The sequence below is a fragment of the Pontibacillus marinus BH030004 = DSM 16465 genome, assembly GCF_000425225.1.
GTDB classification, from domain to species: Bacteria; Bacillota; Bacilli; order Bacillales; family BH030062; genus Pontibacillus; species Pontibacillus marinus.
This window is the reverse complement of sequence record NZ_KE384337.1, coordinates 33,366-88,935: the sequence shown is the minus strand read 5'-3', so window position 1 is coordinate 88,935 and position 55,570 is coordinate 33,366. Positions and strand designations below refer to the sequence as shown.

49 protein-coding genes, 2 tRNA genes, 1 riboswitch and 1 other annotated feature are annotated in these 55,570 nt (G+C 38.8%); of the genes, 42 read left to right on the top strand and 9 right to left on the bottom strand.

Annotated elements, in window-relative coordinates:
* The first annotated feature begins 178 nt into the window (after positions 1-178).
* From H514_RS0121800 to H514_RS0121775, 6 genes are all read left to right on the top strand, one after another.
* Positions 179-1,273 (top strand): GerMN domain-containing protein, encoded by a 1,095-nt coding sequence (locus H514_RS0121800; RefSeq protein ID WP_027448876.1) that lies wholly within the window; start codon positions 179-181, stop codon positions 1,271-1,273.
* Between the two features lie 163 nt (positions 1,274-1,436).
* A complete protein-coding gene (rph, locus tag H514_RS0121795; RefSeq protein WP_027448875.1) occupies positions 1,437-2,192 on the top strand; it encodes a ribonuclease PH in 756 nt (251 codons plus the stop codon).
* A 14-nt stretch (positions 2,193-2,206) separates the two neighbouring features.
* Positions 2,207-2,797 (top strand): XTP/dITP diphosphatase, encoded by a 591-nt coding sequence (locus H514_RS0121790; protein ID WP_027448874.1) that lies wholly within the window; start codon positions 2,207-2,209, stop codon positions 2,795-2,797.
* A 12-nt stretch (positions 2,798-2,809) separates the two neighbouring features.
* Positions 2,810-3,337 (top strand): metallophosphoesterase, encoded by a 528-nt coding sequence (locus tag H514_RS0121785; RefSeq protein ID WP_027448873.1) that lies wholly within the window; start codon positions 2,810-2,812, stop codon positions 3,335-3,337.
* A 132-nt stretch (positions 3,338-3,469) separates the two neighbouring features.
* A tRNA-Gly gene (locus H514_RS0121780) sits at positions 3,470-3,543 on the top strand.
* A gap of 29 nt (positions 3,544-3,572) precedes the next feature.
* A tRNA-Arg gene (locus H514_RS0121775) sits at positions 3,573-3,646 on the top strand.
* Positions 3,647-3,711: 65 nt separating this feature from the next.
* Here the strand turns inward: H514_RS0121775 and H514_RS0121770 are convergent.
* From H514_RS0121770 to H514_RS0121760, 3 genes are read right to left on the bottom strand one after another with little or no spacing between them, the layout of a single operon-like run.
* Positions 3,712-4,812, bottom strand: coding sequence for a Ger(x)C family spore germination protein (locus tag H514_RS0121770; protein WP_027448872.1), 1,101 nt, complete (start codon positions 4,810-4,812; stop codon positions 3,712-3,714).
* Positions 4,809-5,900, bottom strand: coding sequence for a GerAB/ArcD/ProY family transporter (locus tag H514_RS0121765; RefSeq protein WP_027448871.1), 1,092 nt, complete (start codon positions 5,898-5,900; stop codon positions 4,809-4,811). The genes H514_RS0121770 and H514_RS0121765 overlap by 4 nt, the downstream gene beginning before the upstream one ends.
* Complete coding sequence (locus tag H514_RS0121760; RefSeq protein WP_051255282.1) at positions 5,897-7,267, bottom strand: spore germination protein; 1,371 nt, start codon at positions 7,265-7,267, stop codon at positions 5,897-5,899. Before H514_RS0121760 ends, H514_RS0121765 begins: the two co-directional genes overlap by 4 nt.
* Positions 7,268-7,498: 231 nt before the next feature.
* Between H514_RS0121760 and H514_RS0121755 the strand changes: the two genes are divergently transcribed.
* The 6 genes from H514_RS0121755 to yihA all read left to right on the top strand — a co-directional run bounded on the left by H514_RS0121755 (position 7,499) and on the right by yihA (position 16,813).
* The gene (locus H514_RS0121755) at positions 7,499-8,497 is read left to right on the top strand and encodes a tetratricopeptide repeat protein (RefSeq protein WP_027448869.1); all 999 of its coding nucleotides are present in this window, start codon (positions 7,499-7,501) and stop codon (positions 8,495-8,497) included.
* Between the two features lie 155 nt (positions 8,498-8,652).
* Entirely contained in the window at positions 8,653-9,939 is a 1,287-nt protein-coding gene (gene tig / locus H514_RS0121750) for a trigger factor (RefSeq protein ID WP_027448868.1), read from the top strand.
* Between the two features lie 458 nt (positions 9,940-10,397).
* Positions 10,398-11,675: an ATP-dependent protease ATP-binding subunit ClpX gene (gene clpX, locus H514_RS0121745; protein ID WP_027448867.1), complete on the top strand. Its 1,278-nt coding sequence runs from the start codon at positions 10,398-10,400 to the stop codon at positions 11,673-11,675.
* A 283-nt stretch (positions 11,676-11,958) separates the two neighbouring features.
* Positions 11,959-13,623, top strand: a complete 1,665-nt coding sequence (gene lonB / locus H514_RS0121740) for an ATP-dependent protease LonB (protein WP_027448866.1) — start codon at positions 11,959-11,961, stop codon at positions 13,621-13,623.
* A gap of 281 nt (positions 13,624-13,904) precedes the next feature.
* Positions 13,905-16,229 (top strand): endopeptidase La, encoded by a 2,325-nt coding sequence (lon, locus tag H514_RS0121735; protein WP_027448865.1) that lies wholly within the window; start codon positions 13,905-13,907, stop codon positions 16,227-16,229.
* Positions 16,226-16,813 (top strand): ribosome biogenesis GTP-binding protein YihA/YsxC, encoded by a 588-nt coding sequence (yihA, locus tag H514_RS0121730; RefSeq protein ID WP_027448864.1) that lies wholly within the window; start codon positions 16,226-16,228, stop codon positions 16,811-16,813. The genes lon and yihA overlap by 4 nt, the downstream gene beginning before the upstream one ends.
* Before the next feature lie 105 nt (positions 16,814-16,918).
* Here yihA and H514_RS0121725 read toward each other — a convergent pair whose 3' ends face one another.
* Positions 16,919-17,404 (bottom strand): LiaI-LiaF-like domain-containing protein, encoded by a 486-nt coding sequence (locus H514_RS0121725; protein ID WP_027448863.1) that lies wholly within the window; start codon positions 17,402-17,404, stop codon positions 16,919-16,921.
* Between the two features lie 237 nt (positions 17,405-17,641).
* On the opposite strand from H514_RS0121725, the gene hemA reads away from it, so the two are divergent.
* From hemA to H514_RS0121685, 8 genes are all read left to right on the top strand, one after another.
* On the top strand, positions 17,642-19,009 hold the full coding sequence (gene hemA, locus H514_RS0121720; protein ID WP_027448862.1) for a glutamyl-tRNA reductase: 1,368 nt from the start codon (positions 17,642-17,644) through the stop codon (positions 19,007-19,009).
* 16 nt (positions 19,010-19,025) lie between these two features.
* On the top strand, positions 19,026-19,847 hold the full coding sequence (locus H514_RS0121715; protein ID WP_027448861.1) for a cytochrome C assembly family protein: 822 nt from the start codon (positions 19,026-19,028) through the stop codon (positions 19,845-19,847).
* An 18-nt stretch (positions 19,848-19,865) separates the two neighbouring features.
* Positions 19,866-20,795 (top strand): hydroxymethylbilane synthase, encoded by a 930-nt coding sequence (hemC, locus tag H514_RS0121710; RefSeq protein ID WP_027448860.1) that lies wholly within the window; start codon positions 19,866-19,868, stop codon positions 20,793-20,795.
* Positions 20,795-21,577, top strand: a complete 783-nt coding sequence (locus tag H514_RS0121705) for a uroporphyrinogen-III synthase (RefSeq protein ID WP_027448859.1) — start codon at positions 20,795-20,797, stop codon at positions 21,575-21,577. The genes hemC and H514_RS0121705 overlap by 1 nt, the downstream gene beginning before the upstream one ends.
* 28 nt (positions 21,578-21,605) lie before the next feature.
* On the top strand, positions 21,606-22,586 hold the full coding sequence (hemB, locus tag H514_RS0121700) for a porphobilinogen synthase (RefSeq protein WP_027448858.1): 981 nt from the start codon (positions 21,606-21,608) through the stop codon (positions 22,584-22,586).
* A gap of 12 nt (positions 22,587-22,598) precedes the next feature.
* Positions 22,599-23,888 carry a glutamate-1-semialdehyde 2,1-aminomutase gene (hemL, locus tag H514_RS0121695; RefSeq protein ID WP_027448857.1) on the top strand — a complete coding sequence of 430 codons (1,290 nt, stop codon included), beginning with the start codon at positions 22,599-22,601 and terminating at the stop codon, positions 23,886-23,888.
* Positions 23,889-24,621: 733 nt separating this feature from the next.
* Positions 24,622-25,632: a stage VI sporulation protein D gene (gene spoVID / locus H514_RS0121690; protein WP_027448856.1), complete on the top strand. Its 1,011-nt coding sequence runs from the start codon at positions 24,622-24,624 to the stop codon at positions 25,630-25,632.
* 59 nt (positions 25,633-25,691) lie between these two features.
* The gene (locus tag H514_RS0121685; protein WP_027448855.1) at positions 25,692-26,711 is read left to right on the top strand and encodes a phosphotransferase; all 1,020 of its coding nucleotides are present in this window, start codon (positions 25,692-25,694) and stop codon (positions 26,709-26,711) included.
* Here the strand turns inward: H514_RS0121685 and H514_RS0121680 are convergent.
* A complete protein-coding gene (locus tag H514_RS0121680; protein WP_027448854.1) occupies positions 26,708-26,896 on the bottom strand; it encodes a hypothetical protein in 189 nt (62 codons plus the stop codon). The genes H514_RS0121685 and H514_RS0121680 overlap by 4 nt on opposite strands.
* 132 nt (positions 26,897-27,028) lie before the next feature.
* Positions 27,029-27,250 (top strand) — a binding site (T-box leader).
* Between the two features lie 77 nt (positions 27,251-27,327).
* Here H514_RS0121680 and H514_RS0121675 point away from each other — a divergent pair.
* Positions 27,328-29,970, top strand: coding sequence for a valine--tRNA ligase (locus H514_RS0121675; RefSeq protein ID WP_027448853.1), 2,643 nt, complete (start codon positions 27,328-27,330; stop codon positions 29,968-29,970).
* Positions 29,971-30,003: 33 nt separating this feature from the next.
* Here H514_RS0121675 and H514_RS0121670 read toward each other — a convergent pair whose 3' ends face one another.
* Together H514_RS0121670 and H514_RS0121665 are read right to left on the bottom strand one after the other, a co-directional pair.
* The gene (locus H514_RS0121670; RefSeq protein ID WP_027448852.1) at positions 30,004-30,861 is read right to left on the bottom strand and encodes an ATP-grasp domain-containing protein; all 858 of its coding nucleotides are present in this window, start codon (positions 30,859-30,861) and stop codon (positions 30,004-30,006) included.
* 1 nt (position 30,862) lies between these two features.
* Positions 30,863-31,762: an ATP-grasp domain-containing protein gene (locus H514_RS0121665; protein WP_027448851.1), complete on the bottom strand. Its 900-nt coding sequence runs from the start codon at positions 31,760-31,762 to the stop codon at positions 30,863-30,865.
* 108 nt (positions 31,763-31,870) lie between these two features.
* On the opposite strand from H514_RS0121665, the gene H514_RS0121660 reads away from it, so the two are divergent.
* The 3 genes from H514_RS0121660 (at position 31,871) to H514_RS0121650 (ending at position 36,658) form a co-directional block, all read left to right on the top strand.
* Positions 31,871-33,121 carry a bifunctional folylpolyglutamate synthase/dihydrofolate synthase gene (locus H514_RS0121660; RefSeq protein ID WP_027448850.1) on the top strand — a complete coding sequence of 417 codons (1,251 nt, stop codon included), beginning with the start codon at positions 31,871-31,873 and terminating at the stop codon, positions 33,119-33,121.
* Between the two features lie 243 nt (positions 33,122-33,364).
* Positions 33,365-35,125 (top strand): sensor domain-containing diguanylate cyclase, encoded by a 1,761-nt coding sequence (locus H514_RS0121655; protein WP_051255281.1) that lies wholly within the window; start codon positions 33,365-33,367, stop codon positions 35,123-35,125.
* A 66-nt stretch (positions 35,126-35,191) separates the two neighbouring features.
* A complete protein-coding gene (locus H514_RS0121650) occupies positions 35,192-36,658 on the top strand; it encodes a hypothetical protein (protein ID WP_027448848.1) in 1,467 nt (488 codons plus the stop codon).
* Positions 36,659-36,665: 7 nt separating this feature from the next.
* On the opposite strand, the gene H514_RS0121645 is transcribed toward H514_RS0121650, so the two are convergent.
* The gene (locus H514_RS0121645; protein WP_027448847.1) at positions 36,666-37,223 is read right to left on the bottom strand and encodes a PilW family protein; all 558 of its coding nucleotides are present in this window, start codon (positions 37,221-37,223) and stop codon (positions 36,666-36,668) included.
* On the bottom strand, positions 37,220-37,621 hold the full coding sequence (locus tag H514_RS0121640; protein ID WP_027448846.1) for a type IV pilus modification PilV family protein: 402 nt from the start codon (positions 37,619-37,621) through the stop codon (positions 37,220-37,222). Before H514_RS0121640 ends, H514_RS0121645 begins: the two co-directional genes overlap by 4 nt.
* Positions 37,622-37,770: 149 nt before the next feature.
* On the opposite strand from H514_RS0121640, the gene H514_RS0121635 reads away from it, so the two are divergent.
* The 18 genes from H514_RS0121635 to minD all read left to right on the top strand — a co-directional run bounded on the left by H514_RS0121635 (position 37,771) and on the right by minD (position 55,375).
* Positions 37,771-38,709, top strand: coding sequence for a phage holin family protein (locus tag H514_RS0121635; RefSeq protein ID WP_027448845.1), 939 nt, complete (start codon positions 37,771-37,773; stop codon positions 38,707-38,709).
* A gap of 87 nt (positions 38,710-38,796) precedes the next feature.
* A complete protein-coding gene (locus H514_RS0121625; protein ID WP_027448844.1) occupies positions 38,797-40,212 on the top strand; it encodes a VanW family protein in 1,416 nt (471 codons plus the stop codon).
* Between the two features lie 35 nt (positions 40,213-40,247).
* Positions 40,248-41,873: a GspE/PulE family protein gene (locus tag H514_RS0121620; RefSeq protein WP_027448843.1), complete on the top strand. Its 1,626-nt coding sequence runs from the start codon at positions 40,248-40,250 to the stop codon at positions 41,871-41,873.
* A 14-nt stretch (positions 41,874-41,887) separates the two neighbouring features.
* Positions 41,888-42,928 carry a type IV pilus twitching motility protein PilT gene (locus tag H514_RS0121615; protein WP_027448842.1) on the top strand — a complete coding sequence of 347 codons (1,041 nt, stop codon included), beginning with the start codon at positions 41,888-41,890 and terminating at the stop codon, positions 42,926-42,928.
* Positions 42,929-44,137 carry a type II secretion system F family protein gene (locus H514_RS0121610; protein ID WP_027448841.1) on the top strand — a complete coding sequence of 403 codons (1,209 nt, stop codon included), beginning with the start codon at positions 42,929-42,931 and terminating at the stop codon, positions 44,135-44,137. It abuts the gene before it with no gap.
* 82 nt (positions 44,138-44,219) lie between these two features.
* Positions 44,220-44,303: riboswitch (cyclic di-GMP riboswitch) on the top strand.
* 73 nt (positions 44,304-44,376) lie between these two features.
* Positions 44,377-44,805: a type II secretion system protein gene (locus tag H514_RS23740; RefSeq protein WP_051255280.1), complete on the top strand. Its 429-nt coding sequence runs from the start codon at positions 44,377-44,379 to the stop codon at positions 44,803-44,805.
* A 6-nt stretch (positions 44,806-44,811) separates the two neighbouring features.
* Positions 44,812-45,573 carry a prepilin peptidase gene (locus H514_RS23735; protein ID WP_051255279.1) on the top strand — a complete coding sequence of 254 codons (762 nt, stop codon included), beginning with the start codon at positions 44,812-44,814 and terminating at the stop codon, positions 45,571-45,573.
* Between the two features lie 14 nt (positions 45,574-45,587).
* Entirely contained in the window at positions 45,588-46,565 is a 978-nt protein-coding gene (gene pilM / locus H514_RS0121595) for a type IV pilus biogenesis protein PilM (RefSeq protein WP_027448839.1), read from the top strand.
* Positions 46,566-46,585: 20 nt separating this feature from the next.
* A complete protein-coding gene (locus H514_RS0121590; RefSeq protein WP_027448838.1) occupies positions 46,586-47,176 on the top strand; it encodes a PilN domain-containing protein in 591 nt (196 codons plus the stop codon).
* Entirely contained in the window at positions 47,166-48,362 is a 1,197-nt protein-coding gene (locus H514_RS0121585) for a LysM peptidoglycan-binding domain-containing protein (RefSeq protein WP_027448837.1), read from the top strand. The genes H514_RS0121590 and H514_RS0121585 overlap by 11 nt, the downstream gene beginning before the upstream one ends.
* 186 nt (positions 48,363-48,548) lie before the next feature.
* Entirely contained in the window at positions 48,549-49,613 is a 1,065-nt protein-coding gene (locus tag H514_RS0121580) for an SPOR domain-containing protein (RefSeq protein ID WP_027448836.1), read from the top strand.
* 183 nt (positions 49,614-49,796) lie between these two features.
* Positions 49,797-50,384, top strand: coding sequence for a Maf family protein (locus H514_RS0121575; RefSeq protein ID WP_027448835.1), 588 nt, complete (start codon positions 49,797-49,799; stop codon positions 50,382-50,384).
* Positions 50,385-50,434: 50 nt separating this feature from the next.
* Entirely contained in the window at positions 50,435-51,109 is a 675-nt protein-coding gene (radC, locus tag H514_RS0121570; RefSeq protein ID WP_036842131.1) for a RadC family protein, read from the top strand.
* Positions 51,110-51,359: 250 nt separating this feature from the next.
* Positions 51,360-52,400 (top strand): rod shape-determining protein, encoded by a 1,041-nt coding sequence (locus H514_RS0121565; protein ID WP_027448833.1) that lies wholly within the window; start codon positions 51,360-51,362, stop codon positions 52,398-52,400.
* Between the two features lie 15 nt (positions 52,401-52,415).
* Positions 52,416-53,312, top strand: a complete 897-nt coding sequence (gene mreC / locus H514_RS0121560; RefSeq protein ID WP_027448832.1) for a rod shape-determining protein MreC — start codon at positions 52,416-52,418, stop codon at positions 53,310-53,312.
* Positions 53,309-53,848 (top strand): rod shape-determining protein MreD, encoded by a 540-nt coding sequence (gene mreD, locus H514_RS0121555; RefSeq protein WP_027448831.1) that lies wholly within the window; start codon positions 53,309-53,311, stop codon positions 53,846-53,848. The genes mreC and mreD overlap by 4 nt, the downstream gene beginning before the upstream one ends.
* Positions 53,849-53,898: 50 nt before the next feature.
* On the top strand, positions 53,899-54,585 hold the full coding sequence (gene minC, locus H514_RS0121550; RefSeq protein ID WP_027448830.1) for a septum site-determining protein MinC: 687 nt from the start codon (positions 53,899-53,901) through the stop codon (positions 54,583-54,585).
* On the top strand, positions 54,578-55,375 hold the full coding sequence (gene minD / locus H514_RS0121545) for a septum site-determining protein MinD (protein ID WP_027448829.1): 798 nt from the start codon (positions 54,578-54,580) through the stop codon (positions 55,373-55,375). Before minC ends, minD begins: the two co-directional genes overlap by 8 nt.
* The last annotated feature ends 195 nt before the right edge of the window (positions 55,376-55,570 follow it).

The window sequence follows — 55,570 nt, the reverse complement described above, 5'->3', positions numbered from 1 at the left end:
CATTATTATCTCGAAACCAAGTCTTCAACAATAGGGGGCTATAATAGAACAAGTCCCCATAACCAGCGGTCAACCTAATATATCTTCACTGATATAAAATAAAAATTTTTCTAGCTTGGTCTATTTTGCCTGAAAGCTCGTATATATAGTAGTACAAACCATCATAGGAGGGGAAAACATGCGGAAGCGTGCTGCTTTAATTTACGGAAGTGTGATTACAGGACTTACTCTTCTTTCAGGGTGTGTCTTTCAAGGGGAGCAATCGTTACAAGAAATGGATCCACCACAGGAACAAGCGAGTACAGGTCAAAATAACGTAGAAAATAGCGAAACAACATCAAACAATGGACAAGAAACCAATCAAGAACAAAACCAGGTAGTCGTTGAGACAAATGAGCGTCAGCTATACCTATTAGATGCAAATGGAATGGTGGTACCACAAACCGTATTACTACCAGAAACGGAAACAAAGGAATATGCAAAACAAGCTCTCGAATACCTAGTCAAAGGTGGACCAATCACCAATGTATTACCTAGTGGATTCGAAGCGGTATTACCTGCTGGAACAGAAATTAATAGTCTAAATCTTATGAAAGATGAAGGTACACTAGTCGTAGATGTATCAAAAGAATTTTCTGAATATCGACCAGAAGATGAATTGAAAATCCTGCAAGCTATGACATACACACTTACTCAATTCGAGAGTGTAGAACGAGTTAAGCTACAAATTAATGGTTATGATACAGACGTTATGCCTGTAAATGGGACACCAATTTCTGATGGATACTCACGTGCCAATGGAATCAATCTTCATGTGGGTGATGTAGTAAACTTAAGTGACAGCAAGTCCGTAACGGTTTATTATCCAACTCAACATGATGACAAAGTTTATTATGTCCCTGTAACAAAACGAGTAAAGGCTAATGATGAGAATGTATATGAAACGATTGTACAAACTCTAGTAAATGGTCCTGGCTTTGATCTCAACCTACAGCAAGTGTTTAACGAAGGGGCCAAATTAGTGGAAAAACCGAAATACACAGATGGCGTTTTGAAACTAACGTTTAATGAAAATGTTTTAAACAACTTTGATGACCAAGCTGTACTATCCACAGAAGTAATGGATTCCCTTGTGCTCTCACTAACTGAGCAGCCTGGTGTTGAAGCGGTATCTGTAGAAGTTGAAAACATTGACCAAGTATTCAGTGAGCAGGGAGAAGTATTAGCAGAACCTGTTTCTCGACCACAAATGGTAAATACACGCCGATTTTAATCTGGATGATTGGTTATAATAAGAGAGGGAAAGAGGCTACTAAGAATAGCCTCTTTTTTCTTGATCTATAATAAAGAAAATCGGGTTTTCCTTACCGATATAAGTGAAATGAAGCAGAGATTTATGTTAAGATGAGCAAGGATTAATAAAGGAGGAGCAAATCATGAGAACGGATAATAGAAACAATGATGAATTAAGACCCATACATATGGAGCGCGACTATGTTAAACACCCAGAAGGTTCTGTCTTAATAACTGTTGGGGAAACGAAAGTGATTTGTAATGCTAGCATAGAAGATCGTGTCCCTCCTTTCATGAGAAACCAAGGGAAAGGTTGGGTAACAGCGGAATATGCAATGCTTCCTCGTGCTACTCAACAACGAAATATTCGTGAATCATCCAAAGGGAAAGTATCAGGTCGTACAATGGAAATCCAACGTCTTATTGGACGTGCTTTACGCTCAGTAGTTGACCTTGAGAAATTTGGAGAGAGAACGGTATGGGTAGACTGTGATGTTATTCAGGCAGATGGTGGTACACGTACAGCTGCAATTACTGGAGCATTTGTTGCCATGACATTGGCTTTCGGAGAATTACTTAAACAAAATACAATCAAAGAACTTCCAATAAAAGACTACCTCGCTGCTACATCTGTAGGTGTGTTAAAAGATGAGACAATTTTGGACTTGTGTTACGAAGAAGATTCTCAGGCACAAGTAGATATGAATATCGTCATGACAGGGAATGGAGAGTTTGTTGAATTGCAGGGAACTGGGGAAGAAGCAACATTCTCCTATACGCAACTTCAAGAAATGGTTGGCCTTGCACAAAAGGGGATTAAGGAATTATTTGATCAACAAAAAGAAATCCTTGGAGATCTAAATAAGCATATCGATCGCAATCGCCAACAAAATTCGTAAAAGGGGTAAGAGGCATGGACCGAATTGTAATTGCATCGGGAAATCAAGGGAAAATCAGGGAATTTCGTCAACTTTTCTCGAAATACGGAATTGAGACGATCGCTATGAATGATTTGGATGAAACACTACCTGATGTAGAAGAGACTGGGGAAACATTTGAAGAAAATGCTCGGTTAAAAGCCGAAACGATTTCAGACATCATACAAGTTCCTGTTCTTGCTGATGATTCTGGTTTAGAAGTAGATGCTTTAAACAAACGGCCGGGAGTATATTCTGCTCGCTTTGCTGGGGAGCAGAAAGATGATCAGGCAAACCTTCAAAAAGTGTTAAATGAACTTAAAGGGAAAGAAGATCGTGAAGCACGCTTTGTTTGTGTTTTAGCATTAGCTAGACCAGGGAAAGAAACGGTGTATAAACGAGGAACATGTGAAGGCCAGATTGGCTTAGAGCCTCAAGGAGAAAATGGATTTGGTTATGACCCTGTTTTTTATCCTAAAGGTTTTAACCGAACCATGGCACAACTTTCCTCAGATGAAAAAAACAGCATCAGTCACAGAAGTAACGCGCTTAAACAATTAGAAGGTTGGTTAAGTCAATCTGAGTAAGGAGTGATAAGCGTGCCAAAAGTTTTAATCGTAAGTGATAGTCATGGGCTAACAGAGGAAGTGCAAACCGTTAAGGAAAGACATAAGGATGAAGTCGACGCAATGATTCACTGTGGTGATTCTGAACTGGATTTTGATGCGGAAGAAATGAAAGATTATCAGAAGGTTAGAGGTAATTGTGATTTTGATGATCGTTATCCAGAAGATATTGACCTTGAAGTTGCCGGAATGAAATTCTTAGCAACTCATGGTCATCTATACCGTATTAAGACGACGTTGATGCCTTTATCTTATAGAGCAGAAGAAGTTGGAGCGGATATTGTTTGCTTTGGTCATTCTCATATGGCGGCAGCTGAAAAAGTGGATAATCGATTATTCATTAATCCAGGATCCATTCGATTGCCAAGAGGTATAACAGAAAAGACTTATGCAATTGCGTCATGGAATGGAAAGTCCGATGTCAAAGTTGAATTCTTTAATGTTGAAGGAGAATTAATCCCTTCAATGACGGTAGAAACTTCACTTCAGGCAGAAGAATAAAAAAACTTCTGCCTGAACCCATTGACATTTGAAGCATATGTTCGTATAATAATTCTTGTTCGCTTGAAACGCAAAGAACAAAAAATTAATAAAACAAGAAACATTTTTCATAATAAGCATAGGATTTATTATGCGGGTGTAGTTTAGTGGTAAAACCTCAGCCTTCCAAGCTGATGTCGTGGGTTCGATTCCCATCACCCGCTCCATACATAACCAAATAAATAATCCTGAACATGTCCCAGTAGCTCAGCAGGATAGAGCAACGGCCTTCTAAGCCGTAGGTCGGGAGTTCGAATCTCTCCTGGGACATTCATAACAAGTTGGAGCTACAAAGTATAAGTCTTTGTAGCTCCAACTTTTTTTAATAAATTTACTTACTCAATAATCCCTGTCCCTGTAATCTCAGCCTTAACATTCACCCGAAATTCAATGTCAGGATAGATCGCGTTCCATTTCTCCATTTTCTCTTCTTTGCTTCCCCTGTGTGTAGCTCTATAGCGTAAGCCAAATCCAAATGGGTCTACTCCTGCTTCTTGAAGCTTTTCAAAAAGATTTTGGACACGCTTTTCCATGTTTTTTGAAGTGACTTTTTCATATTTTGGTAAGCTTTCACTCTTTAATTCGGTTTCGGATTCTTCAATAAACCCCTTCATTATAATATCGTATTTGATATAGGGCTTTTCAGTATTAGTGACAAGTTTGTAACTTGTTTTCATTTTGTCTAAAGCGACGATGAAGTATAACTTTCCTTCAATCACAATTGTACCCATTTTGTATTCATTAAAAATAGAATTGAAAAGCTTTGTTTCTTCAGGGGTCAGATCTAACATGTTTTCTTTTTCACCATTTATGATTTTTAATTTGTTTACTCTAAATTTCTCTTGGACAATTTCAATAATTGGTAAAATGGGATCTGTCCCTTTTTCCACTAAAGCTCTTCTTAGCTGATATAATTGCACAGTTGTAACGTAAGATGATTTAGTGCCTGTTGTACTGAATGTCAGCAGGATATTGTTTGAAGGAATTTTTTCTCCTTTAGGACTTAATTGTAAAATGTTAATGGTATCTGTTTTAGATAAGGCTACATATGAAATTTGCTGAATGTCCCTTCGTCTTATAAACCAATCCAACACGCTTTGTAAGTCTCGTTCTAAGAGCTCTTCACTCAAGATGATCGTTTTTAATTGACCAAAATCAATTTCTTTATCTACCCGAGATTTTATTATTCGAACTGCTTCTGCTATTGTTTTAGCTTCTTCTGTTATAACAGTAAAATCTCTTACCTCTTTTGTTTTTTCAGCATTAGGAATTGCTAATTTTAAATTCACCTTTACGTATTCTTCTTTTTCTCCAGGGTCAATACCAACAGCAAGTACAAAATTGCGTTTGTCTATATCTTTAAACCCACATCCAGTAAGGGTAAGGGAAAGAAGGATTAGCATAAGAATAGATGTAAAAAGTGTATTAATTTTCATGCTCTTTTCCTCCTAGCGATCCAATACATTAATGCTACTGACAATATGCTTGCAGGTATTAAAGAAATATAATATACCTTTGCAATTTGTAGCTGTTGATGGATGTTTAGTGTAATAGAGGTTGTGGTAACACCAACAAAAAACACAAATGATACTAGGTAGGATGTCACATTTTTCTGTCTGAACTTTATTTTAGGGAGTATAGCTTTAAAGATATCAAGGCTCACATGCCATGACACCGTAGCTCCAATTAGAGATATACATATATGAAAAAATAGAAAGATAAATAAAACTCTTTCAATAATCCCATATTCCATTTGTAGAGAGTCCGTTGTGCTAATCCAAGGGTAAACATATGAGTTAATTCCATCGATCCCAGCCACTCCAACCGGTATGACAATAGATGTTAGGACTATGCTTAATCCAAGTAAGCCAATTAGTATCATTCTATACCAATTTAAATAACTTCCTTTACCAGAAAAGAACTTATTAAATGTAGCTAAATAAAAGAAACCTAGTAACGTATAACAAGATGCCCCTATACTTTCCCAGGAAATTTGAAATCTTGCTTGAGGTATTAAAGTCCGAATCGAATCCCAGGATAAAAAAGGGTTGATATACGCTAGGACTAGGACCAACAGGAGCAAAGGTAGGTTAAAGAATAAAATGATTTCAAGAAAATATAGGAGCCGATCACTTTTAACAGCTGCTCCAGCTATTACAAAAGAGGTAAATAGAATAGCAGCTACCAAGTTAGGCATATCTGGATTGATAAATCTTTTCGATACCTCTATAAATGCGTTCAAAATTAAATAGCCTGTACCAAAGAAAAGAATAGCAACTAAGAATAAGTAAGGGCTACTAATCCATTTAGGTAAATGGGAGGAAACAATATCAGCTTGCGTCCTCCCAGGGAATTTTTCCATAGATGATGTGAACAAATACATTAAAAACAGGCCTAAAAGTGTACCAATTAAAATGGAGAACAATACTCCATTATATCGATGAGAAATAAGGATTTTAGGGACGTACACAACTAAATTCGTAAATAAATTCACCAGGATTAGATAATAAAAGTAACGTCTCATTTATATGTGCCTTTCTTTAAATAGTTAGGAGTTTCACTGAATGTTAATTTAAAATACGGATTTCCCATGCTGCTTAAATGAGTTAGATACAAAATGATGCTCATTAATCCAACGATTAATCCAATCAACCCTGTTACTGCTGTTAAAAGAAGTAAGTAATACTTTTCTAACCTCATAGCAAAAGACATTTGATTAATGGGAATAACGAAGTTTGATATGGCTACCGATGCTACAATAATAATCATGATATTGGATACTAATCCCGCTTCAGTTGCCGCTTGGCCAAGAATTAAACCTCCAACTGTTGTAGCAGTAGGGCCGATCGTTTTAGGTAAACGAATTGAAGCTTCTGTTAGCATTTCCATCATTATCAGCATAAGAAAGACCTCTACAAAGGAAGGGTATGGAACAGGGGCGCGACTTCCTGCAATGGATAAAGCTAATTCCACTTTAAACAACTCTGGATTGTAAGATGTGAAACCAACATAGGCAGCAGGAAGGGTTGTGCTAATCGCAAGTCCTAGATATCGCAATATTTTTAAAAACCTGCTCACCCAGTAAGGTTGATAAAAATCACTCATGGAACTAAAGAAATCCATGAAGGTAGAAGGGATAATTAACGCAAAAGGGCTTCCTTCAACTAATACAACTACTTTTCCTTTGTAAATATTATAAGCAATGCGGTCAGGTCGTTCAGATATCATGATCGTAGGGAAAATATTTTTATTCTTTTCAATGATCCGTTGATTTAACTCTTCAGCTGTTTGAAAGAACTTATCTTTTTGAATTGATTGCATTTCTTCATATAATTTATCTAAGAGATCTGGTGCTACCTTATTGTCATCATAAAGAATTTTTAATCTCATTTTCGTTGTTTGATCCTTAGGAGATACATCTTTAATTTTTAAACCATTATTGTGATAACGATGCCTTATTAAATTAATATTGATGTCAATATCTTCACTAAATCCAGTTTGTGGACCTACTATGGTTTTCTCAACTTTAGTTTCTGTAAGAGGTAATGTTTTGTATAAAGTACAATCGAAAACTCCGGCCCATTGATCCGAGAGTATAACCATATGTCCTCTAAGAATGTCTTGAACTGATGCTTCTATTGTAGGTTGTTCTTTAAATGAAAAGCCTTCTGTAGCTGATAACTTATTTTTAAAAACTTTAGAACTGTCTTGGCTAACGGAGGGTTCTATAATATCGGAATAAAACATTTTCGTATCAGTAATAGTGGATAAATAAAAAATATCAATGTTGGTAGATCCTATTTGGTATGATTTCTGTATAAAGTCTGAGTTATGTTTGAAGGATTCTTGAAGTCGTTGATTGAGTTTTACCTTCACATTTGAATTGCGCACATATTGAACCTCCAAGTTAGATAAGTCATTACCTTATTGTTGGTATGTGCGAAAAAGTTTTTTCCTATTCTTAATAAGTTTTATTATGGCGAAAGTTATGGTACGGTTGTATGTAATTAGATGTTTCAGGTCACCCTTTCTAATAAAAGGGAAATGGAAAGGTAAAGATAAATAAGAGGAGATTGGTTTAGTGTACATAAATCAAAACTGGATAAAGAAGGAGGGTAGATTATGACAGAGAACAAAGCGGATGTGGTCATGTTTCCTAAATGGAAATCTTCCCTGGAGCAAAAAGGTCGAACTGCGCTACAAGCTAAAAAGTATAAAGAGGCTTTGGAGCATTTTGAGCAGCTTATATCTTTTGATGCAGCGAACTCTGAAGTGATGACGGGTAAGCTGATTTGCCTAATGGAGCTGGGGCGTTACGAAGAAGCGGAATCCATATGTAGAGAACTAATGAAAGAAGATGAGGAGAATTACTTTCAATACTTACATATTTATTTAACGGTTTTATTTCAAACCAGTCAATATGAGGAACTGTTAGACCTCTTAGACGAAGTATTCGAATCAGAGGAAATTCCTCATGAGGTAAGAAAGCAGTTCTGGCAATTATATGACATCACGAAAAAACTTAAAGAAGATGAAAGCAGCGCAGAATACTTAGAAGATATTGATGAGTTTATTGCATCACTTGATTCGAAGGATGCGAAAAAACAATGGAGATGTTTGTCTAAGTTGAGAAAACAAGATATCCATCCCTACATCAATGAACTTGTACCTTTCCTGAAAAAAGATTACATACAGCCTGTTATCAAAACGGCAATGCTTCAATGGATGCAAGAACAAAAGGTAGAACGAAATGTGGAGGTAACGAAACTAGGGGAAACCAAAGTTGTTAATCCTTCAAAGTTAGATGATATCCTATCTCATCCATCTTCAAGGCAAATTTTAAATTTACTAGATCCAGTTGAGCAGGATAATCCAACCTTATATGAGTTTATTCAGCAACTATTATTTCGATACATGTATGTGCGTTTTCCTGTTATGCCAATAGATGAGGAAACACCATCACTTGCTAAGGCGTTTTTTGAATTAGGAACTTCATACTTACAACTAGACCATTATCCATTTCCACTTGAAAACTATGGATCGAAAAAAGAAGTGGATTTATGGAAACAACAGATTGAATACTATGAAGCGAATTACTTCTCCGTATTAGATGAATCGTAATAGGCATAAGAAACTACATATCTATGAGTATTGAAAGCAAACAATATTATGTTATAATATAGTGGTTGCAATTTAGAGAGTGTCTTTCTTACAAATTAGAAAAGACTACAACAAACATACAAAATGACTATTAAATAGATTTTGGAGGGAAAATCATGTCTGCAAAATGGGAAAAATTAGAGGGCAATGAAGGTCAACTAACAGTAGAAGTTGATTCTGCTGAATTTGATCGTGCTCTAGATCAAGCATTCCAAAAAGTAGTAAAACAAGTACAGGTACCAGGTTTCCGTAAAGGGAAAGTACCTCGTCCAATTTTCGAACAGCGTTTCGGCGTTGAATCTCTTTATCAAGATGCTTTAGACATCATTCTTCCGGAAGCATACTCAAATGCTGTAGAAGAAGCGGGTATTAACCCAGTAGATCGTCCAGAAGTAGATGTTGAGCAGATCGAAAAAGGTAAAAACTTAATTTTCACTGCGAAAGTAACTGTGAAGCCTGAAGTAGAACTTGGCGACTACAAAGGTCTTGAAGTAGAAGCACAAGATACAACAGTTACAGATGAAGACGTTGAAGAAGAATTAAAGAAACAACAAGAGCAGCAAGCTGAACTTGTTGTAAAAGAAGAAGGCACGATTGAAAACGGCGATACAGTTGTAATGGACTTTGAAGGTTTCGTTGATGGCGAAGCATTCGAAGGCGGCCAAGCAGACAACTATTCTCTAGAAATCGGTTCTGGCACATTCATTCCAGGCTTTGAAGAACAGCTACTAGGTAAATCTTCTGGAGAAGAAACAGAAGTAGAGGTTACATTCCCTGAAGAATACCATGCTGAAGAGCTAGCTGGTAAAAAAGCTACATTCAAAGTAAAAGTTCATGAAGTGAAAACAAAAGAACTTCCTGAAATGGACGATGAGTTCGCTAAAGACGTAGACGAAGAAGTTGAAACGTTAGACGAGCTTAAAGAAAAAACAAAGAATCGTCTTCAACAAGAGAAAAATACTGAAGCAGAAAATGCGAAGCGTGAAGAGCTTGTTAACAAAGCAACAGACAATGCTGAAATTAACGTACCTCAAGCAATGGTTGATTCTGAGCTTGACCGTATGGTTAAAGAATTCGAACAGCGTTTACAAATGCAAGGTATGACTATGGAAATGTACTCTCAGTTCACTGGTCAAGACGAAAACGCGCTTAAAGAGCAGATGAAAGATGATGCTGAACAACGCGTTAAAACAAACCTTGTATTAGAAGCAATCTCTGAAGCAGAAAATGTCGAGGTAACAGAAGAAGACGTTAATGCTGAGCTTGAGAACATGGCTTCTATGTATCAGACAAATATCGACAACTTGAAGCAGATGCTAGGTGGTAACACGGACGCTGTTAAAGAAGATCTTAAGATCAAAAAAGCGATTGACTTCCTTGTTGCTGAAAGCAAGACTGCATAATGTAGAAAACAAGGCGCGATATGTCGCGCCTTGTTTTTAAATATTCATGGGAACGTTTTCTCCCAAAATGAATTATAAAAACGTGTGTTTTTGAGAAAAATATGATAAGGTTCTCAACATAAGCTGATGCTTTACATACACTAGGTGTATCATGTTAAGCTAAAGTTGACTTCTAACATACACATGTACATAATGAATACATATGGATTAAGTACTGTTTAGAACATGACCCCTTTTACTTTTCGTACCATTTATATTTTGATATGATACTGGAAAGGCACATAATGTTTACACGTTTTAGAGTTTGTTCAAGTTATTTCGGGTAAACTAACAGAAGAACTTCTGTTGCACATGACCCATGGTAACAAAAGCTCCTAAATCAATTGGAGTGTTACTTTGAGCACGCTCTTTTGTGACTATGTATAGATTAGGTACCATATACTTTGTGAGGTGAAAACATGTTTAAATTTAACGAAGAGAAGGGACAATTGAAGTGTTCTTTCTGCGGAAAAACACAAGATCAAGTCCGCAAATTAGTTGCTGGACCTGGCGTATATATATGCGATGAGTGTATTGAACTTTGCACAGAAATCGTTGAAGAAGAACTTGGAAGCGAAGAGGAAGTGGAATTCAAAGAGGTTCCAAAGCCTCAGGAAATCAATGAAATACTAGATGATTATGTCATTGGTCAGGATATGGCAAAGAAATCCTTATCTGTGGCAGTTTATAACCACTATAAACGTATTAATGCAGGCCAGAAATCAGATGATGTTGAGCTTTCTAAGAGTAACATCTTGATGCTTGGACCAACTGGTAGTGGTAAAACATTACTAGCACAAACATTAGCACGTATTTTAAATGTACCTTTCGCTATTGCAGACGCAACATCTCTAACAGAAGCAGGTTATGTAGGTGAAGATGTTGAGAACATCTTGCTTAAACTAATCCAAGCAGCTGATTATGATGTTGAAAAAGCTGAAAAAGGTATCATTTACATTGATGAAATTGATAAGGTTGCTCGTAAATCTGAGAACCCATCTATTACACGTGACGTTTCTGGTGAAGGTGTACAACAAGCCCTTCTAAAAATTCTAGAAGGAACGGTTGCAAGTGTACCTCCTCAAGGTGGTAGAAAGCATCCTCATCAAGAATTCATCCAGATCGATACTTCCAATGTGTTGTTCGTTGTGGGTGGAGCGTTTGACGGTATTGAACAAATCGTTAAGCGTCGTTTAGGTAAGAAAGTAATTGGTTTCGGTTCTGAAGACCCAGGTGCAGAGGATCTAGATAAAGGTACAGCTCTAACGAAAGTACTTCCAGAGGACCTACTACGTTATGGACTTATTCCTGAGTTCATCGGTCGTCTTCCTGTTATCGGTGCACTTGAGCCACTAGATGAAGATGCTCTTGTTGAAATTCTAACGAAACCGAAGAACGCATTAGTAAAACAATATCAAAAGCTATTCCAAATCGACTCAGTTGAGCTTGAGTTTGAAGAGGAAGCATTACGTGAAATTGCACGCAAAGCAATTGAACGTAAGACAGGTGCGCGTGGTCTTCGTTCCATTATTGAAAGCATCATGCTAGATGTAATGTACGAATTACCATCTCGTGAAGATATTGAAAAATGTATTATCACAAGTGATACAGTTACAAAAGACAACGGTCGTCCAAAGCTTGTCTTAAGTGATGGTACAGTTAAAGATGAAAATGAAACACCTAAAGAAAGTGCTTAAATAAAGGTATCTTTAAAAGGTTCCTAATAAGGGGCAATCAACCTAAAGAAATCCTACCCATGTTTGGTAGGATTTCTTTGTTTTAGAGAGGAAGACAGTCCACAACATTCATCATCTTAGAGGGTGTGTTGTTTTCTTAGTGGAGTTGTGTTTAATGTGGACAATTGAGGAGATACTAGCTGATAACATATAAGATTATTGAGGTTGTTCGAAAAGTTATGGAATAGTAGTTATTCTACTACCACTTTTTGATCGCGCTCGCATAGGTACAGGAGGAATCTTCATGTCATTAGCTGGTATTGCCCTTTTTGTCCAATTGTTCTTTGGGGTTGTTATTGGGCTTTATTTTTGGAACTTACTAAAGAATCAACGAACACAAAAAGTAACAATTGACCGTGAATCAAAAAAAGAGTTAAGTGAACTACGTAAAATGAGACAAATCTCACTATCTGAGCCATTATCTGAAAAGGTACGTCCTCGTTCCTTTAAAGATATTGTGGGACAACAAGATGGGATTGAGGCGTTACGTGCCGCTATATGTGGTGCGAACCCCCAACATGTTATTGTGTACGGACCTCCAGGGGTAGGGAAAACAGCTGCAGCAAGGCTTGTCTTAGAAGAAGCTAAACAATACGTAGAATCACCATTTAAGCAAGATGCTGTATTTGTTGAACTTGATGCAACAACTGCACGTTTTGATGAACGAGGCATTGCAGATCCTCTGATTGGCTCTGTTCATGACCCAATTTATCAAGGTGCCGGTGCAATGGGACAAGCGGGTATCCCGCAACCCAAACAAGGGGCTGTATCAAATGCTCATGGCGGAGTGCTCTTTATTGATGAAATTGGAGAGCTTCATCCGATTCAAATGAACAAACTGTTAAAAGTATTAGAGGATCGCAAAGTCTATTTTGAAAGTGCATACTATAGTGAAGAGAATCAGCAAATTCCTTTACATATCCATGAGATATTCAAAAAAGGGCTTCCTGCTGACTTTAGACTTATTGGAGCCACAACACGTACTCCTGAAGAAATCCCTCCAGCAATCCGTTCACGCTGTTTAGAGGTGTTCTTCAGAGGCCTTGAACAATCAGAAGTGATTGAAGTTGCGAAGCGAGCAGCTGAGAAGATCCAGTTCAATGTCGAAGAAAAAGCATTAGAAGCTTTAGCAGGGTATGCTCGGAACGGTCGTGAAGCCGTAAACTTGATTCAAATCGCTACAGGTATTGCTAAAAAAGCAGAGCGTGATACCGTTACACAAGCTGATATTGAATGGGTAGTCGACGCTTCACAATTAGAGCCAAGATACGAGAAAAAGGTATTTGCGGAAGACCAAGTTGGCGTAGTAAACGGTTTAGCTGTATTTGGTCCGAATTCTGGTGCATTATTAGAAATTGAAGTGACCGTTCTTCCGACAAATCAACAAGGTACAATTAACATTACAGGGATTGCAGAAGAAGAAAGCATTGGCAATCAAAGCAAACAGATTCGCCGAAAAAGCATGGCAAAAGGCTCTATTGAAAATGTGTTAACGGTATTAAGGTCATTAGGCGTTCCTGCTCATGAATATGATATTCATGTTAACTATCCTGGTGGAGTACCGGTCGATGGTCCTTCGGCAGGTGTTGCAATGGCCTTAGGGATTTATTCCGCTATTAACAAAATTCCGGTTAGGCAAGATGTAGCTCTTACAGGTGAAATTAGTATTCATGGACATGTTAAACCTGTTGGTGGGGTAATGGCTAAAGTAAAAGCTGCTAAACGAGCTGGAGCGAAGAAAGTCCTTATTCCACATGACAATAAACAAGAGATGTTTGAAAAGATTGAAGGGATCCAAATAATACCTGTTAAACACATTCAAGAAGCGTTAACATTAAGTTTAGCAGGAGATATTCAATCATTATTGAAAGAAAAACGAATTTTTCAAAATCGATCACAAAGTTTGTAAGAAGGAGTTCAAGTCAGTTTTAACGCCTTAAAGCTGACTTGAACAAATTTCATGAATCCACCTAGGAGAAATGAAACATTTTACAAAGATTTTTGTTTTCATTATACTTTTAAAGAACCATATCACATGCAAGATTTATGAGTAAGCTCACAGGATATTAAATGAATCACATATAGGCAGATTCGCTCATGTTTTTTAGATAATCTGTTTACAATATGTTCGAGTCCGCTCAATTCTTCTTGTAATAGGGAATATGGCATACATATGGAGGTGTCAGAATTATGGCTGAAAATAATATCATTCACATCCCCCTCCTACCATTACGTGGTCTTTTAGTTTACCCTTCGATGGTTATGCATTTAGATGTGGGTCGAGATAAATCTGTTAACGCCGTTGAAAAAGCAATGGTAGAAGATAATTTCATTTTTCTTGCTGCCCAAAAGGAAATAAGTGTTGATGAGCCTGGGGAAGAAGATATTTATAAAATTGGTACGTTAGCGAAAATCAAACAAATGCTCAAGCTCCCAAACGGAACGATTCGTGTTTTAGTGGAAGGGCTTAACCGCGCAGAGATCCAAGAGCATTTAGATGAAGAGGAATACTTCAAAGTTGCGATTCAAAATCTTGATGAGGAGCATGGAGATCAAGTTGAAGAGGAAGCACTTATGCGTAATCTTCTCCAACAATTCGAGCAGTACATAAAAGTCTCGAAAAAGATAAGTGATGAAACCCTTGCTTCTGTTAAAGATATCGAGATTCCAGGACGTCTAGCAGACATTGTTACATCTCATTTGTCATTGAAGATAAAGGATAAGCAAAAAGTTCTTGAAATGGCGAATGTAAAAGAGCGTCTACAGCACATTATCGATATTATTAATAATGAAAAAGAAGTACTTCATCTGGAGAAAAAGATTAGTCAGCGTGTCAAAACGTCTATGGAGCGCACACAAAAAGAATATTACTTGCGTGAACAAATGAAGGCGATTCAGAAAGAACTTGGCGATAAAGACGGAAAATCTGGTGAAGTTCAAGAATTGAAAGAAAAGATTGACGAGTCTAATATGCCAGAGCGTGTTGAAGAAACAGCTCTTAAAGAGTTAGAACGCTATGAAAAGATCCCAAGCAGTTCAGCTGAAAGCTCTGTTATTCGTAACTATATTGAATGGCTTATCGCACTGCCGTGGGTGGAAGAAACAGAGGACAACCTGGATATCCCGCGTGCAGAGGATATATTAGATGAAGATCACTATGGTCTTGAAAAAGTAAAAGAGCGTATTCTTGAATACCTAGCTGTTCAAAAACTTACAGAGTCCATTAAAGGGCCTATTTTATGCTTAGTAGGGCCTCCTGGTGTCGGGAAAACATCTCTAGCTCGATCAATTGCACGTTCTATGAATAGAAATTTTGTTAGAGCTTCTCTGGGAGGCGTTCGTGATGAGTCTGAAATTCGCGGACACCGTCGTACGTATGTAGGGGCAATGCCAGGTCGAATTATCAATGGGATGAAGAAAGCAGAAACGATCAACCCTGTGTTTCTTCTAGATGAAATTGATAAAATGGCGAGTGACTTCCGTGGAGATCCATCTTCTGCGATGCTAGAAGTATTAGACCCGGAACAAAACAGTAATTTCAGCGACCACTTTATTGAAGAAACATACGACTTATCCAACGTCATGTTCGTTGCCACTGCGAATAACATGGCAACCATCCCTGGACCATTGTTAGACAGAATGGAAGTCATTTCAATCGCTGGTTATACGGAATTAGAAAAACTTCATATTGCAAAAGAGCATTTGCTGCCTAAGCAGGTTAAAGAGAATGGTTTAAAGAAGAGCCATATGCAAGTGCGTGAGGAAGCATTACTCAAGTTGATTCGTGAATATACACGTGAAGCAGGTGTTCGTGGTTTAGAGCGTGAACTTGCCTCCTTATGTCGTAAGGCTGCTAAGCTTATTGTTTCTGATGAGAAAAAGCGTGTTGTTGTGACGGAAAAACAATTAGAAACACTGTTAGGTAAGCCTAAATTCCGCTATGGACAAGCTGAAACAGAGGACCAAATTGGAGCAGCTACCGGATTAGCTTATACAACAGCAGGTGGAGATACACTCTCTATTGAGGTTTCAATGTACCCTGGAAAAGGAAAGTTAACCTTAACAGGGAAGCTTGGCGATGTAATGAAGGAATCCGCTCAAGCTGCCTTCAGTTACATTCGTTCAAGAGCAGAAGAATTAAACATTGATCCAGAATTCAGTGAGAACAATGATATTCACATTCACGTTCCAGAAGGGGCGACTCCAAAAGATGGTCCTTCAGCAGGAATAACAATGGCTACAGCACTTGTGTCCTCTCTGACAGGACGCCCTGTGCGAAAAGAAGTAGGTATGACTGGGGAAATTACACTTCGAGGACGTGTTCTACCGATTGGTGGGTTAAAAGAGAAATCACTGAGTGCTCACCGAGCAGGTCTAACAACGGTGATCATGCCTAAAGAAAATGAAAAAGATCTAGAGGACATTCCGGAAAGTGTACGTGAAGGATTAAAGTATATCCCGGTTGAACATCTAGACGAAGTATTAAAGCATGCATTAGTGGAGGAGAAATCATGAAAGTCAATCAGGCGGAGCTTGTCATAAGTGCCGTTAGTAAGAAGCAATATCCAACTGAACCCCTGCCAGAAATTGCTCTGGCAGGTCGTTCGAATGTGGGGAAGTCTTCATTTATTAACAAGATTATTCAACGTAAGGCCTTAGCACGTACGTCATCCAAGCCTGGTAAGACTCAAACGTTAAACTTTTATAAGATTAACGATGCTTACTACTTTGTGGACGTTCCTGGCTATGGATACGCAAAAGTATCGAAGAAGGAACGAGAAAAATGGGGCAAGATGATGGAAGAGTATTTCGCAGAACGCGAAAACTTAAACATGGCCGTTCTTATTATTGATATCCGTCATGATCCTACGAATGATGACGTGATGATGTACGACTTTTTGAAACACTTTGACCTACCTGTAACCGTTATTGCTACAAAGCTAGATAAAATTAAACGAGGTCAAAGAGCCAAGCACTTACAGCGTATTATCCAAGTCTTAGAGCTTGAAGAAGAAGATACAGTAATTCCTTTCTCTGCCGAAACAGGTGAAGGAAAAGATGATGCATGGAAAGCTATCTATGCACACTTAAATAATTAGAAATGAACTCCCCCTTTCCTTTGATGGTAAGGGGGGGTTTTTTGATCAAAAATTGCATTAGAAAACGCCTAGTCAAGGACCAGGCGTTCCATAAAGATTAATAATTTATTTCTTTTTGATCAATAATATGTATAAACCAATCGCAATTAGAATCAGTGGCCAAAATGTTTCAATGAAGTTTACAAAAACCGTTACCCAGTAAAACCATTCAGGCTTATTGGATACAAACATGGCGAAAAGTGCAATAATGACTAGTATGAGTCCGGGAAACAGACCGTGTTTCGTTTTTTGATATCGCAAAAGAAAGGCTATTCCGATGATTAATGGATACATTCCCCAGTGGTCAAGCCAAAAACTATAGGTTTGCATGCCATGGAAATGGACACCTAAGCCCAACAATATGGCTCCAATAAAGATGGTTTCATATTCATTGGCAATGTAGCTATGTAGAAGTAGCGCAACACCAATAATCATTAGAATGGTTGTCCAAGAATAAAAATTTGTAATAATTGGGATTTCTAGTTCTTTCAACATGAAATATGCACCAATTCCGATCAGTAAAATGCCAGTAAAGGTGTGTTGTTTTTTCAAAAGAGGGCCTCCTATCCTGCTGTGATGAAAACGGTGTTCTTGATTGTAATGGTACGTTATGTTAAGGTACTAACGGTATTATTTATAAGGATAGATCAACATACATTTAGCTATATCGTACCATAACGTTTCAATAACTGTTCACATTTTTTATAAAAAAGGGCTACGTTCCCATGTTATAATGAAACAAGATGATAAAAAAGAATGAAGGTTTAAGTTTGTTGGGGGTGTGAAGTTGTGCATGTATTAGTTGTCGGTGTAAATTATAAAACGGCCCCTGTTGAAATTCGTGAAAAGCTTACATTTTCTGAGAATGATGTGACGGAAGCTATGAAATCCCTCAACCATCAGAAAAGTGTGCTAGAAAATGTAATTATTTCAACCTGTAATCGCACAGAAATCTACGCTGTGGTCGATCAACTTCATACAGGTCGTTATTACATTAAGCAGTTCTTAGCTGATTGGTTTCAGATTGATAAAGCAGAATTCTCTCCATTCCTTTCTATGTATGAAGCGGATGGAGCTATAGAGCATTTATTTAGAGTCACATGTGGCCTTGATTCTATGGTCATTGGAGAAACGCAAATTCTTGGCCAAATGAAGCAGTCCTTCTTACAGGCTCAAGAGGCGAATACGACAGGCACAATGTTTAATCAACTATTTAAGCAAGCGGTGACGTTAGCAAAACGTTCCCATAAAGAAACAGAAATCGGGGAAAATGCGGTTTCTGTAAGTTATGCTGCCGTTGAACTTTCGAAAAAGATTTTTGGCGACCTGTTAAATAAACATGTTGTCATTCTTGGTGCTGGAAAAATGGGCGAGCTTGCAGCGAAAAACTTGCACGGTTCTGGTGTGAAAAAGGTAACGGTTGTGAATCGTACTTATGAAAAAGCGCAAGAGCTTGCTGCTGAGTTTAATGGACAGGCTAAATCCATGCAAGACTTAAATGAAACATTAGAAACAGCTGATATACTGATTAGTTCAACAGGAGCAAGTGATTATGTGATTACGAAAGAGTCCTTGCAATCTGTGCATAAGAAGCGTAAAGGACGTCCCCTGTTCCTTGTTGATATTGCGGTTCCACGGGATCTTGATCCATCACTTGATGACCTTGATTCTGTTTTCTTATATGATATCGATGACTTACAAGGAATTGTAGATGCAAACCTTGAAGCTCGTAAAGAAGCAGCAGAGGCCATTGAATTGATGATTGAAGCAGAAATTGTAACGTTTAAAGAGTGGTTACAAACGATTGGTGTCGTGCCGGTAATTTCAGCACTTCGCAATAAAGCGCTCAATATCCAATCTGAAACGATGGAAAGCATTGAACGAAAAATGCCAGACTTAACTGAGCGTGAAAAGAAAGTACTGAATAAACACACGAAGAGTATTATCAATCAAATGCTTAAGCAGCCTATTCTTCAAGCTAAAGAATATGCAGCTGAGCCCAATGCTGAACAGCAATTAGAGATGTTTAAGCAGATCTTTGGTATTGAAGAAGAGGTTCAGCAAGAACTGCAAAAACAACAAGCGAAAAGTCAAAAAGCCATCCTGGACAGCGATGGGAAATTATCCTTTCAGACTGCTCCAAACGTAACTAATTAAAAGGGGAATTTCCTTTATGTTCGAATTAAAATGGCTTTATGAACTCATTATTATGGTTTATTGTTTAAGTTTGATCGGCTATTTTATAGATTTTATTCAAAATAACCGGAAGGCAAACCGTATTGCCTTCTGGTTACTTTCTATGGTTTGGGTTCTACAAACCTTTTTTTTATTGAGCCAGATGCTTTTGAATTCGAATTTTCCGATAGCCACAATCTATGACGGACTCTATTTTTACTCATGGATACTCGTAACATTTTCATTAGTGATTAACCGTTTGTTTCGCGTGGATTTCTTTGTGTTCTTCACGAATGTCTTAGGATTTTTCATGATGATGCTACACATTTTCTCACGAGCACAGCATGATGCCACAGAACAAGCGCTTCGCCTTGTGAGTGAATTACTTGTAACCCATATCACTCTAGCGATGGTATCCTATGGTTTCTTCACTTTCTCTTGTATTTTTTCCGTGATGTATTTACTACAATATCGTTTATTAAAAGAGAAAAAATGGAGCAAACGTTTAATGCGTTTAGGGGATTTAGGACAATTAGATGGGTTATCATATATCGCTGTGGTACTTGGAGTGCCCTTACTTCTCATTGCCATATTATTAGGTTTTGTATGGGGGTATATTTCAGGAGATACGGTGTATATCATTGATTCAAAAACAGTTGGTTCCATTATCGTATTAATGGTGTACTTAGTTTATTTATTTATGCGTGTTGTGAAAGGGTATCAAGGAAGAACGATGGCTCTTTATAACACAGGCGCATTTCTATTTTTACTTGTAAATTTCTTTTTATTTGGCACATTGTCAAACTTTCACTTTCTATAAAGGTCAGGAGGCACTTCGATGCGCAAAATTGTCGTAGGTACAAGAAAAAGTCAATTAGCATTAACTCAAACAAATTGGGTGATCGAGCAGATGAAAAGCATTGCTCCTTCATATGATTTTGAAGTAAAAAAAATCGTAACCAAAGGCGATAAGATTCTTGATGTCACACTCTCTAAAGTAGGCGGAAAAGGATTGTTCGTAAAAGAAATTGAACAAGCCATGTATGATAAGGAAATTGATATGGCTGTTCATAGCATGAAAGATATGCCTGCAGAAACACCAGAAGGTCTAACAATTGGATGTATTCCTATTCGAGAAGACCATCGTGACGCATATATTGCAAATGACAATGTACTGCTTAAAGATCTTCCTAACGGTGCAATAGTCGGAACGTCCAGCTTACGCCGTGGTTCGCAAATTAAAGCATCTCGTCCTGACCTTGAAATTAAATGGATTCGCGGCAATATCGACACACGCCTTCGGAAGTTAAAGGAAGAGGACTATGACGCGATTATCCTTGCGACAGCTGGTTTAAAACGTATGGGTTGGTCAGATGATGTCATTACCGAATATTTAGAACCTGATGTATGTGTGCCAGCCGTTGGACAAGGTGCGCTTGCAATTGAATGTCGTGAGGATGACAGTGAATTACGCGGTCTTCTTGATCAATTGAACCATGAATACACGTATCGAACGGTCATTGCTGAGCGTACATTCTTAGATCTTTTAAATGGTGGTTGTCAGGTACCGATCGGTGGATATGCTTATCTTGATGGAGACGAAATTGTCCTTACAGCTATGGTAGGTACATCAGATGGAACGACGATCTTAACCGAGCAGGTACGTGGTACAGATTCTGTAGAAGTTGGCCGTGAAGCTGCGAATCTTATCATTAATCGTGGCGGAGCTAAGATCATTGAAGAAGCTAAAGAGGAGCTTGACCAATAATGCTTCCGCTAGAGGGAATGCGAATACTTGTGACGCGTGAATCACAACAAGCGAAGCCCTTTACAGATATGATTACACAGCGAGGCGGAATTTCAATAGAAATTCCGCTTCTTGTGTTTCAACGATCCAATGATCTGACCACCAAACGAAAACTGGAACAAGTTTATGATTATGAATGGATTGTGTTTACTAGTTCCAATGGGATTCATCATTTTTTTGATTGGTTAGAGGAACTAGAAATAGATCAATCCTATTTAAGTCAGAAACGTTTTGCTGTGGTGGGCGATAAAACAGCTCAGTCTCTGTTAGAGTACGGCTTTTTAGCAGATTTTGTTCCTGATATATATACCGGAAAACAACTAGGCGAATCCTTTGCAGAAACAACGAATGACAAAACTTCTCTCTTAGTTGTTCAAGGAAACCTTTCCAAACAAACAGCAGCACAAGAATTAAAGGAACAGGGCCATAGGGTCGAAACAGTCACTGTGTATGAAACGCATGTAAATGTTAAAATAAAAGATGGATTGCAAGAGGAACTTCTATCTCATTCACTAGATATTTTGACATTTACCAGTCCTTCAACAGTTCGAGCTTTTTGTTCTCTTGGAGAAGGTGCCATAACAGAAGATACACTGTCTAAGCCATGTTTGTGTATAGGTTCTACAACTGAGCAAGAAGCAAAATCTTATGGTTTTAGCCATGTAGTCGTTCCACACACATTTTCTATTGAAGGAATGATAGAAGCGTTGGAAGCTTATCAAAAACGTCACAAAGAGGGTTAAAATCCCCCTTAGAAAGGATAAGATACATATGAAAGATCTACAATTTCAAAGACATCGCAGATTACGTACTACAGACTCTATGAGAGCACTTGTACGTGAAACACACTTGCAAACACAAGATTTAATCTATCCCATTTTCGTGGTAGAAGGTGAAGGAATTAAAAAAGAAGTACCATCCATGCCAGGAGTATTTCACCTTTCACTTGATTATCTGACTGAAGAAATGAAAGAAGTACGTGGTTTAGGCATTCGTTCAGTAATTGTATTTGGCGTACCAAAAGAGAAAGATGAAGTTGGTTCTCAGGCTTATTGTGAGACAGGCATTGTTCAACAAGCCATTCGTCAAATTAAGCAAGATGTGCCAGATCTAACGGTTATTGCTGATACGTGCTTATGTCAGTACACAGATCATGGACATTGTGGCGTTGTACGTGATGGTGAGATCGTAAACGATGAATCTCTTACATTGCTTGCGCAAACAGCTGTGAGCCAAGCGAAAGCTGGTGCAGATATCATTGCTCCTTCAAATATGATGGATGGTTTTGTGGCTGCGATTCGTCAAGGATTAGATGAAGCAGGGTTTGTAAACACACCAATCATGTCCTACGCAGTAAAGTTTGCGTCTGCCTTTTATGGACCATTCCGAGATGCAGCGCATAGCTCACCTCAATTTGGGGATCGCCGTGCTTATCAAATGGACCCAGCAAACCGTTTAGAAGCTATTCGAGAAGCGCAATCTGATGAAGAAGAAGGAGCAGACTTCCTAATCGTAAAACCGGGTCTTTCTTATATGGATATTATGCGTGAACTGAAAGATCGCTTCCCACTTCCAATCGTTGCTTACAACGTAAGTGGTGAATATTCTATGATTAAAGCTGCTGCACAAAATGGATGGGTGAACGAAGAAGAAATCGTTCTTGAAAAGCTAACATCAATGAAACGTGCTGGAGCAGACTTAATTATTACGTACTTTGCAAAAGATGTAGCCAAATATTTATCTCAACAATAAAGGAGTGGTAATGTGCGCGAATTCAAACAATCTCAAGAAGCATTTCAGGAAGCAGTTCAATATATGCCAGGTGGGGTGAACTCCCCCGCACGTGCCTTTAAATCAGTAGAAATGGATCCACTATTTATGGAGAGCGGCAAAGGATCTAAAATCTATGATATTGATGGTAACGAGTATATTGATTATGTGCTAAGCTTTGGCCCACTAATTTTAGGTCATGCTGATGATCAAGTAGTAAGTCGTTTAAATGAAGTGGCTGCAAAAGGGACAAGCTTCGGTGCACCAACTACACTTGAAAACGATCTAGCAAAGCTTGTTATTGATCGTGTGCCATCCATTGAAATGGTTCGCATGGTAAACTCCGGTACAGAAGCGACTATGAGTGCATTACGCTTAGCTCGTGGATATACAGGTAAAAACAAGATCATTAAATTCGAAGGAAACTACCATGGCCATGGTGACTCCCTTTTAATTAAGGCGGGTTCAGGAGTAGCAACACTAGGTCTTCCAGATTCTCCAGGAGTTCCAGAGGGTATTGCTAAAAACACGATTACAGTGCCTTACAATGACCTTGAGAGCATCCGTTATGCTTTTGAAGAGTACGGTGATGATATAGCAGGTGTCATTGTAGAGCCTGTCTCTGGAAATATGGGTGTTGTTCCTCCGAATGATAATTTCTTACCTGAACTTCGTAAGATTACAGAGGACAAAGGTTCTCTTTTAATTTTTGATGAGGTTATGACAGGCTTCCGTGTGGATTACAACAGTGCACAAGGCTTTTATGGTGTAACGCCTGACTTGACTTGTCTTGGAAAAGTTATTGGTGGAGGTCTTCCTGTTGGAGCTTATGGTGGTAAAAAAGAAATCATGGAGATGATCGCTCCAACTGGTCCAATTTATCAAGCAGGTACTCTATCTGGTAACCCACTTGCTATGGCTGCGGGTTATGAGACCTTAAGTGCTCTTACTCCAGAATCTTATGATGAGATTAATCGTAAAGTTGATCGTTTAGTAGAAGGCTTTACAAAAGCGGCAGTGGACCACAATATTCCATTAACCGTAAACCGCGCTGGTTCAATGGTTGCATTCTTCTTCACAAGTGAAGGGGTTTATAATTATGATACAGCGAAAAAAGCGGATACGGACCTTTTTGCGAAGTTTTATCAGGAAATGATTCAAGAAGGCATCTACTTGCCACCAGCTCAATTTGAAGGATTATTCTTATCCACGAAGCATACAGATGAGGATATCGAAAAAACAATCGAAGCTGCTGAAAAGGCATTTTCACGTATTGCGAAATAAACCATTAACGCCCAGGGGATCCCTGGGCGTTTTTTATGTTTCTTCCACATAAGCCCCCGTTTATGGAAGACTTAGCTTCGAGATAAAGCGCGTTTGGTTCCGTTGCTTTTGTGGAGAGCGGCGGGCTGTGGGGGGGGTTGGTTTCCCCGGAAGACCGATCGAGCTTCCTCGTCACTTCGTTCCTGCGGGATCTCGCTCGCCCTTTCTACCGGAGGAGTCAACCCGTTCCACAGCCCACCTTAGCCGAATGGAGATTAACGGAACCTCCTTAGTTCAGGGCTGAGGTGTTCTGTTTCCAAGTAGTATAATCCTGTCATGACAAGGGTCTGAACAACTTCTCTTACTATGATTTCCAAAAAATCTGAGGTGAGGAAAGCTAAATTATGGTCCGTTAGTTTCCATAATCGCGTGGAGGGAAGGAAACGGCAAACTGTCGTGGTACAAAGGGAAGACGAGACCCCGCAGGCACGAGGAGGCTCGGCTTTTCTTCCACAACAGGCTTGCCGTTTCACTGACCGCAACAAATTACACAACAGCAACGGACTCCTCTCAGTTTCAAGTCTTCAACATAACTGCCAGATTGCTGAACTACTTCTACTTTTTACACACCCCCTAAAGCCAAAAACAGAACCATCCCCTGTTCATTAGTCATAATTGGACTTCCTCCCTCATATAGTTGTAAGGACATAAAAGATCGAGAGGTCCTGTATGGAATTGAAAGGAGGAAAAGGATTTGACATACGATGATCAGAATGTATTTTCGTTTCATTTGAATGAGTCCCTTTGGTTCAAAAGAGGACAGGAAGTAGACGAATTCATGGGCATTTCGTTAGAACCTGATATTGCAATTCAGGAAAATGATGATACTGTGTCCATTCGTGGTGTCATTGAATTAGCAGGAGAATATTTTCAATCAGAAAGCGCTGAAGGTGATAGTGATCAAGAAGAAGAATCGCAAGTGCTTTCCTTACGTGATCATGCATCAAAACGTACGATCGAAAATATTGATACACATGAAGATGGGGTGAGCGAGTTTTATCATCGTTTCCCGGTCGAAGTCTCCATTCCAAAACACCGTATTCACTCGTTAGAAGACGTAACGGTAAGTATCGACTCGTTTGATTATGAATTACCTGAACAAGGTCACCTAAAGCTTAATGCAACTGTAGCGATTCATGGAGTACAAGAAGAGCGTACCGATGAGGCTTCTCAGGTAGAAGAACGAGAAGCTGAAACAGAGCCGGCAGATGAATTAGAAGAAAGTTTTTCAATTGACCAAAAGTTTGTAGAACCTGTTCAAGAAACAACGCAGGATACTTCTGATACAACAGAAGAGGAAGAGGATGCAGAGGGTCGCTGGAACTTTAAAAAGAAATCTCAATCCTTTGCTGAATTCTTTGGTCAAGAACAAGAAGAAGATCAAGGTGATGATGAATATGAAGAAGAATCACCAGAATATTACGATGAAGAAGAAAGTCGAGATGAGATAGAGGTTAAGGAACAACAGAGCGATTCGGATTCTGATGACGAAGAAGCACCTGATGCTCGCTATCTAACCTCAATGTTCCAAAGGGAAGAAGAGCCTTATGCCAAAATGAAGATGTGTATTGTACAAGAGCAAGATACCCTTGGCACAATCGCTCAACGGTATAAGGTGCCGCCAACGCATTTGAGTCGTGTGAATAAATTAGGCGATGAAGATGTCTCAGCTGGCCAAATTTTATATATCCCGACGAAACAATAAGTATGATAAGCGAGAAAGGGATCCTTTCTCGCTTTTTCAATTAGGGGAGGGCAGAATGTATGAAAGATGTCCTAAAAGAGGTGTTAGCTTACTACGGTTTAAGTATGGTTGATTATGAAGCTTACACTTCTAGAGTATATAAGGTTCGAACCCATTATGGTGATGTTGCGGTTAAGCATTCTCGGCTGACGGATGAAACTGTCTATAATTGGCTTGAAGTATATGAACAAGCTAAAAATCATAGAATCCAATCTTTTATTCCGCTATATATGACCTCAGAAAAGCAACTATTTGTCCGAAACAAAATGGGGATTTTTTATGCGATGCCGTGGGTTGATACACCCCATCGTGATACTCCTCCATATCCATTTGAGGCTTTATACTCGACAATGGGTGAGATCCATCGACGTACATCTCATACAGAAACGGTAAAAAGAGAAGATTTTGAACCGTTTATCGAACATCAAAAAAAGCAATTAGAGAGCTGGCGTGAACGTCTAGAGGAAGCTGTTATACAGTTTGAAAAACGTCATTATATGCCACCCTTTGAACTACAGGTTTGTACACATTTTCGTAATGTCATGTATGCATTTCAAAGAAGTGAAGAGTGGTGTGACCGTTTTTTAGAAGATATTGATGAAGATAAAACGTTCCGACAAGCTCTGAGTCATAACCATCTTAAGCCGACTCATTTTTTATATGATGACAATCAACCTTATGTATTAAATTGGGAACGTGCTTCAATCAATCATCCGATGCATGACCTGACGACATATTTTTGGCAGGTCATGCGCTACCATGACGCACCTATTGATCAAATAACAACAACGTTCTCATCTTATGAAGACCAGTTTCCATTAAAGAATAGTGAACGTAGCTTGCTGGCCATCTACTTACTTCAGCCTGATCATTATATGGAGCAAATCGAGCGATATGTAAATGGTGCCCGAGAAGGTGGGCAACCGTTTCGTGTACAGAAGCTCGAGCGATCTTATTTTGTTTTAAATAATGCCTTACAAATTGAAGAACAGCTCGAGCAAACGCGTACGTATATTCAACAAGAACAGGAAGAAACCTAAATCCATTCAAGCTGAAAGGCGATAAACAAACCTACTAATATACCGAGTAAGAAAACATCAAAGGTGGTTGGGAATAATAAAGTTCGAATGATTTGGAAGATTAAGATGGGTAACGTACATTTTTCTATAATAAACAGCCAGTGGCGACACCAGGGTGGAAGTTTATAACGATAAAACCGTCCCATTGCACCTACTCCTTCCATTTTTACGTATTTTTATTATCATATGCAAAGAGTGAGCCCAAAAGTGAAAAAGTTTCGCAAAAAGATTGACTTCTAACAGGGAAAGTGGATAAAATAACAAGTACAAATCGATATCTAAATGCCGTGAAGGGGAAGAGTATGAGAACAATCCTTAAAGAGAGGGAGCCATTTGGTGAGAGGTTCCTAGGCACTTGAACTCAGAATGTCGCCCCAGATGCAGTTTCTTTGAACAATAGTAGAAGAAACCGGAGTCCATCCGTTAATGTATGAAGTGTACAGACAGACGTATGTCGTTTGTAAATAAAGGTGGTACCGCGAATCCTTTTCGTCCTTTTTCTGGGATGAAAAGGATTTTTTTATTGTTTAAATCGTGGTTTCCCTTCATGGCCGTTTAAAAATAAGGAGGCAAAAACATGGAACAAAACGAAGTTTCCCTGCCAACGAAGTATGACCCGAATGCCATTGAGCAAGGTCGTTATCAGAAATGGGTAGAGGGCAAGTATTTTGAAGCGAAAAATGACAAAAGCAAAGAGCCATTTACAGTGGTTATCCCGCCGCCAAACGTAACAGGTAAGTTGCACCTTGGTCACGCTTGGGATACAACGCTACAAGACATCATCACACGTGTGAAGCGCATGCAAGGCTATGATGTATTATGGTTACCAGGAATGGACCACGCAGGTATTGCAACACAGGCTAAGGTTGATGCAAAACTTCGTGAACAAGGCGTATTTCGTCACGATCTTGGTCGCGAGAAATTCCTAGAAAAGTCTTGGGAATGGAAGGATGAATACGCATCTTTCATTCATAAGCAATGGGAGAAGCTTGGTTTAGGTGTAGATTACTCTCGCGAGCGCTTTACCCTTGATGATGGTTTATCTGAAGCGGTTAAAGAAGTATTCGTAAACCTTTATGAAAAAGGCTTAATTTACCGTGGTGAATATATTATCAACTGGGACCCAGCCACAAAAACAGCGTTATCAGACATCGAAGTTGAATATGAAGATGTTCAAGGTCACTTCTATCACATGAAGTATCCGTTAAAAGACGGAAGTGGTCATATTGAGATTGCGACTACACGTCCTGAAACCATGCTAGGTGATACGGCTGTAGCGGTGCACCCTGAAGATGATCGTTATAAAGACCTTATCGGTAAAACGGTTGTTCTTCCTATCGTAGGTCGCGAAATTGAAATCGTAGCTGATGACTATGTAGATATGGAATTCGGAAGCGGTGCTGTTAAAATTACACCAGCTCACGATCCAAACGACTTTGAAATTGGAAACCGTCATAATAAAGAACGCGTTCTTATTATGAACGAAGATGGTTCAATGAACGAAAATGCTGGTAAATATCAAGGTATGGACCGTTTTGAGTGCCGTAAGCAGCTTGTTCGTGATCTTCAAGAGGAAGGAATCCTATTCAAAATTGAAGAGCACCTGCACTCTGTAGGACACTCTGAGCGTAGTGGAGCCGTTGTAGAACCTTATCTTTCCACTCAGTGGTTCGTTAAGATGCAACCTCTAGCAGACGAAGCGATCGCCTTACAAGAAGGAGACGATAAAGTTCAATTCGTTCCAGATCGTTTTGAAAAACCGTACCTGCACTGGATGGAAAACACACGTGACTGGTGTATTTCTCGTCAGTTGTGGTGGGGTCATCGTATCCCTGCTTGGTATCACAAAGAAACAGGGGAGCTTCATGTAGGAAAAGAAGCACCTTCTGACATTGAAAACTGGTACCAGGACGAAGACGTTTTAGATACGTGGTTCTCATCTGCATTATGGCCGTTCTCTACTATGGGCTGGCCTGACGAAAACGCAGAAGACTACAACCGTTACTTCCCAACTGATGTACTTGTAACTGGTTACGACATTATTGGATTCTGGGTATCTCGTATGATCTTCCAATCCTTGGAGTTCACAGGTCGTCGTCCGTTTAAAGACGTATTAATTCATGGTCTTGTACGTGATGCTGAAGGCCGCAAGATGAGTAAGTCTCTTGGTAATGGTGTGGATCCGATGGATGTGATCGACAAATACGGAGCTGACTCCTTACGATATTTCTTATCAACTGGATCAACACCAGGTCAGGACCTTCGCTTCCAGTGGGAAAAAGTTGAAGCAACATGGAACTTTGCGAACAAGATCTGGAATGCTTCTCGTTTCGCATTAATGAACATGGATAATCTTCAATACGATGAGATCGATCTGACAGGTGAAAAATCCATCGCTGATCAGTGGATCTTAACTCGTTTGAACGAAACCATCGATCAAGTAACGAAAAACATCGATAAATACGAGTTCGGTGAAGCGGGGCGTCACCTATACAACTTTATCTGGGATGACTTCTGTGATTGGTATATCGAAATGGCGAAGCTACCACTTTACGGTGAAGATGAAGCGAAGAAGAAAACAACTCGCTCGATCTTAGCTTACGTATTAGATAACACGATGCGCATGCTTCATCCATTTATGCCATTCATTACAGAAGAAATTTGGCAGGCACTACCGACAAAAGGTGAATCCATCACAACAGCATCTTGGCCTCAGGTTCGTGATGAGTTCCACAACGAGCAGGCTTCAGAAGAAATGAAACGCCTTGTTTCCATTATTCGTTCTGTTCGTAATATTCGTGCTGAAGTGGATACGCCAATGTCTAAGGAAATCCAGCTTATGATTAAAACATCTGATGATACAATTGCTGCCGAGCTTGAAAAGAACAGCAACTATCTTGACCGTTTCTGTAATCCAAGTGAGCTAACAATAGGTGCAGACATTCAAGCTCCTGAAAAAGCGATGTCAGCTGTTGTAACAGGTGCAGAACTGTATCTTCCGTTAGAAGGTCTCATCGATGTTGAAGAAGAGATTGCCCGTCTTCAAAATGAATGGGAAAAGTGGAACAAAGAAGTTGATCGTGTTCAGAAGAAACTTTCAAACGAGAAGTTCGTTGATAAAGCACCAGAACACATCGTTCAAGAAGAACGTGATAAAGAAAAAGACTACCTTGATAAACGTGAGAAAGTAGAAGCGCGTATTCAAGAGTTGAAGTCATAAAGCATACAAAAACCGTTTAGCCCTTTTATGGGTCTAAACGGTTTTTATTTTCCTGCAGATATAAGAGACGTATAACTCCAAAATATTGATTGAGCTTTTCGTATATAAGGTTCTACTCCCTACAACATCCTCAATCTCATTCAATAATAATTGGTTTTTCTCGTCGAAAAGAAAATCTATGCCTACCATACCAAATTCAAAAGGAGCCATAACTTTATGTACAAGCTGCCTTTCCTCCTGGGATAGTTCATACAACGAGGCTGAACCACCAAGGGTGTAGTTAGCTTTGAATTCATTTGCGTTTTCCCGAAGTATGGCACCGACAATTTTGTTTCCAACCACAAACACCCGTAAATCTTTTCCTAACTGTGGGGCTGGTTTTTGAATGACAAGATCTTGTTTAGGTTCGAAAGGGAGTTCAAGTAAATCATCTTTATTTTCCACCCAATACACATTCCTGCCGCCTCTTCCATGAACGTCTTTCGCGATAAGTGGGAAGGAAAAAGGAATGTAGGGTAAGGCCTCTCCTTTTAGAAAAAGGGTATCAACCATCGGGACTCCTTGCTGAGTTAATAATTGATGCGTTTTGGCTTTGTCATTACAAATCTGAGCTACGTGAGAAGAATTAAAGCAAGGCACGCCTAAAAGCTCTAGCTGTTTAGTAAAAAGTGGATCTATCGTGCGAACGACAGCAAAATCAGGTAGGTCTATCCTTTGACCTTCTTCAAAGCAGACGAATTGATGCTCCTGAACACCTATATGGAAAGACTCTCTAAGTTTTAAATGGAGAGCTAACCCTTGCTTTCTCGCTTCCTCAATAAACATATCGATAAATGAACGGTTACGGTCAGCATCTTCCTTTTTGTATATCAACCAGCCGGTTTTACTCATTTTATTTGTCTTCCTTTCGGGCAAACCATTCTATGATATAGTTGATCATATCATCTGCAACATTAACGCCTGTACAGTTGTATATGTTACGAATATGAGCGTTTCCATTGATCTCACATACAATAGGCTCGTCATTTGGACCGAACAACAGGTCGACTCCAGCAAAATCTGCACCGATGGCTTGGCTCGCTTTAATGGCCAAGTCTTTTTCTTGTTTAGATGGTTCATAAGGTTTCATATGACCGCCAGCGCTTACGTTTGCTCGGAAATCATCATCGGCATATCTGAGCATAGAAGTAACCACCTGATTTCCGACCACATTTAAGCGAACGTCACGTCCATAACTGGATGAAATAAATTCTTGAAATAGAAACGGCTTGCCTTGTATTTCTTTAAGCTTATCGAACATTTCTTCCTGGCTATTTATCAAATAAACTTGCTCACCAAACGAACCATATGCTTCCTTTATAATCAATGGAAAGCCAATTTGCTCACAAACATTTTGAAAGCTCTCCGCATCGATTTCTTTTGTACCAGGAAAAATTTTTGGCCCTAGAATCGTCTTAGGAATGGGAATACTGTGTTGAGCTAAAAGCTGATACATCAAACCTTTATGATCACATGCTTCGATGGCAAAGGAAGAGTTAAACACAGGAACACCCATCTGTTCAAATTGACGAGCGAGAAGAATATCCTTGTCTCCAAATACAACAAAATCGGGTAAGATATCTTTTTCTACGATGTCACTTTTACCGGTTCCAAGCAACGAAAGTAGGTGATGGTTTGGATAAACGTCCATCTCCATTTCTTTTCTTGAAGCGGCATCGCGTATCCATTTGGCATAATCTAAAAACTTATCTCCTGGCAAATGGCCATTATAAACAATCCATCCAGTTAACATAAAAAACATCCTTTTTATAATAAATTCCTATCCATTTTAGGAATATCATTTATTCTATGCAGTATTTGTTCTATAGTAAGAAAAGAAACATATGAGGAGGCTCCAGAGATGTTTTCATCAATTCAAGAGGCTCAAACTTTTATACAAAGTCGAAAAAACTTAGGAATTCGTCCTGGCTTAGGTCGAATGGAAACGATGCTTGAAAAATTACAACATCCAGAACAGGCTATAAAAGCTATACATATTGCAGGTACGAACGGAAAAGGTTCTACTCTAACGTATATAAAGCAAGTTCTAATGGACGAGGGTCTACGGGTAGGTAGCTTTGTATCTCCTTCCATGGGAAACATCCAAGAACATATTTTCATTCAAAATGATCCAATTTCAGATGAAGACTTTATAGAACTCGTTAATGAACTCTATCCTATTGTAGAAGAAATGGATCAAGAAGAAAATGGACCTACTGAGTTTGAACTGATTGTTATGATCGCTCTATTATATATGAAAGATCAAACAGACATTGTTCTCCTTGAAGCAGGAATGGGCGGAAGAGAAGATTCCACAAACATTCTTACTCCCATCTTGAGTATTATAACAAACGTGGGATACGATCATATGCATTTCCTCGGAGATACACGTTCTGAGATTGCATATCAAAAGGCAGGCATTATAAAAGAGGGCGTACCTGTTGTAACAGGGGTTATGCAGCCAGAGGCGAAACAAGTTATTGAAACAATAGCCCAAGAAAAAAAAGCGCCATTATTCAGTTTAGAAAACGAGTTTACGATCTCTTTATCTACATATACAAGTGAGTCTAGAATAATAGAAGACGTAGTGCTCGGTATGAAAGGGCCCCATCAATTCAGAAATGGAGCAATAGCCCTAAAAGCTCTTGAACTGATTCTTGAAGATTTTGATGACATGAAAGTAAAAGAGAGCTTAGCAAAAGCAGGCTTGCCAGGTCGTTTTGAACATATACACGATAAACCAACGATTATTGTAGATGGTGCACATAATTTTGAAGGGATTCAAGCTTGTATGGAAACAGCCCAAGCTTGGTATCCGGATAAAAAGAAGCAAGTATTATTCGCGGCGTTTAAGGATAAGCCAGTGAAGCAGATGATGGAATATGTGAGTAAGCATGCTGATACGATCACGCTAACAAGTTTTGATCATCCAAGGGCTACTCGTATCCAGGACTTAAAGGCTCAATTTGACGGTGAAGTTTATTCGATAACGGATGATTGGGAGGACTTTATTCGAGATTTTGTTGAAATAGATAATCAAGATATTCTTTTAGTAACAGGTTCATTACATTTCATTGCTAAAATCCGACAGTTTATGAGTCTTTACGACTAAAATGCGTTTTTTGTTTAAAGGATAGGGGATATGTTCGTGAAAACTTAAAATATGTAGCTATACCTCGAATTTATGCATGATTTAGGTGTACTGAATTTTTTGAAAACATAGGATTTATGTGCTATGCTATTAGTATTATTTAAAATTGAATTTTCTGTATAATTAAAGATAGAATTCACATAGAATATTAATAATAGAAAAAAAGCATTGTATTTGAAGATTCGTATAGGGAGATGCTTGCAAATGATTTCTAAGCAGAGAGAAGTTGGGGTTTGGGTAGCATGGGCGTTATTATATCCAACCATTCTAATTATGATTTACAATGTTTTTCCGTCAACAACTTTTGATGGTAACTGGTTTGATTTGATCTCATTTGCTGTTCTTATGAGTATTGTGGTGATGTTTCCTATTATCGTTAACGATACTCCTGTTTTCTTTATTCATGGAATATCAATTGCTGTGTTCCTCTATTATGGTTTGTTTGCAGAAATGGTTTTAACTCAAATCGCTTACTTTACATCTTTTATGAAACTGCGATTGCCAAAGAATCTGTTATATAAAATCCCTCTAAATCTTTTAATGTTTTTAATGATGTCAATAGTTAGCGCTCTAGTTTACTATTCCTTAGGAGGAGAACATGGCCAAACTGCAATGAACTCACCTGGAGATATACTCCCTATTAGTGGTTATGTGATTTCGTATTTCTTAACGAATCAACTTATCTTAAGTTTAGTAAGAAAGTACTTAATGAGAGCACCTCAAAAATTCTTGAACAAAGGATTTTGGTGGGACTTTTATAATACACTTTTTGTAATTCCAATCGGTTTTGTGCTTTTTATTCTCTATGTGGAAATTGGAACTGAGGCCATTTATTACGTAGGAGTCCCATTTGTAAGTTTATCGTTTATTTTAATGTTGTACTATTCCAGTAGACGGATTAATGGATATTTACAAAGAACGAGTGAAATTGGGCACGAGCTGACTGGAAAATTAGAAGCTGATGAAGTGTTGGATCGATTTGTTGAGAGGATTTCAAGCCTGTTAGATGTCGACTATGCCTATGTCTATGATGTGAATCGTGATGACCCTAATCATGAATACCTTAAATTAATTCGTTTTTATGATTCAGAGCATCATGAAAATTTACCTAAGGTCACCCTTAATAAGTTTGAATCCGTTAGTGGTAAGGTTTGGGGGAATGCTCAAGGACTTCACTATAGATATAGAAATCAGTGGGCGAAACAAAAATCGGATGCTCAAGGTTCATTTATCCCTCAGGATGTAGAGAGTGTTATATCCATTCCAATCGAACGTGATGAGCGTGTTGTAGGCGTACTTACATTAGCTTCAAAAAAGAAGCGCGCATACGAAAAATATCAGTATATGATAGCTGATATCTTAACAAACTATCTAGCGGTTGCATTGTTAAATGCAAGAAACTATGAAGAAACAAAACGTAAAAGTGAGATATGCCCATTAACGAAATTATATAATTACCGTTACTTTGAAAATCATCTAGAAAACTATTTTAATGAACTGAATAAACAGAATCGAGAAGAACATATATCAATTGTATTAATCGATTTAGATCATTTTAAACAAGTCAATGACTTATACGGGCATGAAAGTGGAAATGAAGCCCTCTGTGAGTTAGCGGATCGGTTAACCAATATCATTGATGATAAGGGGACAGTGGCACGTTATGGTGGAGAAGAGTTCGTGATATTACTACCAAATGTAAATCAAGAACATGCCTATCACATCGCAGAAAATGTGAGAAGAAAGATTGCAAATAAACCATTTGTACTTTCTGAGCACATTATGGATAAAAATGAACCTGTTCAAGTTTACTTAACGGCAAGCTTAGGAACAGCTACTTACCCAAAAGATTCCGAAGACCCAAGAGAACTTGTCCGTCACGCAGACCGCGCCATGTACATAGGCGCCAAGCGCAAGGGACGTAATAAAGTAGCAGCATATGAAAAAGTAGAAACGGCTGAGTGAATGCTCAGCCGTTTTTAAATACTCTGACATGATATAATAGGGTTGAATTTACCTAGGAGCGATTCTATGAAAAATTACTTTACAAATGAAAATGGCGGGGCATTAGTGTATGTATTACTAATTATTTTTTCCCTTGCTATATTTATGCCCGTAGTATTCTCTCAATTATCGCAAGATCGCTCACAAGTTATGAGGATAACGAATGAAGTACAGGTAAACCAAGTGTTAAATACAGCAATGAATAGTTACTTAGAAAACAATGAGATTCTTCAGAGTTTATGTAATAACGAAGACTTATATTTACCTGATGGAGGAAAGGTTACTTTAGACGTTACTACAAAGACGGTGAACGATAGGGATATGTCCTGTCAGACAGGAAATCAAGCGTATAAAGTGGTAATGAAAGCTTCTTCAGATGGTTATTCTGAAACATTAACCCATATGGTGAATAGTGGAAAGAAACTTCCTCCTTGGATCTATGTTGAAGATCTAGGGAATGGGGAATATCTTATTTGTGGCTTTACACCCAAAGGAACAAACAATATAGCATTTGATATTAGAGATGATGGTGCTACAGCTTGGAATTATTGGGATAGTGTTGCTTCATTTACAATGCTTTCAAGTTCGGATATTAAAAACCGCCTAGAGATGCCGGATATTAATATAACCGATATTGATGAGCAAGAAGATCTCTTGTCAGACTTAAGGCAATCTCTTGGGAGTTACCTGTTCTTTTTGAATTATCAATATGGTCAAACTTTTAACATTGAGTACACGAATTCAAAAGGAGAGGTAGCATTTGGAGACTTCAAACCCAACTTTAACTTTTATGCATTTACTAAGAAGTATTCAGCGACGAGTTCACAAGTCTTAGGGGCTATCTCCAATTTTAATAGTGGTGAGAAAAGTGATCGTATGACTTCTTATCTTGATGTTACTGCAGCAAATGGGGACGCTGTTATTCGTATCGGGCCTGATGGTGAGATTGAGTATATAGAGATGGAGAACAATATCGAAAAGCCGGCTGATGAAACCCTTATCGTTACGAATAGTGTTGATTTTACAAATACAGATAAGGAAAACATTGATTTATCTGCAGGTGAAGTTGTCATCCAAGATCTTGCCTCACTCAGAGTGGCTAATCAAAGCAATCCTACATTAAACATTACATCAAAAAGTGGCGATGTTGTAATACAAGGTTCATTAACGAACTATGCTACAGCTAATGGAGGTGACTTTACTGGAATTACTATTCAATCTGCACAGGATATTGATGCACGTTGGTCTGATTTGTATGCTGAAAGAAGAATTGAGTTTGATGCAGCGGGAAGTATTTTTTTACAAGACGCAATTTTAGAATTTAATAAAAATAAACCAGAATTAAAATTGTATGCCGGAAATGACATTTTCTTAGAAGATTTAAGTGTGATTGTTCCCCCGGATACATTTGATTACAGTGGTAACCCATGTGGAACATTAAAGTCAGGAGATTTAGCTGGAACAGTAGATTTCGGAACTTGCCCTATAAAATAAACCTCCTTTAGTTAGGAGGTTTATTATAGTTCTTGTTAAGAGGGGTAACCGTCCATGAGATCTCTTTTTCACTAAGGATTTCCTCACCACTAGTTCTAACAGTTATATCCTCTAATATGAAAAGGAGAGTAATCCTATCCCTAATAGGATCATCTTGTGAGGGGCTTGCATTCATTACAGTCATGTCTCTGACATTCTCAAGCTTTTCAACAATTGCATCACTGGAATAGGTTTTGATACTTGAACAAGAATTACATTTAGCAATCGTTAATTGATTCAAGGAACTATCAAATAAAATACTAAAAATTACTTCGTCTTGGTTTTTAAATCTAAGTTCATTTGAATCCCAATAGTATAAGGTTATGGGAGATGATAAGTTTCTTGATAATACAGTATTTAATATATGGTTTTGAGATCGATCCACAATTTCTTGTTCTTGCTCTTGTACAAATTGAAATAAAAATATAAATAAACTCATGGCCAAGGTAATGATAATCCCGCCAATTGCGAGTCCTGCCAATAGCTCTACAAGTGTTACGCCCTTTTGATTTTGTAGTCTTTTCAATTTGGTCCCTCCCATGAAACCGACACCGTAATTTGCTTTGCAGTGCTTGAACCTTGTCGATAAGCTATGCCTTGTATGGAAACATGGTGTTGTAAATTAGGTAAATATGTATTAGGAATAGGGTCGCCAAGTTCTGTTTCAATTCTTGAGAGTGTATAGCCATTATCCTGGGTGTAAGCAGTTTGACTTAAGGAAGAACTGAGTTGGCCAGCTTTCATTTCCTCAACAGTCGTTTGCAGATGCCTCTGAGCTATCATAATAGCTTCTTCCCTATTTTTAGATTGAACATTTTGCACGCTCGAAAAATTTATAAATGAGTAAACAACAATCGATATAATAGATAAAAGGAGCATGGCTGCCATTACTTCAACTAATGTAAAACCTTTCTGATTTCTCAATTTAACAAACTCCTTATAATAACCTTAGATTAAGTGCTTTCCAATAAACTGTAAAAGAACCAAATCTTTTAAATCTAATTTCTTTATTATACAATAAATTAAAAATGAATATGTTAAAAGTCATAGACTAATAGAATGAGGTGAATAGATTGGATAACATAATTTTTGCTAGCATCGGTTTTTTAATCCTGCTTTCTATAGTCTATTTTATTCCACTTGGTATATCCATGAAAGGAAAAGCGACCTTAGTTATAGCTGCTTTCGTTGTATCTTTAATTGGCCTATTATCTTTACCTTTATTTCAGTGGTGGTACATACTTATACTACTAATCACTTTATCTGGTTTATTAACAATATTATTACAAAGAGCGGTTAAAACATCTGAAACTTTTCAGGAAGACTATAATGAAGAAGTTAATAATCATTTATTAAGTAAAGAACAAAAGGATACACTCCAATCACTGGATGATATTGAAGAGGAACAGCCCGATATAGATAAAGGCAGCTTTCATCATGATAATGTCATAATGGATTATGAAGATATACAAGAAACACATGATTATGTTCATGAGTCTTATGAAACAATCCCGGAAAAAAAGTTCGATCAAGTAGATGAACAAAATAGCTATACAGAACCTGAAGCGGTAACCGATCTAGAAGAAGTTTCTCAAAACAGACAAAAAGAGAGTGGAAGAGAAGCTTCTAACATGGATTCTGATCAAGAAAGAGTTGAACCCAATCCAATAGTAGAACTTTCACCAGAAGAAGAACTTCTTGCTGCACGTCAACAAACACAAGAACAACCTAAACAAGATAGAGAACTTAACTCAGAAACTTCTTCTTTATTCAGTGACGATCAAGAAGATTTTGTAATAGATGAGTTTAAAGAAGAGGAATTGGAGAAAAAAGACCTAAAACAGCATTTTGAAGAAAGAGAAGGTTTTGAAAGCTTTGGTATTGATATCATTGAAGAGCGAGAGGTACAGTTACAAGGCTCTGATGTCTTGAAAGAGGATCGGTCAGAATTTACGGACTTAGAAGATCTTTTAAATCAAAGGGATGATGAACATGGTCAAAAAGATTCTTAAACGTTATGTGAAAGGATTTATTATGAAAAAAGGCAAGCATATGATTAAGCAAATCGTGTTTAAACGAATGCGCTAAGGGGGCTTACAATGGGAAAAAGTAATTTAGGTATTTTTCTATTTCTTTTATTATGTTCTAGTTTTCTTTTCACTTTTTCTCAAGTGGGCCCTTTAGCATATAATCAGGTTTTCGGGGAGCCACAAACATATGAAGCTGAGACAATGGTGGGCCCCGTACATATCGGTGGATTAACAAGATCCGAAGCCCGACAGAAGCTTGCGTCTCAGACTTCTGATTGGAAAGATACCCATAACGTTACACTTGAGATGAAAGAACAAAATATTGTATTTCAACAAGATTTTATTCAATTCGATATTCCAGAGACTCTGAACCAAGTCGAGGATGGAGAAAGAAATTATTTTGTTGTGGAGATGAACGAATCCTATTTTGGAGTTCTTCAAAACAAAGTAGGTACGGACTTATATAATCATATTTTAATAAACAAACTATCCACAAAAATTACAGCTAGAGCTGAGGCACTACATAAAGAGCCATTACATTTTTCTATTTATCAGTATGTTGAAGACGGAACTACGCAGCTTTATGAAGTGGTAAGTGAGTATAGCATCACCCTGAATGAAGAGATGGATGTTACAGACTTAGTTAACGCTTTAAATGGAGCAGTAGTTCAAAACCAAACACCCTTTTCTCTTCTCTCATTTGTGGAAGAAGAAATGGACCAACCTTCTTTAAATGCAGTAGCTACAGCGGTCTATGGAGCTATTCTGGAAACAAACTTTATTATAAAACAGCGCCACATTTCTACTAAACTGCCTTCTTATGCAGAATTAGGGAAAGAAGCGAGCGTAAAACCCAAGAACAATCACGATCTTGTTTTTACGAATCCTAATGAACAACCTTATCAGCTTAATGCAGCTGTAGAGAATGGTGAGCTGATTGTAAAAGTTTTAGGCTACCCTCTTCCAAACAGTTATGAGATAACGTTAGAAAATAGTCGTAAGATTCAACCGAGGACTATTGTTCAATTTTCTGAACGTGTTCCAAGTGGCGAATCAAATGTAAAAGTTGAAGGGCAAGAAGGTACTTCAGTGGAAGTGTATCGTTTCGTAGAGGATAAAGGAAAAGTCATTCAAAAAGATTTCATCTCTGATGATTACTATCCACCTGTAAACCGCATCGAAGTGAGATATGGTACCAATGACCAACCACCAGAAACGGAATCAGGTTCAACAAACAATTCAGGCGGGTTTTCGCCTGGAGGCTCGGACGACAATCAAGCTCCAACGTTTAATGAAAACGAGAATAATCAATCGAATAACTCGGGCAATTCTTCATCACCTGATGGAGATTCAAGTGAAAATAGTGGAGAGAATGAATCAGACAGCAATGGAAATGAAGGGACCTCAAATGGGAATGATTCCAATCAGGCTCCAGATGACATCTGGGAGGAACCTCAAGGGAATACAAAGAGTACAGAGAAATAAAAAAATCACTGCTGCGGAATCAAGGGGGAAGCCTAATGGCAAAGCGGAAGCGTTTAGGTGATTTATTAAAAGAAGCAGGGTTGCTTACAGAAGAGCAAATTGAAGAGACGATTCAATCGAAAAAAAGTGGGCAAAAACTAGGGGATGCCTTACTAGAAAAAGGCTTCATAACAGAACAACAACTTATTGAAGTATTGGAGTTCCAACTAGGCATTCCCCATATTTCTTTATATCGCTATCCAATTGATACGAACCTGATGACCATGGTGTCTAAGGATTTCGCGCGTCGAAATATCCTTATTCCTTTAAAAAAGGAAGAGGATGAATTGGTTGTTGCAATGAATGACCCGATGGATTACTACGCCATTGATGACCTGCAAATATCAACGGGCTTTCAAATTTCACCGGTTATTTCAACCAAAGATGAAATCTATCAAGCCATCAATAAGTATTATAACTTAAAAGAAACTGAGATTAACGTAGAGGAAACGGACGATCCTGATGATGCTCCAGCCATTCGTTTAATGAACCAGATTTTACAAGCTGGGGTTCAAATGAAGGCAAGTGATATACATATTGATCCTCAGGAAACAAAGGTTTTAATTCGTTACCGTGTCGATGGTGTTTTAAAGACAGAGCGAACATTACCAAAATCGATGCAAAACTCTTTAACGGCCCGTGTGAAAATCATGGCAAATTTAAACATTACGGAAAACCGCTTACCTCAGGATGGGCGTATCAAAACCCACGTAGAAATGACACCTGTTGATTTACGTATCTCGACGCTCCCTACGGTTTATGGAGAGAAAGTGGTTATTCGAATTTTAGACCTTGGAAGCGTGTTAAACAAGCTATCTGAATTAGGGTTCAACAAGGTCAACTACCGACGTTTTCTGAAGTTAATTGAACAACCTTCAGGCCTAATCTTACTTACAGGGCCTACAGGATCAGGGAAATCAAGTACGCTTTATGCTTCTTTAAATCACTTGAATACCGATGACGTTAACATTATTACCGTTGAGGATCCCGTGGAATATCAGATTGAGGGGATCAATCAGGTGCAAGTGAATAGCCAAGTGGGACTTACCTTCTCGAATGGCTTGCGTTCCATTTTAAGACAAGACCCGAATATTATTATGGTTGGTGAGGTACGTGACTCGGAAACAGCGGAAATTGCTATTCGTGCATCTTTAACAGGTCACCTCGTTTTCAGTACGTTACATACCAATAGTGCAATTGCGACCATTCCACGTTTAATAGACATGGATATTGAGCCATATTTAGTTGTGTCTTCCCTGTCCGGTATTGTAGCTCAAAGGCTCGTACGTAGAATATGTCGGGACTGTCGTGAACCCTATACTCCTACAGAAATGGAAGCAAACCTTTTCCAAAAAAGAGGGATCAAAGCAGATGAAATATATAAAGGTAAGGGATGTAGTAGCTGTCAACAAACTGGGTATCGTGGCCGCATGGCGATCCAGGAAGTGTTGGTTGTAGATGATGAAATTCGACAAATGATGATGAACAATCAGTCTATCGCTCAAATTCGCCAATATGCTTGGAAGAGTGGCATGATTTTTCTAGTAGATGATGGACTGCTAAAAGTAAAGCAAGGATTAACCACAACAGAAGAAGTACTACGTGTGGCAATGGATGAATAAGGGGGGATCGAGTCATGAAAGAACGGTTCGATACATTATTAAAAGCAGCTTTTGAATTAGAAGCATCTGATATCCATTTAACAGTAGGAGTACCACCTATTTTTCGTTTGCACGGTGACTTGAAACAGTACGGGAAAGATACCTTGAAACCAGATGAAACAAAAGGGATGGCAAAAGCGATTTTATCAGAGTCTTTATGGAATCAATTCGAAGACAAAGGGGAAATCGATTTTTCTTATGGAATCCCTGGGCTTTCACGCTTTCGTATAAATGCTTATCATCAACGGAACTGCATCTCGATGGCGGTGCGAGTGGTTCCAACAGAAATCCCGTCGTTGGAGACGTTAAAAATGCCAAGTACTCTTAAAGAAATTGCTGGTAAGCCTCAAGGGTTAGTACTCGTTACAGGTCCTACAGGAAGTGGGAAATCGACATCGCTAGCATCTATGATTGATTATATGAATCAATCCATGAGAAGACATATTATAACCCTTGAAGACCCGATTGAGTACTTACACTCTCACCGATATTGCATCATTGACCAACGCGAAGTTGGGTTCGATACACAAAATTTCGGTAATGGCCTACGTGCCTGCTTACGTCAGGATCCTGATGTCATTCTTGTTGGGGAGATGCGAGACTTAGAAACGATATCTACGGCTATTACAGCTGCAGAAACCGGTCACTTGGTCCTGGGGACATTACATACAACAAACGCAGCCTCAACGATTGACCGAATCATTGATGTGTTCCCTCCAAGCCAGCAAGACCAAATTCGGATTCAGCTTGCTAATGTCTTGCAGGCGATTGTTTCTCAACGTTTGTTCCAGACGAAGGATCGAAAAGGACGACGAGCAGTAACAGAGATCTTGATGAACACTTCAGCAGTGAAGAATCTAATCCGTAATGAAAAGATTCACCAAATTCCTAATGTAATGCAGACGTCTAAGGCACAAGGCATGCACACACTCGAGATGTCGATCAAGTCACTTCTAGAGGAAGGGGTTATTTCCTCTGAAGTAGCTACTCCTTTTTTAACAGAGAGGGAGACGTAAATGGCGTACTTTAAGTACAAAGGCCGTGATGTTAAAGGGAAGTTAAAGCAGGGTCGTTTAAAGGCAGATTCCAAACGAGAAGCGGTTGTGAAACTTCGTACGGATGGCGTATCCGTCATATCCATCCAAGAGCTTAATAGTGTTTTATATAAAGAGATAAACCTGGGACAAAAAATTAAGATTAAAGATTTTGTGATTTACTTAAGGCAGTTCGCCACGTTAATCGAGGCAGGAATTCCACTCGTACAAGCTACCTATATTTTAGGGGAACAAACGAGGAGTAAGCCATTACAAAAGGCGCTCCAATCGATTGCAGAGGATTTAGAAGGTGGACACTCCTTCTCAGATGCCGCAGAAAAACATCGTAAAGTTTTCCCTAATCTGTTCGTTAATATGATTCGAGCAGGTGAAGCGGGTGGTAATCTGGATGAAATCTTAAATCGTATGGCAAATTATTATGAGAAACAATACAATACGCGTCAAAAGGTAATTTCAGCGTTAACCTATCCGATCGTTGTTGGGATTATTGCTATTGGAATTGTAATCTTCCTTTTAAGCTTTGTTGTTCCACGCTTTGCAAATATGTTTGTGTCTTTTGGAGGAGAAGTACCTCCGATAACTCGGTTTGTTTTAAGCTTGGGAGACTTTTTTTCAGTATTTTGGTGGTTGTTCATTTTGCTACCCATTCTTATTTATTCAGGTATGGTGTATGCGCGCAAACAGAGTGACTCTTTTGCATACTATACAGATTTAATAAAACTGAAGATTCCATTATTCGGATCACTCATGCAAAAGGCTGCCCTATCTAGAATGACACGGACGTTAAGCTCGTTATTCAATAGCTCAGTACCTGTACTGCAAGCTGTGCAAATTACAGAGCGAGTGGTAGATAACAAGATCATTGAAGGTGTGCTTCGACATGCTAGACATTCACTTGAAAAAGGGGAATCTATGGCTGGGCCGATGGAAAAACACTGGATATTTCCTCCGCTTGTAACCCAGATGATCTCTGTAGGTGAACAATCGGGAGCATTAGACCAAATGCTTGGTAAAGTGGCAGATTTTTACGAAACCGAATTAGACCATGCAACCGATCGAATCAAAACCTTAATCGAGCCGCTAATGATAGGGTTTTTAGCCTTAGTGGTTGGGGGGATCGTTGCGTCTATAGCTATTCCTATGTTTTCTATTTTTGAGCAAATCCAGTAACAATTCATAAAAATGTCATGTTTAGTGTGGTAAATTCGTAGGGTATCTAATATAATGGTAGTAGAAAAATAGATTCAGATTTATGTCGAAGGAAGCGTTGAACGGTTCGTCTGTATATGGGCACTTAGACGACCAGGAGCGATTAGTGCAACCGGCCAATCATCAAAGTATGTACTTTTATGGTTAGGTCGGTTTTTTTAAAACATAAAACTTTTTTAAACAAAAAAGGGGAGACACACATGGTTAACAAACTAAGAAAAATATTGAGGAACGAGAAGGGGTTTACATTAGTTGAACTGTTAGCGGTTATTGTGATTTTGGGAATTATTGCGGCGATTGCTGTGCCGGCTATTGGGAATGTGATTGATGATTCTAAAAGAAAAGCACATTTATCGAATGCTCAAATGATGTTAGAAGCGGCAAGGTTATATAAAGTTCAAGTGAATACTAGTGCTACACAAGTTACTTACCAGAAATTAATAGATGAAGATTTAATAGATGATGTGACACCTCCTTCTGGTGGTGAAGATTCTTACAATGAAACTTCCTCCGTAGTTATTTTTCCGAACACTGTAATACTTAAAAACAGTGGTGGTTATAATTATTTTTCAGGTAATCCAAAGTCAGCTGACCCTGATAATGATGTAGAATTAAATCCTAACCCTTAAAATCCTATGATTATTCAAATTGTTTATTTAATTTATATATTAGGTTTAGGCCTAACATTCGGCTCCTTCTTCAACGTGGTCGGACTGCGATTGCCCCTCAAGCAATCGTTCGTCCATTCACGTTCACAATGTCCAACATGCGAATACACATTAACTTGGCGGGATTTAATTCCCGTTTTTTCTTACCTTTTTTTACGTGGGAAATGTCGAAGGTGTGGGACCAAAATATCACCTATTTATCCGATCGTAGAATTAACGACAGGGGTTCTATTTGCTGTAAGTTACTTAATTTTCGGATTACATATTGAACTATTAATCTCGCTCATTTTTATTTCCATGCTCATGATTGTGTTTGTCACAGACATCACCTATATGCTCATACCTGATAAACTCCTTCTTTTCTTCCTGCCCATCTTCGTTATCTTAAGAATCATTCACCCTCTAAACCCTTGGTGGGATTCTTATATAGGCGGTTTGGCTGGATTATTCACATTAGCTCTGATCATTATCCTTAGTCGAGGTGGTATGGGGGCCGGAGATATGAAGTTAATGGGGGTTATTGGTATTGTTTTAGGACTTCAGGACACATATCTTGCTTTCTTTTTTGCAACACTCTATGGTACGGTCATAAGTGGAGGATTGCTTTTGTTGAAAAAAATTGATCGAAAGCAGCCGATTCCATTTGGTCCTTATATTATACTTGGGGCTTTAACGGCGTATTTTTTTGCCGATTCTATAGTAAAGTGGTATGTCGACACGTTATGGTAAGGTAGGGATCCTACTTGTTTGGATTACATAAATCAAAGAAGCGCGTGAACATCGTATTAAAAGACCATGTGATTCGTTATATGGAAAGTGATTCAACTGGCCTGCAAGGGGTTACGAATTTTGGAGAAAAGTATCTTCCTTTAGGCGTGATTGAAGAAGGGAAAGTGAAGGATCCAACTACGCTCGAGCTCATATTAGATGAGCTTATTCGTGATAGGCGTTGGAAGGGAAAGAAGCTCTATTTTTGCGTACCTGATGCTTCTGTTGTTATTCGCCCTCAACTCGTTTCACTAGATCTAGCGGAAGAAGAAATAAAAGGGTATTTATATATGCAGCTTGGTGATCAAATCCATTTACCATTCGAACGACCTGTTTTTGATTATAAGTTGCTAGGTGAAAAAGAAGGGCAACAGGAAATCCTCATGTTTGCATATCCAGAAGACCGAATTCGGACGTTTGAAGAGGTTTTTAAGGAAACCGGTTTAAAGCCACTGGTGGCAGATTTATCTGCTTTATCGTTGTATCGACTCTATTATTCTCTTGATAAAGCAAAACAGAAGGATCATTTGTTGTCACTTCAATGGAATGTGGACTCTATTGTTTTAACCGTTTTCCATGAATGTCGTCCGCAATTTATTCGCTATATGAGAACGAGTCTGGACGGTGAGTTTTGGCAGGAGGATGAAGAAGGGGATGCTGGTCTAGTCTGGATGGATGATAAAAACACATTAGAAGGCTATGAACAGGATCAGTTACGAGAAGTAGAACGCATAATGAGCTTTTACCGTTTTTCAGTTACAAAAGGTGAAGCGAATGTAACCAACATTTTATTATCTGGTGACTGGCCCAATATGGAAGAACTATATGAGCATTGCAAAGAGAGGTTTGATATTCCCGTAGAATGGTTTGATTTGCAGCCTGCATACGGACAAGAGCTTGCCTCTTTACCACCACGATTTGCAGATGTTTATGGTCTTTCCATAAAAGCATAGAGACGACAAAGGGGTGCAACATGACGATGATTGTAGAAATCAATCTACTTGAAGAAAAAGAGAAACGGAACATCGTCCCCTTTATAATCGCTTTTATTGGCATTATTTTACTCTTGGCGACAGTGATTGCGATAGGACTGCAAAAGCAAGCAATTGAGGCAAAACAAGAAGATATTCAAAAGGAAATCCAAAGTGTTCAAAAGGAACAAGAGGAATATCAAGAGATTTTACGAGATGAAACACAGGCGGATCGAAGACAGCTTCAACAAGCAGTTGATCAAGTGGAAGTGTCCATCTTTCCTTCCGTTTCACTATTAGAACGCATGATCTCGTTGTTACCTGAGCGTGGATATTTTGAACGCTACATATATACCAAAGATAATAACTTACAGCTTATTGTTCGTTTTGATAGTTTGCAAGAGGTTGCGGCTTACACGAATACCTTGCTGCAAGAAGATGCAATTCAAAATGTTGAGTTGAGTAATATTACAACAGAACAAATAAGTGAACAATATGATCCATTGGAATATCGCCCTCGTTATATTGCCAATTACGAGGTCGATATTGATGAAGCCAAGTGGAAAGAGGAGGTTGATCAGGATGAAAGCTGAATGGTCTCGCCTCCACTACATTCTTTTAACACTTGTGATTGTAGCGGGAATTGGTGTGTTTCTCATTGCACAAGACATCTTTTTGTCACCCGCCAATCAAGAGCTAGATAGACTTGAAACGAGCTTAGAGAATGAAGAGAAGATTTTACAAACACTACGTACAAAAGAAGAGAACCGAACCACAATTTCATTTCAATCATCACGAGAAATGCAACGCAAGTTACCGGTTCTTCCTGTACAAGACCAAGTATTAATCTCATTAGATAAAGCAGAAAGCCTTTCAAATAGCTTTATTCAAAGCATTATGATGGAACAAAAAGAAAGTGTAAATTCTGAACTAACGGAGGATGAAGACCTTTCAAATGAAGTTACGGAAGAACAACCAGGTCAACCAGATGGGAAAACAACCAAAGTTTCAGGAGTAAGAGCATTAACCTTTAACCTTGAAGTTATCTCACCTGAATTCCCTGATTTGCTCTCCTTTTTACAAGAGTTAAATCGTTTATCTCGATTGGTTAGTATCGATGCGATTACCTTTGAAGACCAAGACGAAGGAGAGCGCTTGACTCACCTTGTTACATTTTCAGCTTATTATTATCCAGCATTGGAAAACTTACAAGATGAATTACCACAGTATCATTATGAGCCTCCGTCAAATAAAGATAATCCACTTGATCGCGAAGACTCAGTCGTTACAGATCAGGAACCTGATAATGATGAGGAAGACTTAAATCAAGAAACTGATGATGAGGAACAAAATCGTGATTCTCAAGAAGAAGCTTCTAGTGATGAGGAAGACGAGGTCTCTCAAATCACTGAAACACATGTTGTGCAATCTGATGACACACTCTTCAGCATCATTAAGTCCTTCTATGGTACGTATAACCGATCAATGGCTGAACAGATCAAACAGGTGAATGGAATGAAGACAGATCAAGTAAACAAGGGAAGTCAAATTAAACTTCCTGTACTCCAGGGGATTGATCCTTCAGAGAAAAATATTGCTGTTGAGGGTGATCCGAAACTGCATAAGCACGTGGTCCAAGAGGATGAAACGCTTTTCCGTATCATCAAAGAATTTTACGGAACATACAGTAAAGACTTAGCTAACCGCGTGAAATCTGTGAATGGACTATCTTCTGAAACCGTATATGCTGGAGAAGCTGTGTTGCTCCCAGAACGTTAAACCTATCCTTCTATTAAAGGATAGGTTTTTTTGGATTCATAACCCGGCCGCTTCCGCTTTAGTTCTTTTGCAACATTATGAAGAAAGATGACGAAAAGACATGGGGGTCTACCGACAAAAGTCGTCTCCTTTTTCTTTTCTACTATGATAGGGTAAAACAAACATAGTTAGAAAAGAGGGGTTAACGTGGACAAGGGTAACAAAATTTCTGTGCGCATCAATGGTGAAGATACGTACCTCGATCGTAAGGAAGGATCGGAAGCTCAAAAAGAAGTCCAATTGGCTCAAGATGAACAGGCCTCAGCGATTGAAGATTGGATGGAAGAACAAGAGAAACAAAAAAAGAATGCTTCAAATGATCATGATTCGAATTCGAACGACATTTCAGTTCTGGAGCGTACCTATCCCGTAAAGAACAATCGATTTGGCGTTCCCAAAACGATCAAACGAATGATTATGGCAGGGGCTTCTGCCGTCTTAATTGGTGTGGCGCTTGGGTATATGATGCTCCGTATTTTTGCAGGTATGGAATCACCTGAAGCATCATCATCAACTGCGTATCAAGATGATGTCACTCAACAGGAAGCGGCTTCTGGTAAGGAGACGACGAATGAAGATTCGTCTACCAAAGGTGAAGCGGTTACAGATAAGGGAAATGGAGGACAAGCTGTAGCTGCATCAAAGACCACGATGACATTCCCGACAGTAAGTGCATTTGTTGTACAAGCCGGGATTTTTTCCACAAAAGAAAAAGCTGAAATTATGCAAAGTGCGATAGCAACAAAAGGGTTCAAAACCTATGTATGGCCTCGTGATGGACAATTTTATTTGTTTGCAGGAGTAGCTGGATCAAAAGCTGAAGCTGAGGAGATGGCTACTTTATTAAAAGCTCAAGAAGTAGAAGTGTATGTGAAAGATTGGAATGTGTCTGGCACTGAAAAAAACGTTGCTCAACCTGAAGGAAAATGGGTACAAACAGGCGCTAACGAGTGGCAAACCTTATTAAGTCCTGCAGCTTCTCTGATTATTTCTGGATCTGGAGATGCTGGAGCACTGGCCAAACCAATGAACTCTTTAAAATCTAGCATCCCAGAAAATATAACTGAACAAGCAGCTCCACTTCAACAAAGCTATAATCAATATTTAAGTGCAGTTCAGTCCTATCAAACGAATCAAACCATTGCGAATTTATGGGCCATTCAGGTCTCATTGCTAGGTGTCTGGTATGGTTACGAGCAATATGTTCAATAGAGTGAAATGACATTTCTAAAACAGATTTAATGTTAAAAACAAATATTAACCAATTGAAAAGGTTATTTTAAGATCGAGTAAAAGTGCAGTTTTGCTATTTTCATGTTTTGATCCTTCGATTAAGGTGAAGGTATGATAGATAGACCCTGAACTCTTTAGAACAACTAGAAAAGGATGATCAATGTGAACAACCAACTGATTTTAGCATCGTCTTCTCCAAGACGTAGAGAATTACTAAATCAAGTCAATATACAGCACATAGTAAGAAAACAAGATGTAGACGAATCAAACGTGCCTTTCTATAACCCTCGCACTTATGTACAAACATTGGCTGAGCGAAAAGGTCGTTCTATCGGATTTGAATCTGATCAAGAGGTCATCTTAAGTGCAGATACGATTGTATGTTATGAAGACAAGGTTTTAGAAAAGCCAAACACACGTGAAGAAGCCTTTCAAATGCTACGCAGTCTAAGTGGCCAAAAGCATCAAGTTTATACAGGAGTTATGCTACGCTCACCTGAACAAGAAATGTTTATTGTGGACCGAACGACTGTAGAGTTTTGGCCACTCTCAAAAGAAGACATTGAGTTGTATTTAGATACAGGTGACTCTTTTGATAAAGCAGGTGGCTATGGCATTCAAACAGAAGGGGCTATGCTCGTTAAACAAATCTCAGGTGACTACAATACGGTAGTAGGGTTGCCATTATCACGTGTTGTACGCTCACTTCGAACATTTGGAATTTATCCTAGCATCTCAGAAATGAAGTAAGGGCCTCAGGGGAATTGAATGTAGGAGGCGATGTTTTGACAGATGTCCCCATGTTAATGAAACAAGTCCCTGAGGAGGAACGGCCACGAGAGAGGTTGGTTCACCTTGGGGCAAAACATCTTACTAATCAGGAGTTACTAGCCATACTCATTAGTAGTGGATCAAAGCAGGAATCAGTCTTATCTCTATCCCAACGCGTATTAATTCATTTTGAAGGGCTATCTTTATTGAAGGATGCCACAATTGAAGAGTTAACAGCGATAAAAGGAATTGGGGCAGCAAAGGCAGTAACGATCCTAGCAGCCCTAGAAGTTGGGAAGCGGATCCACTCACACAAGCCTCACGAACGTTATATCATTAAGAGCCCGGAGGATGGCGCTGATTACGTGATGGAGGAAATGAGAGATTTGAAGCAGGAACATTTTATTGCTATGTTTTTAAATACGAAAAATCAAGTCATTCACAGACAGACCATATTCATAGGTAGTTTGAATGCCTCTATTGTACATCCTCGTGAAGTCTTCAAAGAAGCTGTGAAAAGATCGGCGGCTTCTGTAATATGTGCTCATAACCATCCCTCTGGAGATCCTACGCCTTCACAAGAAGATATCCATGTAACAAGACGCTTAACGGAGTGTGGAAAGATGCTGGGTATAGAACTTTTAGATCATTTAGTAATTGGAGACAGAAATTTTGTCTCACTAAAAGAAAAAGGGTACTTGTAACACTATCTATTTCTTCCTATTTTTCGTATAATTATATAGACAATCGATTCTTTAAGCGCCATTTGCTGAATGAAGCAATGGCGCTTCTTGTGTGCTTTATGTTACATAAAAAATCTTGAGTCAAATTGATTAATTATTGGTTAAATTTGTGTTTTCCTTCCCATTTTTCGGGAATTGATTAAAATAGTGTTTGATATTTATGAATAACCATATAGTAAGACTTGGTTTATATACAGAAAGGAAGATGAACGTGGCAGGTTTTGGATTTTCACAGGATTTAGGTATCGACTTAGGTACAGCAAATACATTGGTGTTTTTAAAAGGTAAAGGTGTGGTGGTGCGTGAACCATCCGTTGTTGCTAAAAACTCAGCTACAGGTGAAATTCAAGCTGTGGGTAACTCGGCTAAGCATATGGTTGGGCGTACACCAGCGAATATTTCCGTCATTCGTCCTATGAAGGATGGCGTAATTGCGGATTATGATACAACTGCAGCTATGATGAAGTATTACATTAAAAAGGCTCAAAAAACGCGTTCAGCGTTTGCTCGCAAACCAAATGTAATGGTCTGTGTGCCATCTGGAATCACCATGGTTGAAGAGCGTGCTGTCGTGGATGCTACAAAGCAAGCAGGGGCAAAAGACGCATTTCCAATTGCAGAACCATTCGCTGCTGCAATCGGTGCAGGATTGCCTGTTTGGGAGCCGACTGGTAGTATGGTGGTAGATATCGGTGGAGGAACCACTGAGGTTGCGATTATTTCTCTAGGTGGAATCGTTACAAGCAAATCAATTCGAGTAGCTGGTGACGAGATGGATGATGCAATTATTCAACACATTCGTAAAGAATATAACCTTATGATTGGAGAGCGTTCTGCAGAAACGTTAAAAATGGAGATCGGTTCAGCAGGAAAACCGCTTGAAGATGAAGAATTGGATATAAGAGGTCGAGATCTGGTCACAGGACTTCCTAAGACAATCACGATTTCTGCGAGTGAGATTGCTGGCTCTTTACAAGATACAGTTGATCAAATTATTGACGCAGTCAAGGTAACGCTAGAAAAAACACCTCCAGAGCTATCTGCGGATATTATGGATCGTGGCATTGTCTTAACAGGTGGAGGTGCGTTGTTGAAAAATATTGATCAGGTCATTAGTGATGAAACCAAAATGCCTGTATTCGTCGCAGAAGATCCACTGGATTGTGTAGCGATTGGAACAGGGAAATCACTAGAGTATATTCACCATTTCAGATCACAGCCTAATGTAGCCTCCAGAACTAGCATGGATTAAGTAGAGGTGTAACATATGCCATCGTTTTTTCGTAATAAACGTCTCATTTTAATTCTCTTCAGCTTTATTCTTTTGGTGGCATTGATTGGATTTTCGATGAGAGATCGAGACAATTTAACTTTTCCAGAAGAATTTCTAAAGGATACAACCGGCTGGGTACAAACTGCTTTTCATACTCCGGTGCAGTTTGTAACTGGAATCTTTGATAACATAGAGGATATCCAAGAAACGTATAAGCAAAATGAGTTATTGAAATCACGCCTGTCAGACTTTAAAGGATTGCTGTATGAAGTTCAGGCGTTGCGAAAAGAAAATAAAGAACTCCGGAGCTTGTTAGACAAAAAAGAAAGTATTCGAGATTATGAGCCTATCCAAGCGTCTGTCATCGCTCGTAGCCCAGAACCTCATTGGTTTGAGCAACTGACCATCAACAAAGGTCAAAAGCATGGGGTTAAGCCTGACATGGCTGTCATTACAGGAGAGGGCTTAATAGGTAAAGTGCAGACGACATCAGCGATTACGTCGACTGTTCGTTTGCTTACGGGCTTTGATCGGTCTACAAGAATCCATGCCATGGTACCCGAAAACAATGTGTATGGTTTGATTGAAGGAGATCAAGAAGACGATGAGAGACTTATGCTCAAACATATTCCTTATGATGCAGAGATTGAAAAAGGTCAGATGGTCGTAAGTTCGGGTATGGGTGGCGTATTCCCTCGTAATCTATTAATTGGTAAAATTGAAGAGGTCATCATTGATGAATATGGATTGACCCAAACCGCTTACATAAATCCAGCGGCCAATTTATATGATATCAACCACGTATCTGTTGTTGATCGGGAAATCTACTCTCCTCCATTGGATGAAGAGCCAGAAATGAAGGAGGAAGACAAGGGGGATTCAAGTGAATGAAACGCTTATATCTCCCTCTGATTCTCTTAGTTTTTCTTGTATTGGAAAGTACAGCGATTGATTTTTTGCCCAATGATTGGGTGATGTCCAATTATCACATTATCCCTCATTGGGTCTTAATTATCCTTGTGTATATCGCGATATTTTACGACTATGATCGTACGTACTATTGTGTGTTATACGGGATTATATTTGGATTTTTAGTTGATTTACTCTATACAGATATGCTTGGGGTTTACATGTTTGCATATGGGATGATTACATATATCGCTCACGGATTGAAGAAGCTTCTTCATGCGAATTTGTACGTCACCATTATTCTAGCCATTGTCAGTGTCGCTCTTGCAGACACTGTCCTTTTTGTCCTCTATACGCTTGTTGATGTAACAAATATGGGATGGGATCCTTATTGGCATATTCGCTTAATTCCTACGATTATTGCGAACCTTGTTTTTGCACTCTTTTTGTATCCCTTGTTTCCAGGTAAGTTACAACAATGGTCGGAAACCCAATTAGAAAGACCAAAATCCGTGTGAAAGGAATTTTGATCATTAGAGTCGAATATTATGTTTGAGGTGAAGCTTCCGTGAGTAACAAGAAGCCAATCGTAACGATAAAAGGCACAAAAGATGGACTAACACTGCATATTGATGATACGTGCTCTTTTGAAGATGTGTTATATGAGCTCGATCAAAAGATTTCACAGAAATATATTGATGAGGATCAGCCCATGGTTACCGTCAATATTCAGCTTGGTAACCGCTATTTAGATGAACAACAAGAGGAACAGCTAAAAGAGCTTATACGCAATCACAATAAACTCGTCATTCAGTCCGTGAACTCGAATGTCATCACAAAAAACGAAGCACTAGAATGGAAAAAAGATAAGGAAATTACGCCCATTTTTAAAGTTGTCCGTAGCGGGCAAGTGTTAGAAGTGAGAGGGGATCTTCTTTTAGTAGGGGATGTGAATCCTGGAGGAAAAATAATCGCATCAGGGAACATCTATGTGATGGGAAACCTTCAAGGAATCGCTCATGCCGGTGTGAACGGAAACAACCAAGCCGTGATTGCTGCATCCTACATGAAGCCGAACCAACTACGTATTGCCGATTACATTAGTCGTTCTCCAGATTATGATACAGAAGGTGTCTATATGGAATGCGGATATGTAGATGAAGGTCAAGAGAAGATCATGATCGATCGTTTGCAGCTTCTTGCACAGAAAAGACCTGAAATGAATGGGGTAGAAAGGAGAATGCTAAATGGGTGAATCGATCGTTATAACATCAGGAAAAGGTGGCGTGGGAAAAACGACAACCACAGCCAATCTAGGAACTGCATTAGCATTAATGGGGAAAAAGGTATGTTTAATTGATACAGATATTGGACTGCGTAACCTTGATGTTGTGATGGGGCTCGAAAACCGCATCATCTTTGATATCGTAGACGTGATTCAAGAGCGTTGTCGTCTGAATCAAGCATTAATTAAGGACAAGCGTTTCGACGACCTATCCCTGCTTCCTGCTGCTCAAACAAGCGATAAATCGGATTTAAATCCTGAAGGCATGGTCAAAATCATCAATGAGTTAAAACAAGATTATGACTACATATTAATTGATTGCCCAGCAGGTATTGAACAAGGCTATAAAAATGCCGTAGCAGGTGCTGATAAAGCCATCGTTGTAACAACACCTGAAAAATCATCTGTACGTGATGCAGATCGTATTATTGGTCTTCTCGAACAAGAAGATATTGAACCACCACGTTTGGTCGTCAATCGAATCCGTAGACATATGGTTGAAAACGGCGATATGTTTGACGTGGATGAAATTGTTACGATTCTATCCATCGATTTATTAGGCATTGTTGCAGATGATGATGATGTGATTAAGGCATCAAATAGTGGGGAGCCGATTGCTTTCCAACCAAATACGAAAGCATCCATCTCCTACCGTAACATCGCACGCCGTATCTTAGGAGAATCTGTACCACTTATGTCATTAGAAGATGAAAAAGGGGTATTTACAAAAGTGAAACGGTTCTTTGGAATACGCTCGTAATTTAAAATATGTAGATAATAACGAGAGCATCAAATTGCATTGCAATTTGATGCTCTTTTTTTGGTTAGTGAAGTATAGGGTTCCATTCCTTGGAGGAGTAGAATCCCACGCCCGGGGAGTAGAATCCCCCGCCCGAGAAGGAATCCCACGCCCAGGGAGTAGAATCCCACGCCCGAGAAGGAGAATCCCACGCCC

Bases quoted from the DNA above. Each gene is read 5' to 3' on its own strand.
- H514_RS0121800 (WP_027448876.1), top strand. From the start codon at position 179: ATGCGGAAGCGTGCTGCTTTAATTTACGGAAGTGTGATTACAGGACTT.
- rph (WP_027448875.1), top strand. From the start codon at position 1,437: ATGAGAACGGATAATAGAAACAATGATGAATTAAGACCCATACATATG.
- H514_RS0121790 (WP_027448874.1), top strand. From the start codon at position 2,207: ATGGACCGAATTGTAATTGCATCGGGAAATCAAGGGAAAATCAGGGAA.
- H514_RS0121770 (WP_027448872.1), bottom strand. From the start codon at position 4,812: ATGAAAATTAATACACTTTTTACATCTATTCTTATGCTAATCCTTCTT.
- H514_RS0121765 (WP_027448871.1), bottom strand. From the start codon at position 5,900: ATGAGACGTTACTTTTATTATCTAATCCTGGTGAATTTATTTACGAAT.
- H514_RS0121755 (WP_027448869.1), top strand. From the start codon at position 7,499: ATGACAGAGAACAAAGCGGATGTGGTCATGTTTCCTAAATGGAAATCT.
- tig (WP_027448868.1), top strand. From the start codon at position 8,653: ATGTCTGCAAAATGGGAAAAATTAGAGGGCAATGAAGGTCAACTAACA.
- clpX (WP_027448867.1), top strand. From the start codon at position 10,398: ATGTTTAAATTTAACGAAGAGAAGGGACAATTGAAGTGTTCTTTCTGC.
- lonB (WP_027448866.1), top strand. From the start codon at position 11,959: ATGTCATTAGCTGGTATTGCCCTTTTTGTCCAATTGTTCTTTGGGGTT.
- lon (WP_027448865.1), top strand. From the start codon at position 13,905: ATGGCTGAAAATAATATCATTCACATCCCCCTCCTACCATTACGTGGT.
- yihA (WP_027448864.1), top strand. From the start codon at position 16,226: ATGAAAGTCAATCAGGCGGAGCTTGTCATAAGTGCCGTTAGTAAGAAG.
- H514_RS0121715 (WP_027448861.1), top strand. From the start codon at position 19,026: ATGTTCGAATTAAAATGGCTTTATGAACTCATTATTATGGTTTATTGT.
- hemC (WP_027448860.1), top strand. From the start codon at position 19,866: ATGCGCAAAATTGTCGTAGGTACAAGAAAAAGTCAATTAGCATTAACT.
- H514_RS0121705 (WP_027448859.1), top strand. From the start codon at position 20,795: ATGCTTCCGCTAGAGGGAATGCGAATACTTGTGACGCGTGAATCACAA.
- hemB (WP_027448858.1), top strand. From the start codon at position 21,606: ATGAAAGATCTACAATTTCAAAGACATCGCAGATTACGTACTACAGAC.
- H514_RS0121685 (WP_027448855.1), top strand. From the start codon at position 25,692: ATGAAAGATGTCCTAAAAGAGGTGTTAGCTTACTACGGTTTAAGTATG.
- H514_RS0121680 (WP_027448854.1), bottom strand. From the start codon at position 26,896: ATGGGACGGTTTTATCGTTATAAACTTCCACCCTGGTGTCGCCACTGG.
- H514_RS0121675 (WP_027448853.1), top strand. From the start codon at position 27,328: ATGGAACAAAACGAAGTTTCCCTGCCAACGAAGTATGACCCGAATGCC.
- H514_RS0121670 (WP_027448852.1), bottom strand. From the start codon at position 30,861: ATGAGTAAAACCGGCTGGTTGATATACAAAAAGGAAGATGCTGACCGT.
- H514_RS0121665 (WP_027448851.1), bottom strand. From the start codon at position 31,762: ATGTTAACTGGATGGATTGTTTATAATGGCCATTTGCCAGGAGATAAG.
- H514_RS0121660 (WP_027448850.1), top strand. From the start codon at position 31,871: ATGTTTTCATCAATTCAAGAGGCTCAAACTTTTATACAAAGTCGAAAA.
- H514_RS0121655 (WP_051255281.1), top strand. From the start codon at position 33,365: ATGATTTCTAAGCAGAGAGAAGTTGGGGTTTGGGTAGCATGGGCGTTA.
- H514_RS0121650 (WP_027448848.1), top strand. From the start codon at position 35,192: ATGAAAAATTACTTTACAAATGAAAATGGCGGGGCATTAGTGTATGTA.
- H514_RS0121625 (WP_027448844.1), top strand. From the start codon at position 38,797: ATGGGAAAAAGTAATTTAGGTATTTTTCTATTTCTTTTATTATGTTCT.
- H514_RS0121620 (WP_027448843.1), top strand. From the start codon at position 40,248: ATGGCAAAGCGGAAGCGTTTAGGTGATTTATTAAAAGAAGCAGGGTTG.
- H514_RS0121615 (WP_027448842.1), top strand. From the start codon at position 41,888: ATGAAAGAACGGTTCGATACATTATTAAAAGCAGCTTTTGAATTAGAA.
- H514_RS0121610 (WP_027448841.1), top strand. From the start codon at position 42,929: ATGGCGTACTTTAAGTACAAAGGCCGTGATGTTAAAGGGAAGTTAAAG.
- H514_RS23740 (WP_051255280.1), top strand. From the start codon at position 44,377: ATGGTTAACAAACTAAGAAAAATATTGAGGAACGAGAAGGGGTTTACA.
- H514_RS23735 (WP_051255279.1), top strand. From the start codon at position 44,812: ATGATTATTCAAATTGTTTATTTAATTTATATATTAGGTTTAGGCCTA.
- H514_RS0121590 (WP_027448838.1), top strand. From the start codon at position 46,586: ATGACGATGATTGTAGAAATCAATCTACTTGAAGAAAAAGAGAAACGG.
- H514_RS0121585 (WP_027448837.1), top strand. From the start codon at position 47,166: ATGAAAGCTGAATGGTCTCGCCTCCACTACATTCTTTTAACACTTGTG.
- radC (WP_036842131.1), top strand. From the start codon at position 50,435: ATGTTAATGAAACAAGTCCCTGAGGAGGAACGGCCACGAGAGAGGTTG.
- mreC (WP_027448832.1), top strand. From the start codon at position 52,416: ATGCCATCGTTTTTTCGTAATAAACGTCTCATTTTAATTCTCTTCAGC.
- mreD (WP_027448831.1), top strand. From the start codon at position 53,309: ATGAAACGCTTATATCTCCCTCTGATTCTCTTAGTTTTTCTTGTATTG.
- minD (WP_027448829.1), top strand. From the start codon at position 54,578: ATGGGTGAATCGATCGTTATAACATCAGGAAAAGGTGGCGTGGGAAAA.